The sequence below is a fragment of the Rhodococcus jostii RHA1 genome, from assembly GCF_000014565.1.
Classification (GTDB): Bacteria; Actinomycetota; Actinomycetes; order Mycobacteriales; family Mycobacteriaceae; genus Rhodococcus_F; species Rhodococcus_F jostii_A.
Map to the genome: position 1 here is coordinate 2,401,096 of NC_008268.1, position 57,671 is coordinate 2,458,766.

Annotated in this window: 54 protein-coding genes (2 of these 54 only partly in view); 24 read left to right on the plus strand and 30 right to left on the minus strand. The window is 68.5% G+C overall.

Going from position 1 to position 57,671, the window contains the following annotated elements:
- Positions 1-159, minus strand: the 5' portion of a protein-coding gene (locus RHA1_RS11090) for an amidohydrolase family protein (protein WP_009474941.1). It extends 717 nt beyond the left edge of the window; 159 of the gene's 876 nt are visible here — the first part of the coding sequence; the start codon lies at positions 157-159; its stop codon lies beyond the left edge, outside the window.
- A 61-nt stretch (positions 160-220) separates the two neighbouring features.
- Positions 221-754: a ribonuclease H family protein gene (locus tag RHA1_RS11095; protein ID WP_011595059.1), complete on the minus strand. Its 534-nt coding sequence runs from the start codon at positions 752-754 to the stop codon at positions 221-223.
- 72 nt (positions 755-826) lie between these two features.
- On the opposite strand from RHA1_RS11095, the gene RHA1_RS11100 reads away from it, so the two are divergent.
- The 8 genes from RHA1_RS11100 (at position 827) to RHA1_RS11135 (ending at position 7,021) form a co-directional block, all read left to right on the plus strand.
- A complete protein-coding gene (locus RHA1_RS11100) occupies positions 827-1,753 on the plus strand; it encodes a DNA-3-methyladenine glycosylase family protein (RefSeq protein ID WP_011595060.1) in 927 nt (308 codons plus the stop codon).
- A gap of 129 nt (positions 1,754-1,882) precedes the next feature.
- A complete protein-coding gene (locus RHA1_RS11105) occupies positions 1,883-2,578 on the plus strand; it encodes an energy-coupling factor ABC transporter permease (RefSeq protein WP_037197029.1) in 696 nt (231 codons plus the stop codon).
- Positions 2,575-2,937, plus strand: coding sequence for a PDGLE domain-containing protein (locus RHA1_RS11110; protein ID WP_009474945.1), 363 nt, complete (start codon positions 2,575-2,577; stop codon positions 2,935-2,937). Before RHA1_RS11105 ends, RHA1_RS11110 begins: the two co-directional genes overlap by 4 nt.
- A 2-nt stretch (positions 2,938-2,939) precedes the next feature.
- Positions 2,940-3,704 carry a cobalt ECF transporter T component CbiQ gene (gene cbiQ, locus RHA1_RS11115; protein WP_011595061.1) on the plus strand — a complete coding sequence of 255 codons (765 nt, stop codon included), beginning with the start codon at positions 2,940-2,942 and terminating at the stop codon, positions 3,702-3,704.
- Positions 3,701-4,495 carry an energy-coupling factor ABC transporter ATP-binding protein gene (locus RHA1_RS11120; protein ID WP_011595062.1) on the plus strand — a complete coding sequence of 265 codons (795 nt, stop codon included), beginning with the start codon at positions 3,701-3,703 and terminating at the stop codon, positions 4,493-4,495. The genes cbiQ and RHA1_RS11120 overlap by 4 nt, the downstream gene beginning before the upstream one ends.
- A gap of 50 nt (positions 4,496-4,545) precedes the next feature.
- Entirely contained in the window at positions 4,546-5,616 is a 1,071-nt protein-coding gene (locus tag RHA1_RS11125) for a methyltransferase domain-containing protein (protein WP_011595063.1), read from the plus strand.
- A 182-nt stretch (positions 5,617-5,798) separates the two neighbouring features.
- Positions 5,799-6,401: a DUF8020 domain-containing protein gene (locus tag RHA1_RS11130; protein WP_009474949.1), complete on the plus strand. Its 603-nt coding sequence runs from the start codon at positions 5,799-5,801 to the stop codon at positions 6,399-6,401.
- Positions 6,402-6,592: 191 nt separating this feature from the next.
- On the plus strand, positions 6,593-7,021 hold the full coding sequence (locus RHA1_RS11135) for a hypothetical protein (protein WP_011595064.1): 429 nt from the start codon (positions 6,593-6,595) through the stop codon (positions 7,019-7,021).
- Between the two features lie 54 nt (positions 7,022-7,075).
- Here the strand turns inward: RHA1_RS11135 and RHA1_RS11140 are convergent, their stop codons facing one another.
- Positions 7,076-8,272, minus strand: a complete 1,197-nt coding sequence (locus tag RHA1_RS11140; RefSeq protein ID WP_041812372.1) for a CaiB/BaiF CoA transferase family protein — start codon at positions 8,270-8,272, stop codon at positions 7,076-7,078.
- Between the two features lie 8 nt (positions 8,273-8,280).
- On the minus strand, positions 8,281-8,646 hold the full coding sequence (locus RHA1_RS11145; protein WP_005251569.1) for an ArsR/SmtB family transcription factor: 366 nt from the start codon (positions 8,644-8,646) through the stop codon (positions 8,281-8,283).
- Positions 8,647-8,814: 168 nt separating this feature from the next.
- Between RHA1_RS11145 and RHA1_RS11150 the strand changes: the two genes are divergently transcribed.
- The 6 genes from RHA1_RS11150 (at position 8,815) to RHA1_RS11175 (ending at position 14,983) form a co-directional block, all read left to right on the plus strand.
- Complete coding sequence (locus tag RHA1_RS11150; protein ID WP_011595066.1) at positions 8,815-10,383, plus strand: long-chain-fatty-acid--CoA ligase; 1,569 nt, start codon at positions 8,815-8,817, stop codon at positions 10,381-10,383.
- Positions 10,380-11,423: an MBL fold metallo-hydrolase gene (locus RHA1_RS11155; RefSeq protein ID WP_011595067.1), complete on the plus strand. Its 1,044-nt coding sequence runs from the start codon at positions 10,380-10,382 to the stop codon at positions 11,421-11,423. Before RHA1_RS11150 ends, RHA1_RS11155 begins: the two co-directional genes overlap by 4 nt.
- A 12-nt stretch (positions 11,424-11,435) precedes the next feature.
- On the plus strand, positions 11,436-12,197 hold the full coding sequence (locus tag RHA1_RS11160) for a crotonase/enoyl-CoA hydratase family protein (RefSeq protein WP_011595068.1): 762 nt from the start codon (positions 11,436-11,438) through the stop codon (positions 12,195-12,197).
- A 47-nt stretch (positions 12,198-12,244) separates the two neighbouring features.
- The gene (locus tag RHA1_RS11165; protein WP_009474955.1) at positions 12,245-13,123 is read left to right on the plus strand and encodes a LysR family transcriptional regulator; all 879 of its coding nucleotides are present in this window, start codon (positions 12,245-12,247) and stop codon (positions 13,121-13,123) included.
- Between the two features lie 12 nt (positions 13,124-13,135).
- Complete coding sequence (locus tag RHA1_RS11170; protein ID WP_011595069.1) at positions 13,136-14,014, plus strand: LysR family transcriptional regulator; 879 nt, start codon at positions 13,136-13,138, stop codon at positions 14,012-14,014.
- Positions 14,015-14,155: 141 nt separating this feature from the next.
- Positions 14,156-14,983 carry an enoyl-CoA hydratase/isomerase family protein gene (locus RHA1_RS11175; protein ID WP_011595070.1) on the plus strand — a complete coding sequence of 276 codons (828 nt, stop codon included), beginning with the start codon at positions 14,156-14,158 and terminating at the stop codon, positions 14,981-14,983.
- On the opposite strand, the gene RHA1_RS11180 is transcribed toward RHA1_RS11175, so the two are convergent.
- The 6 genes from RHA1_RS11180 to RHA1_RS11205 form a co-directional block, all read right to left on the minus strand.
- Positions 14,949-15,608 carry a Dabb family protein gene (locus RHA1_RS11180; protein WP_011595071.1) on the minus strand — a complete coding sequence of 220 codons (660 nt, stop codon included), beginning with the start codon at positions 15,606-15,608 and terminating at the stop codon, positions 14,949-14,951. The two genes, RHA1_RS11175 and RHA1_RS11180, sit on opposite strands and share 35 nt — an antisense overlap.
- On the minus strand, positions 15,601-15,954 hold the full coding sequence (locus RHA1_RS11185; protein ID WP_011595072.1) for a hypothetical protein: 354 nt from the start codon (positions 15,952-15,954) through the stop codon (positions 15,601-15,603). Before RHA1_RS11185 ends, RHA1_RS11180 begins: the two co-directional genes overlap by 8 nt.
- Before the next feature lie 87 nt (positions 15,955-16,041).
- A complete protein-coding gene (locus tag RHA1_RS11190; RefSeq protein WP_011595073.1) occupies positions 16,042-17,691 on the minus strand; it encodes a class I adenylate-forming enzyme family protein in 1,650 nt (549 codons plus the stop codon).
- 17 nt (positions 17,692-17,708) lie between these two features.
- On the minus strand, positions 17,709-18,473 hold the full coding sequence (locus RHA1_RS11195) for an SDR family NAD(P)-dependent oxidoreductase (protein ID WP_009474961.1): 765 nt from the start codon (positions 18,471-18,473) through the stop codon (positions 17,709-17,711).
- Between the two features lie 34 nt (positions 18,474-18,507).
- Complete coding sequence (locus RHA1_RS11200; protein ID WP_009474962.1) at positions 18,508-19,641, minus strand: thiolase family protein; 1,134 nt, start codon at positions 19,639-19,641, stop codon at positions 18,508-18,510.
- Positions 19,642-19,726: 85 nt separating this feature from the next.
- Positions 19,727-21,055 (minus strand): MFS transporter, encoded by a 1,329-nt coding sequence (locus RHA1_RS11205; protein ID WP_009474963.1) that lies wholly within the window; start codon positions 21,053-21,055, stop codon positions 19,727-19,729.
- A gap of 331 nt (positions 21,056-21,386) precedes the next feature.
- Here RHA1_RS11205 and RHA1_RS11210 point away from each other — a divergent pair, with 331 nt between their 5' ends.
- Both RHA1_RS11210 and RHA1_RS11215 read left to right on the plus strand, forming a co-directional pair.
- Positions 21,387-22,544, plus strand: a complete 1,158-nt coding sequence (locus RHA1_RS11210) for an acyl-CoA dehydrogenase family protein (protein WP_011595075.1) — start codon at positions 21,387-21,389, stop codon at positions 22,542-22,544.
- A gap of 49 nt (positions 22,545-22,593) precedes the next feature.
- Positions 22,594-23,358: a trans-aconitate 2-methyltransferase gene (locus RHA1_RS11215; protein WP_011595076.1), complete on the plus strand. Its 765-nt coding sequence runs from the start codon at positions 22,594-22,596 to the stop codon at positions 23,356-23,358.
- 26 nt (positions 23,359-23,384) lie between these two features.
- On the opposite strand, the gene RHA1_RS11220 is transcribed toward RHA1_RS11215, so the two are convergent.
- The 6 genes from RHA1_RS11220 to RHA1_RS11245 all read right to left on the minus strand — a co-directional run bounded on the left by RHA1_RS11220 (position 23,385) and on the right by RHA1_RS11245 (position 30,244).
- Positions 23,385-24,326, minus strand: coding sequence for a TAXI family TRAP transporter solute-binding subunit (locus RHA1_RS11220; protein WP_011595077.1), 942 nt, complete (start codon positions 24,324-24,326; stop codon positions 23,385-23,387).
- Positions 24,323-25,738, minus strand: a complete 1,416-nt coding sequence (locus tag RHA1_RS11225) for a sensor histidine kinase (protein WP_011595078.1) — start codon at positions 25,736-25,738, stop codon at positions 24,323-24,325. The genes RHA1_RS11220 and RHA1_RS11225 overlap by 4 nt, the downstream gene beginning before the upstream one ends.
- 1 nt (position 25,739) lies before the next feature.
- The gene (locus RHA1_RS11230) at positions 25,740-26,399 is read right to left on the minus strand and encodes a response regulator transcription factor (protein WP_009474969.1); all 660 of its coding nucleotides are present in this window, start codon (positions 26,397-26,399) and stop codon (positions 25,740-25,742) included.
- A 15-nt stretch (positions 26,400-26,414) separates the two neighbouring features.
- Positions 26,415-27,782, minus strand: a complete 1,368-nt coding sequence (locus RHA1_RS11235) for an MFS transporter (RefSeq protein ID WP_011595079.1) — start codon at positions 27,780-27,782, stop codon at positions 26,415-26,417.
- A gap of 138 nt (positions 27,783-27,920) precedes the next feature.
- On the minus strand, positions 27,921-29,075 hold the full coding sequence (locus tag RHA1_RS11240) for a CaiB/BaiF CoA transferase family protein (RefSeq protein WP_011595080.1): 1,155 nt from the start codon (positions 29,073-29,075) through the stop codon (positions 27,921-27,923).
- Positions 29,072-30,244 carry an acyl-CoA dehydrogenase family protein gene (locus RHA1_RS11245; RefSeq protein WP_011595081.1) on the minus strand — a complete coding sequence of 391 codons (1,173 nt, stop codon included), beginning with the start codon at positions 30,242-30,244 and terminating at the stop codon, positions 29,072-29,074. The genes RHA1_RS11240 and RHA1_RS11245 overlap by 4 nt, the downstream gene beginning before the upstream one ends.
- Before the next feature lie 146 nt (positions 30,245-30,390).
- Here RHA1_RS11245 and RHA1_RS11250 point away from each other — a divergent pair, with 146 nt between their 5' ends.
- Positions 30,391-31,425 carry a LacI family DNA-binding transcriptional regulator gene (locus RHA1_RS11250; RefSeq protein WP_009474973.1) on the plus strand — a complete coding sequence of 345 codons (1,035 nt, stop codon included), beginning with the start codon at positions 30,391-30,393 and terminating at the stop codon, positions 31,423-31,425.
- Here RHA1_RS11250 and RHA1_RS11255 read toward each other — a convergent pair whose 3' ends face one another.
- The 12 genes from RHA1_RS11255 to RHA1_RS11310 form a co-directional block, all read right to left on the minus strand.
- Positions 31,426-32,949, minus strand: a complete 1,524-nt coding sequence (locus tag RHA1_RS11255) for an acyl-CoA synthetase (RefSeq protein ID WP_011595082.1) — start codon at positions 32,947-32,949, stop codon at positions 31,426-31,428. It lies immediately after the preceding gene.
- Between the two features lie 46 nt (positions 32,950-32,995).
- A complete protein-coding gene (locus tag RHA1_RS11260; RefSeq protein WP_009474975.1) occupies positions 32,996-33,604 on the minus strand; it encodes a hypothetical protein in 609 nt (202 codons plus the stop codon).
- Positions 33,605-33,766: 162 nt separating this feature from the next.
- Positions 33,767-34,549 carry an enoyl-CoA hydratase gene (locus tag RHA1_RS11265; protein WP_011595083.1) on the minus strand — a complete coding sequence of 261 codons (783 nt, stop codon included), beginning with the start codon at positions 34,547-34,549 and terminating at the stop codon, positions 33,767-33,769.
- Positions 34,542-35,720: a fumarylacetoacetase gene (gene fahA / locus RHA1_RS11270; protein ID WP_011595084.1), complete on the minus strand. Its 1,179-nt coding sequence runs from the start codon at positions 35,718-35,720 to the stop codon at positions 34,542-34,544. The genes RHA1_RS11265 and fahA overlap by 8 nt, the downstream gene beginning before the upstream one ends.
- On the minus strand, positions 35,717-36,574 hold the full coding sequence (locus tag RHA1_RS11275; RefSeq protein WP_011595085.1) for a hypothetical protein: 858 nt from the start codon (positions 36,572-36,574) through the stop codon (positions 35,717-35,719). The genes fahA and RHA1_RS11275 overlap by 4 nt, the downstream gene beginning before the upstream one ends.
- Entirely contained in the window at positions 36,571-37,770 is a 1,200-nt protein-coding gene (locus tag RHA1_RS11280; RefSeq protein ID WP_009474979.1) for a homogentisate 1,2-dioxygenase, read from the minus strand. Before RHA1_RS11280 ends, RHA1_RS11275 begins: the two co-directional genes overlap by 4 nt.
- Positions 37,771-37,867: 97 nt before the next feature.
- Positions 37,868-38,422: a MarR family winged helix-turn-helix transcriptional regulator gene (locus tag RHA1_RS11285; protein ID WP_011595086.1), complete on the minus strand. Its 555-nt coding sequence runs from the start codon at positions 38,420-38,422 to the stop codon at positions 37,868-37,870.
- 133 nt (positions 38,423-38,555) lie between these two features.
- Complete coding sequence (locus tag RHA1_RS11290) at positions 38,556-40,127, minus strand: polyamine aminopropyltransferase (RefSeq protein WP_011595087.1); 1,572 nt, start codon at positions 40,125-40,127, stop codon at positions 38,556-38,558.
- Positions 40,128-40,131: 4 nt separating this feature from the next.
- Positions 40,132-40,602, minus strand: a complete 471-nt coding sequence (locus RHA1_RS11295; protein WP_011595088.1) for a DUF350 domain-containing protein — start codon at positions 40,600-40,602, stop codon at positions 40,132-40,134.
- 28 nt (positions 40,603-40,630) lie between these two features.
- Entirely contained in the window at positions 40,631-41,053 is a 423-nt protein-coding gene (locus tag RHA1_RS11300) for a DUF4247 domain-containing protein (protein ID WP_016882649.1), read from the minus strand.
- Positions 41,041-41,544: a DUF2617 family protein gene (locus RHA1_RS11305; protein WP_011595090.1), complete on the minus strand. Its 504-nt coding sequence runs from the start codon at positions 41,542-41,544 to the stop codon at positions 41,041-41,043. The genes RHA1_RS11300 and RHA1_RS11305 overlap by 13 nt, the downstream gene beginning before the upstream one ends.
- Positions 41,541-42,137, minus strand: coding sequence for a DUF4178 domain-containing protein (locus RHA1_RS11310; RefSeq protein WP_011595091.1), 597 nt, complete (start codon positions 42,135-42,137; stop codon positions 41,541-41,543). The genes RHA1_RS11305 and RHA1_RS11310 overlap by 4 nt, the downstream gene beginning before the upstream one ends.
- Positions 42,138-42,360: 223 nt before the next feature.
- On the opposite strand from RHA1_RS11310, the gene RHA1_RS11315 reads away from it, so the two are divergent.
- The 3 genes from RHA1_RS11315 to RHA1_RS11325 all read left to right on the plus strand — a co-directional run bounded on the left by RHA1_RS11315 (position 42,361) and on the right by RHA1_RS11325 (position 51,341).
- Positions 42,361-43,008 carry an isochorismatase family protein gene (locus RHA1_RS11315; protein ID WP_009474986.1) on the plus strand — a complete coding sequence of 216 codons (648 nt, stop codon included), beginning with the start codon at positions 42,361-42,363 and terminating at the stop codon, positions 43,006-43,008.
- A gap of 171 nt (positions 43,009-43,179) precedes the next feature.
- Complete coding sequence (locus tag RHA1_RS11320; RefSeq protein WP_011595092.1) at positions 43,180-50,280, plus strand: non-ribosomal peptide synthetase; 7,101 nt, start codon at positions 43,180-43,182, stop codon at positions 50,278-50,280.
- The gene (locus RHA1_RS11325) at positions 50,277-51,341 is read left to right on the plus strand and encodes an iron-siderophore ABC transporter substrate-binding protein (protein WP_011595093.1); all 1,065 of its coding nucleotides are present in this window, start codon (positions 50,277-50,279) and stop codon (positions 51,339-51,341) included. The genes RHA1_RS11320 and RHA1_RS11325 overlap by 4 nt, the downstream gene beginning before the upstream one ends.
- Positions 51,342-51,357: 16 nt before the next feature.
- Here the strand turns inward: RHA1_RS11325 and entS are convergent, their stop codons facing one another.
- Positions 51,358-52,623, minus strand: a complete 1,266-nt coding sequence (gene entS, locus RHA1_RS11330; RefSeq protein WP_050787284.1) for an enterobactin transporter EntS — start codon at positions 52,621-52,623, stop codon at positions 51,358-51,360.
- Positions 52,624-52,768: 145 nt separating this feature from the next.
- Between entS and RHA1_RS11335 the strand changes: the two genes are divergently transcribed.
- Positions 52,769-53,017 carry a phosphopantetheine-binding protein gene (locus tag RHA1_RS11335; protein WP_020476804.1) on the plus strand — a complete coding sequence of 83 codons (249 nt, stop codon included), beginning with the start codon at positions 52,769-52,771 and terminating at the stop codon, positions 53,015-53,017.
- A 75-nt stretch (positions 53,018-53,092) separates the two neighbouring features.
- Positions 53,093-54,436: a YhgE/Pip domain-containing protein gene (locus RHA1_RS11340; protein ID WP_011595095.1), complete on the plus strand. Its 1,344-nt coding sequence runs from the start codon at positions 53,093-53,095 to the stop codon at positions 54,434-54,436.
- 1 nt (position 54,437) lies between these two features.
- On the opposite strand, the gene RHA1_RS11345 is transcribed toward RHA1_RS11340, so the two are convergent.
- Positions 54,438-54,647 carry a hypothetical protein gene (locus RHA1_RS11345; protein ID WP_011595096.1) on the minus strand — a complete coding sequence of 70 codons (210 nt, stop codon included), beginning with the start codon at positions 54,645-54,647 and terminating at the stop codon, positions 54,438-54,440.
- Positions 54,648-54,769: 122 nt separating this feature from the next.
- On the opposite strand from RHA1_RS11345, the gene RHA1_RS11350 reads away from it, so the two are divergent.
- Both RHA1_RS11350 and RHA1_RS11355 read left to right on the plus strand, forming a co-directional pair.
- Positions 54,770-56,305, plus strand: coding sequence for a bifunctional 3'-5' exonuclease/DNA polymerase (locus RHA1_RS11350; protein ID WP_085990440.1), 1,536 nt, complete (start codon positions 54,770-54,772; stop codon positions 56,303-56,305).
- Positions 56,306-56,388: 83 nt separating this feature from the next.
- Positions 56,389-57,671, plus strand: partial view of an MMPL family transporter gene (locus RHA1_RS11355; RefSeq protein WP_009474994.1) — the 5' portion only. It continues 940 nt past the right edge of the window; only the first 1,283 of its 2,223 coding nucleotides appear in the window; the start codon lies at positions 56,389-56,391; the stop codon falls past the right edge of the window.

Consider the following 57,671-nt stretch of genomic DNA (forward strand, 5'->3'; position numbering starts at 1 on the left):
GTGGATGGGCCACTCACGTCCGGTGAGGGGACCGACTGCGTCGAAGTAGCTCCACACCTTCTCCATCACGTTCGCGGGCATGAAGTGGGTGTGGACGTCGATGATGCCGGGCAGCCCCAGCGCACGCCAGAACTCCTGCACCCGCAGATCCTCGGACAACAGTCTTCTCCTCGACACAGTGCCGGACGCAGAACCCCGGCAGATCAGAACAGGGTCCGCCTCAGAACAGCGTGAACGCGTCCTCGGCTTCGGGGGTGGACGGCGCGACGGCTGCCGGTGCAGGCGCGGGGGCAGGGATAGAGACCGGCGCCGGCGCGAGCGCACCGGACGCGACGGCGCGGGCCGCCTCGCCGGCGAGGACGTCGGCCATCTCGTTGTAGTGGTTGCCGACGTGCCCGCGAACCCAGCGGAAACGCACGGGCCCGGGCCGTTCGCTGATGGCCCGGTCGATGGACTGCACCAGTGTGAGGTTCTTGACGGGAGCACCACCCGCCGTCTTCCAGCCCTTGCGCTTCCAACCGGGCAGCCACTCCGACGCGCACTTGATGGCGTACTGGGAATCGGACTCGATCAGCAACGGATCTTCCCCGGGATGCGCGGTGATCGCTTCGAGCAAGGCCCGCAGCTCGGCGATCTGATTGGTCCCGGAGGGTTCGCCACCCGATTGGCTGGGACCCTCGTGATTGACCCATGCCCAGCCGATCGCCCCACCGGGGTTGCGGAGACAGGATCCGTCGGTACTCACGATGATCATGGCTGGGACTTTACGTGCGCGCTCCGACATCCGCCGGTAGCGGTCGCCTTCGGAGTGGATACGCTGCATTCGATGACGGTTTCGCTGGAGGTGGTCGAGACCACCGTGACCGCGCGACGTCCCCTGGACGTCGCCATGTCGTTGCAGCCACTGCAACGCGGCAAGGGCGACCCCTGCCACCGCCGGACGGCCGACGGCTCGATCTGGCGGACGTCGGTGCAGAAGTCGGGCCCGGTCACGTATCGCCTCACCCAGGTCGACCGCCACTCGGTGCGCTGTCAGGCGTGGGGTGCGGGCGCCCACGAGTTGTCCGCCGGACTGGGCCGCCTCGTCGGCGACCACGACGACTGCGCGGACTTCGCCCCCGACCATCCGATCCTCGTCGAGGCCCACCGCCGATTCCCGCACCTGCGCCTCGGCCGCACCGACCGGGTGATGGAGGCCCTCGTTCCCGCGATCCTCGAGCAGCGTGTGCACGGCCTCGCCGCGTTCGCGTCGTGGCGGCGGCTCGTGTGGAAGTTCGGCGAACCCGCGCCCGGTCCCGCCCCGGACGGGATGCGACTGCCCCCGACCGCGGATGTGTGGCGGCGGGTTCCGTCGTGGGAGTTCCACCGGGCCAACGTCGACCCCAACCGGTCCCGGACGATCGTCCGCTGCGCGCAGGTCGCCGACCGGCTCGAGAAGATCGTCGACCTCCCCCGCGAGGAAGCGAATCGCCGGCTGATGTCCGTCCCCGGCGTCGGGATCTGGACGGCCGCCGAGGTGTCGCAGCGTGCGCTCGGCGACCCCGACGCCCTGTCGGTCGGTGACTATCACCTCGCCGCGATGGTGGGGTGGTCGCTGCTCGGCAAGCCCCTCGACGACGCCGAGATGGTGGAGTACCTGGCTCCGCTGCAGCCGCACCGCCATCGCGCGGTACGCCTGCTGGTGGTGAGCGGACAGGCCGTCAAACCCAAGTTCGGGCCCCGCACGGCACTCGTCGACCACACCTGGCACTGACCCGGGATCCGCGGAGACCCCCGAGCGCGTCTACCGGTACCCATGAACACCTGTTCAAGTGTTCATACGAGAAACTAGACTTCGAAGGATCAGCTGCCGGCCGGAGGAGACGCCGTGGAACCCGTGGCAATGCACATGAGCGACGGCCTGATCAATGCGCCGACCTCCCTGCTGTTCGTCGTGGTGGCGGTGGCGGGACTGTCGATCGCCGCGTGGCGTGCGCGCTCGGAACTCGACGAACGCACCGCCCCGATGGCCGGTCTCGTGGCGGCCTTCATCTTCGCGGTCCAGATGGTCAACTTCCCGATCCTTCCCGGTGTGAGCGGGCACCTCCTCGGCGGCGCGCTCGCCGCCATCCTCGTCGGCCCCTACACCGGCATGCTCTGCGTCTCGATCGTGCTGATCGTGCAGGCCCTGCTGTTCGCCGACGGTGGGCTGACGGCGCTCGGAGCGAACATCACCAACATGGCGATCATCGGGGTGGTCGTCGGCTACGGCGTCGCGGTCGCCCTGCGCCCGCTCGTGATGCGACAGCAGCGACTGCACTTCCGGATCCTCGGTGGGCTCGCGTTCGCCGCGGCACTGTGCGGAACGGTGGCGGCGTCGATGGGCTTCGTCCTCGAATACGCGATCGGCGGTCATGCGACGTCCGGAGATTCGACGTCGCTGGGCGCGGTGGCGGCCTACATCCTCGGGGCGCACGTGCTGATCGGCATCGGCGAAGGCCTCATCACCGCCGTCACGGTGACGGCCGTCGCGAAGGCGCGCCCCGACCTCGTGTACCTGCTGCGGACGGCGCCCCGCCGAGTCGAGGTGCGGGCATGAGCACGTCGTCGCCGGTCTCGCTGCGCCGATTCCTCCTCGGGTTCGCGCTGGTGGCGTTGCTCGTCGCCGGCGCGGTCTCGTACCTCGCCAGCTCGAGTCCGGACGGTCTGGATGCCGCGACCACGCGCGGGTGCGAGACCGTGGAAACCGATACCGGGGAGACGCTCGTGGGTGACTGCATCGCCCAGAACGCATCCGCCCATCCGTTGTCGGACTCGCCGCTCGCCGACTACACGGTGGGCGGCCGGTCGCATCTCACCGGGGTCGCGGGCGTGATCGGCGCGACCGCCACGTTCGTCGTCGCGGGTGGCCTGTTCTGGCTGCTCGCCCGCGTGCGCCGGAACCGAACGAGCCCCTGACCGTGGGAGCCGGCCACGCCCATCCGCTCTACCTCGACGGCACGTCCCCCGTGCACCGGCTGCCGGCCGAGGTCGGGATCGTCTGCGCCGTCGTCTTCGTCTTCGCGGTGGTCGCGACACCCCGCGAGGCGTTCTGGGCGTTCGCCGGGCATCTCGCGGTCCTGATCGTGATCTGGCGGATCGCCGGCATTGCGCTCACGTGGATCGGGCCGCGGATGCTGATCGAGTTGCCGTTCGTGACGCTCGCGCTGCTCCTGCCGTTCGCCGAGGGCGGTGGGCGCGTCACCGTCCTCGGACTGTCGCTGTCGGTCGCGGGCCTCTACGCCGCCTGGGGCATTCTCGCGAAGGGCACGCTCGGCGTCCTGATCTCCCTGACACTCGCCGCGACGACGCCGGCCCGGGACCTGCCGTTGGGTCTGGCGCGGCTGCGCGTGCCCGCGATGCTCACCACGATCCTGGTGCTGATGCTGCGCTACCTCGACCTACTGACCGCCGAGGCCGAGCGGATGCGCACCGCCCGGCTCGCCCGCGGCGACGACCCCCGGACGTTCCGGCAGATCGGTGCCACCGCCCGGGGCGTCGGGGGCTTGTTCGTGCGGTCCTACGAGCGCGGCGAGCGCGTCCACCTGGCCATGCTGTCGCGGGGATTCACGGGTTCCGTTCCCACGATCGGCGCGCCCCCGGCGACCGCTGCGATGTGGCGGGCGGGGCTGGTGCCCGCCGTGTGCGCGGTGGGGATCTGTGTCACGGCGTGGGTGCTCCGATGACCGCGGCCGTGCATCTCGACGGCGTCTCGTTCGCGTACCCGGACGGCAGGGCCGCGCTGCACCGGATCGACCTCACGGTGGAGGCCGGCGAGCGGGTGGCCGTCCTCGGTCCGAACGGGGCGGGGAAGACCACACTGATGTTGCACCTCAACGGCATTCTGACGGCCACCGAGGGCAGTGTCACCGTGGGCGGGCTGGAGCTGTCGCGGGGGGCGTCCCGGAACACGGTGCGGGAGGTCCGGCGCCGCGTCGGCATCGTCTTCCAGGACCCCGACGACCAGTTGTTCATGCCGACCGTCGCGCAGGACGTCGCGTTCGGTCCGGTCAATTTCGGGGTCACCGGGACCGCGCTCGACGAGCGGGTGCACGACGCGCTGGCGGCCGTGGACATGACGGCCCATTCGGATCGCAATCCCGCGCACCTGTCGGTGGGTCAGCGTCGCCGCGTCGCGCTGGCGACGGTCCTCGCGTGCGCCCCGGACGTCCTCGTACTGGACGAGCCGTCGAGCAATCTCGACCCCGTCGCCCGACGCGAACTTGCCGACGTCCTCCTGGGTATCGACACCACGCACCTGCTCGTCACGCACGACCTGCCGTATGCCGCCCAGTTGTGCACGCGCGCGGTGATCCTCGACGAGGGACACCTGGTGGCGGACGGTCCGGTCCTGCAACTGCTGGGCGACCCCGCGCTGCTCGCCGAGCATCGTCTCGAGTTGCCCTGGGGTTTCCGGCTTCCCGCGACCGACCCTCATTCGCCCGGCGAACGATCCGTGACACCGCCGATCGGGTAGCCCACGATGGGGAGACGAAGCTTCGCCCGCACTCCCACCGGAGGTCAGCGATGTCCATACCCGAAGCCGACGCCGGGGCCGTGTCCCAGCGCATTTTCGACGCATCGCTCGGGGCGATCGACCTCCTCGCCGTCCATCTGGGCGACCGTCTCGGCTGGTACCGCAGTCTCGCGTCGGACGGTCCGGCGACCGCGGACCAACTGGCGGAACGCACCTCCACCCATCCGCGGTACGCGCGGGAATGGCTCGAACAGCAGGCCGTGTCGGGACTTCTCACCCTCGACGATTCGGAGCCACCGACGTTCACGCTTCCGGCCGGCGCCGCCGAAGTGCTCACCGACGAGCAGAGTCTCAACTATCTTGCACCGCTGGCGCGGATCTTCGTCGCCGCGACCACGCAGATGCCCGCATTGCTGGAGGCGTACCGCACGGGCGGCGGTGTGGGTTGGGCACAGTACGGCGCGGATGCCCGTGAGTCGCAAGCCGACATGAATCGGCCGTGGTACGAGCAGGTTCTTCCCGGTGCGCTGGCATCGGTTCCCGAGGTGGACGCACTGCTCCGGACGCCCGGTGCCACCATCGCCGACGTCGGATGCGGTGGCGCCTGGTCCACGATCGCACTCGCGCGTGCCTACCCGGACGCCCGGCTCCACGGCTACGACATCGACACCGCGACCGTCGAACTCGCGAGGTCCAATGTGCGCGAGCGGCCGGATGTCGCCGATCGGATCACGATCACCGAATCGGATGCGGCCGGGATCCCCGAGAGCAGCTACACCGCGGCGTTCGCGTTCGAGTGCATCCACGACATGCCCGCGCCCGTCGACGTGCTGTCCGCGGTCCGCATGGCACTGGTTCCCGGAGGCGCGATGATCGTGATGGACGAGGCGGTGGACGACGAGTTCTCCGCGCCGGGCAGCGACGTCGAGCGGCTGATGTACGGATTCAGTCTCACCGTGTGCCTTCCGGACGGCATGAACCACACACCCAGCGCGGGCACCGGAACGGTCATGCGCCCGAGCACATTGCGCGGTTACGCCGAGGCGGCCGGTTTCGGCACCATGGACGTGCTGCCGATCGAGGATTTCGCGTTCTTCCGGTTCTACCGGCTCACGGTGTAATCCCTGCACCGGCACCCCGATACGCACGTATTTTGCGGAAAGGCCGAAAACTGGGGCATCCGAAGGGGGAAGATGTCTGCAGTAGGCAGGTTACGGACGCTTTCGCCGGTCGGGGCAACTGTGAAGCGCCAGGTCGAACCAGATTTGTCGTTTGTCATCCGCTACTACGCATGGGAAACACCATGAAACTGCATAGAGTGACAGCACCGGCAGCGCTGCTGATCGCCACCCTGTGTGTCGGAATGGGTACCGCGTATGCCGCCCCCACTCCCGCCGACCAGGCCGTCATCTCGCACACCAGCCTGAGCGCCGACGGCCGATCGGTCGGCACGGCACTCGACGCCGGGCACTTCACCCTGTCGCGGACGGCCGCCGCCGTCGACATCGTCAACGATTCGGGTACCCCGGTGGGCACGATCCCCCTGCGCTATTCGATCGCCGGTGTGCAGTTCGCGATCGATCCGCTCATCACCGACGCCGGCCGGTTCCTGAACCTGACACCCACGACGACCCCTGTCGCGGGAACACTGGCCCTCACCCCGGTCGACAAGGATTCGGCGTACAACAACATGGTCGAGCAGCTGCAGATCGGCTGGGACAACGGCGGCGGGACCGCGACCGCGATCGGCGCAGGTATCGGATTCGTCGTCGGGTGCATCTTCCTCATCCTCGGCGGGTGCCTCCCCGGTGCCGCGGTGGGCGCAGCGATCGGCGCCGTCACGGGTATCAGCAACGCGAACCCCGCTGCGCCACCAGCGGTTTACGAATTCCTCGGAACCCCGTAGCGGGGCTTTCCGTCCGACTCCGAAGACGATTTCGGGAGGGCTATGGGTTAGTTCGCACACGGGGAGCATCACCGCGCACCCACATATGCATGTAGCCGTTCCGGTTTTCCAGCGAATATGGTCCACGCACAACGATGTTCGGTGCACTCAGGTGGGGGCCGTGTTCGTCCTACGACATGGTGGGAATTTCCATGAAACTCTTGAAAACTCTGGCATTGTCCATATTCGTCGTCTCCGCGATGGCCGTCGGGGCGGGCACTGCGTATGCCGATCCCGCACCTCAGGGAATCGACTGGTCGCAGCCGCTGATGACCCCGGCAGCCGACGGCAGCAGCAGCCAGGTGGCCGAACAGTTCTTCCCGGAGAACGAAGTGAAGCAGGACGCCTTCGACAAGATGACCAACGAGATCAATACCGGCTGGAACAACGCGGGCCTGCAGGGCATGGCGATCGGTTCCAACGTGGGCATGGCCATCGGGTGCGTGTCGATCTTCCCGAACTTCATTGCCGGCTGCATCGTCGGCGCAGTGGTCGGCACCATCGCCGGCGCCGTCATCGGCATCGGTGTGGGTAATCCCAACGCACAGCCGGCCGTAGAGCAGTTCTTCGCCACACCCTGAGCGAAGAGCGAGCTGCAGCCCCGGCCTCACTCGGGCCGGGGCTGCGGCGCGTCGTCAGCCGACGACGCCCTGGTCGCGCATCGTCGCGATATCTTCGGCCGACCAGCCCAGTTCACCGAGGATCCGATCGGTGTGCGCGCCGAGCGCGGGCACGTCGCCCATCCGCATCTCCACGTCGGAGAACGTCATCGGGGGCAGCATCGCCCTGATCGGCCCGCCCTCGGTGCCGATGTCACGCCAGCGGTCGCGCTGATCCAGCTGCGGATGCTCGATCAGCCCGCCCATGTCGTTGAGCTCCGCCGCCGGGATCCCGGAGTCCGCGAGCGCCTGGTCGAGAGCCGCGCTCGTGAAGCGTTGAGTCTCCTCGGCGACGAGGGCGTCCACCTCGGCGCGGTGCTGCACGCGCAGCATGTTGGTCGCGAACCGGGGATGGTCGGCGAGTTCGGGTCGTTTGAACACGTCGGTCACCAGTTGCCGCCACCCGCGGTCGTTCTGGACACCGATGAGGATCTGCCCGTCGAGGGTGGGGTACGAGTCGTACGGGACGATCGCCGCATGACCGAGCCCGACGCGCGGGATCTGCTTGTCGCCGTACATCTTCATGTACATCGGGTGGCCCAGCCACTCGGCGGTCGCGTCGAACATCGACACGTCGATCCGCGCCCCCACCCCGGTTCGTGACCGTCGGAACAGGGCTCCGAGGACTGACGTCATCGCGTACATTCCCGCCGCGATGTCGGAGACCGGAACACCCGTCTTGGTTGCGGTGTCGGGGGTGCCGGTCACCGAGATCATCCCCGTTTCGGCCTGGACCAGCATGTCGTACGCCTTGCGTTCGCGCCGCGGCCCCGCCGATCCGTAGCCCGACATGTTCACGACGATCAGTTCTTCGTGGTCGGCGCGCAACTCGTCGGCGCCGAACCCCAGACGGTCGGCGGCGTCGGGGGCGAGATTCTGGATGAAGACGTCGGCCTTCGCGATCAGCTTCGCGACGGTGTCCCGACCCACCTCGGACTTCAGGTCGACGCCGAGCGACTCCTTCGACCGGTTCAGCCACACGAAATGCGAGGCCTGCCCGAACACCGCGTCGTCGTAGTTGCGGGCGAAGTCTCCCTCTCCGACGCGCTCGATCTTGATGACCCGCGCACCCATGTCCGCGAGATGGCGGGTGGCGAGCGGAGCGGCCACGGCCTGCTCGAGTGCCACGACGGTGATGCCGTCGAGCGGCAGCAGTCCGGGGTCGTTCTCCATGTCGGGATTCACCTTTCCTCTTCGGCACCCGTGTGATTGTGATAGTGCGTGGCCCCGATCGTGTGCAGCAGTTCGTGCACGGTGTCGTCGGTGAGCCGGTACCGCATCGAGCGACCGTCCCGCGTCGCCGACACCCACCCCTGGTTGCGGAGCAGTCGCAGCGCGTGCGAGACGGCGGTGCCGGTCATGTCGAGTGCTGCCGCCAGGTCGCCGACGCAGATGTCGGGGGCGTGGTGCAGGCACAGCAGCAGTCGGAGGCGGTTGCCGTCGGACAGCAGTTCGAACCGATTGGCCCACCCGTCGATGTCGGGAGTGTGCAGTGCCGCCGCAGCACGCTGAACATCCTCGGGGTTCAGGGCGGGGGTGGCGGCCATCACGCCAGTCTACAAACGCCGAGAGGCCGCTCGGCCCGGCATCCATAGGCGATTCCTCACTGTCCGTTCGGCTCTGTGACTTTGTTTCCGGCCTCACACAGGTGGTCGACTGGCAGCACGCGTCACCCGGTTCCCCGGCGGCGTCGACGAGTCATCGAGGAGCGTGATGTGAGCGGTCTGCATCTTCCCCAGCGCGTGCGGCACCATGCCGCAGAACGGCCCGGAGCACCGGCGGTCACGTGTGGTGACACCACGGTGACGTACGCGGAGCTCGACTGGCGGACCAATCGGATCGCAACCGCGCTGGCGGCGTTGACATCCGGCGACGGCCGGGTCGGGGCACTGCTGCGGATGCGCACCGAGGGGGTCGAGACGTTCGTGGCCGCCGCCAAGTCGGGGCTGGTGTTCGTCCCGCTCAACTGGCGACTCCCGGCCACCGAGGCCGCCGCGATCGCGGTCGATGCCCAGCTCCAGGTGCTCATCGTCGAATCCGAATTCGCTGCCGCCGCGGACGCCGTTCGCGACGCGCTCCCGAGTGTGGTCGTGGTGATCGTCGACGCCGCCGACAGCGACGTTCTTCGGCCCGGCACCTGGACGTGGGACCGGCTGGTCATGTCGGGCACCGCCACCGATCCGGGTCTCGGGGACGACCCCGACGCCGAGGTGCTGCAGCTCTACACATCGGGCACGACGGGCTTCCCGAAGGGCGTGGTCGCGACGCATCGCAACCTGCACAACGAGCCGGAGGGCCTGCTGATCTATCGCTGGAAGCCCGGCTCGGTGGCACTCGACGCCATGCCTCTGTTCCACATCGCGGGTGCCGGCTGGTTGAGCACATGTTTGTCGGCCGGCGTCCACGTGGTGCTGCTCGGCGCGTTCGACGCCCGGCAGGTCGCCGCACTCGTCGAACGGCACCGGATCACCCACGCCTTCCTGGTTCCGTCGACCATTCAGATGCTCCTCGACGTGCCCGACCTCGACCGCTACGACGTGTCGAGCCTCGAACTGGTGGCCTACGGGTCGGCGCCGATCACCATCACTCTGCTCCGGCGAGCGATCGATCGCCTCGGCTGTGGATTCGTGCAGCGCTACGGAATGACGGAGACGACGGGCTCGGTCACCGCCCTCGCCGTCGAGGACCACGACCCGTCCGGGCAACGCGCGCACCTGCTGCGCTCCGCCGGCAAACCCATGCCCGGTGTGGAGATCGAGATCCGGGACGTGGTCACCGGCGCCCGGCTCCCGGTGGGCGAATCCGGGGAGATCGTGTGCCGCTCACGCAACAACGTCGCGGGCTACTGGCGGCGGCCCGACGAGACCGCGCAACTGCTCACCCACGACGGTTTCCTGCGCACCGGCGACGCCGGGCACATCGACGAGGAGGGCTACCTGTTCGTCACCGACCGGGTGAAGGACATGATCATCACGGGAGGCGAGAACGTGTACCCCATCGAAGTCGAATCGGTGCTCGCCGAGCATCCGGCGGTCGCCGAGGTGGCAGTGGTCGGCGTGCCGCACCGGACGTGGGGTGAGTCCGTGACGGCGGTCGTCCGGCCCGTCGATCCGGCGGATCCACCGGACGAGCGGGACCTGATCGCGTTCACCGCCGCCCGGCTCGCGTCGTACAAGAAGCCGCGGGAGATCGTCTACGTCGCCGAACTTCCGCGCGGAGCGAGCGGCAAGATCCTCAAACGCACCCTGCGCGAAGGACTCCGCGCCACGGAGCTGCCGTCGTGATCGTCACCGAAGACGTCGGTACCGTCCAGCGCGAGGCCTGGGCCCGCGGCGTCCTGCCACCGGTCGAACAGGTACGACCGGGATTGTGGTCGATCCCGGTTCCGATGCCGCGAAACCCGTTGCGCTACGTCCTGATCTACGCGCTCGCGCTGCCCGACGGTCTCGCCCTGATCGACGTCGGCTGGGATTCCGAGGAATCCTGGCGGGCCCTCGTCGACGGTATCGCCGAGACCGGGCACCACGTGACCGACGTCCGGTACGCCGCCGTCACCCATCTCCATCCCGACCACTTCGGTCTCGCGCCGCGGCTGCGGGAGGTCAGCGGGGCCGCGCTCGCGATGCACGGCGCGGATGCCGCACTGCTCGGCCACCATTCGCCGGAGGACGCCGCCGGCGACGAACAACTGTGGAACACCCAGCTCGCCCAACTCGGGGCCCCCACCGACATCCTCGCGGCCGCCCGCGTCGACCTCGTTCGCCTGGGAGCGGGCGAGTCCATGGACGTCGTGCTCGGTGACGGCACTCCGCTCGACCTGCCGGGCTGGGATCTGCGGGCGGTCTGGACCCCGGGGCACACTCCCGGTCATCTGACCTTCGTCGACGACACCCACGGGCTGATGTTCAGCGGCGACCACATGCTGCCCCGCATCAGTCCCAACATCTCCACGGTCCCCGGCGAACTGGAGAACCCGCTGCACCGCTACCTGCTGTCGCTGCACGCCACCACCGCCATGCCCGACGGCGAGGTGCTGCCGGCCCACGAGTACCGCTTCCGGGGCATCGCCGACCGCGCCCGGCAACTGATGGGTCATCACGAGGAACGCTTCGCCGAAATCGTCGACGCCCTGGGCGTGCACCCCGAATCGACGGCGTGGGAGATCTCGCAACACATCTCGTGGTCGCGGCCGTTCGAATCCATGTCCGACCGCCTGCTCCGCCTCGCGGTCCGCGAAACCCATGCCCACCTGCTCGTTCTGGCCGACCGCGGGAGCATCCGCTCACTCGGCGGGCACCCCGAACGCTGGACCCCGACACCGTAAGGAAGACACCCCATGAGCGTGGTTCTCACCGAGTTCTCCGACGGCGTCGCCGTCATCACCCTGAACCGGCCGGAGGCGAAGAACGCCGTCGACCTCGAGGTCGCCAAGGCACTCGCCGCCGCGATCGACGAGTTCGAGGCGCGGCCCGACCTGACGATCGCGATCCTCACCGGCGCCGGGGGAACGTTCTGTGCGGGGATGGATCTGAAGGCGTTCACCCGCGGGGAGCGGCCGTCGCTGCCCGGCCGCGGCTTCGGCGGGATCACGGAGGCCCCGCCGACGAAGCCGCTGATCGCCGCGGTCGAGGGCTGGGCCCTGGCCGGCGGCTGCGAATTGGCGCTGTCGGCCGATCTGATCGTCGCCGCCCGCGACGCCAAGTTCGGCATCCCCGAGGTCAAGCGGGGGCTCGCCGCCGCCGCAGGTGGCCTGCTGCGACTGCCGAAGGTGCTGCCGTACCCGATCGCGATGGAGATGGCGATCACCGGCGACCCCCTCACCGCCGAGGTGGCGCACGCGCACGGACTCGTCAACCGGCTCACCGAACCCGGGCAGGCCCTCGACACCGCCCGTGAACTGGCGGCACGGGTCGCCGCCAACGGTCCCCTCGCGGTGCGCGCCACCAAGCAGGTCGTCGCGATGTCCGCCAACTACACCGACCCCGACGCGTTCACCGGGCAACGCCGCTTCCTCGATCCGGTGTTCGCTTCGGAGGACGCCCAGGAGGGTGCGCGCGCCTTCGCGGAGAAGCGCCCGCCGGTATGGCGTGGCCGCTAGTCGCATGATCGGCACAGCCCGCATCACGGCTTCCGTACGATGACCGCGTGGACCTGCATCTCGTCACCTACTTCGTCGCGGTAGTCGATCACGGCGGGATCACCAGGGCCGCGCAGTCCCTCTACATCTCGCAACCGTCGCTTTCGCAGGCGATCCGCACACTCGAACGCCGCCTCGGTGTCACCCTGTTCGACCGCACCGGGCGGCGTCTCGAGCTGACCGAGGACGGCCGCACCCTCGACGTCGCCGCCCGCCGAATCCTCGCCGACGTCGAGCGGGCCAAGGCCAAGGTCGCCGCCGTGCGCGAACTCGTGTCCGGCCGTGTCGACGTCGTCACGTACGCGGCGTTCTCGATCGATCCGATCGTCGACCTGGTGCGCCGGTTCCGGGAGCAGTACCCCCGCGTGACGGTCCGCATCATCGACGCCGACGGCCCCACCGGCGTCCTCGGCGCCCTGCGCCGCGGCGAGGCCGAACTCGGGGTGATCGACCTGTCCGTCGACCACAGCGCGCTGCGCTCGGTCCCCATCGGCGACCAGGAGCTGGTACTCGCCCTGCCCGATGCACTCGCCGAGACCCTCCCCGATCCGGTGCCCCGCTCGGCCGTCCGCGACATTCCGCTCGTTCAGGATCTCGGGGACAAGAGCGACGCGGCGCTGATCACCGACCTCGTCGGCGAGCCCGCGAACGTCGTCATCGACTGCACGCACCCGGGCGCCACGTGGGAGCTGGTGATGCGCGGCGCGGGGGCCACCGTCCTCCCCCGCCTCGTCGCCGAGGAACAGTTGCGCGGGGTCTCGATCCGGTCGATGACGCCGAAGCTGACCCGCCCCGTCGGTCTCGTCCAGCGGTCCGGGCCGGGATCACCGGCGGCCTCGGCGTTCGTCGCGATCGCACAGGCCACCCGAACACCGGCACCCGAGTGAGGAACTGAGCACATGGAGTTGCGTCAGGTCGAGTACTTTCTCGCCGTCGTGGAACACGAAGGCATCAACGGGGCCGCCGCGTCGCTCGGCGTCGCACAGCCCACCATCTCGCAGGCATTGCGCGGGCTCGAGCGGGAACTGGGTGTGCAGCTGTTCCACCGCATCGGCCGGGGCATGGTGCTCAGCGCCGCAGGGCGCAGCATGGTCGGGCCGAGCAGGCAGATCCTGCGCGACGTCACCGCCGTCGAGGACCTCCTCGCGACCTCCGACGGGGCACTCGCCGGCCGACTGGACATCATGGCGTTTCCGGCGTTGGCGATCGGGCCCCTCGTCGGCCTGGTCACCGAATTCCGGCGGACCCACCCGAATGTGATGGTCCGGTTGGGTGAATTGAAAGACGAGGCGCAGGCCGGATCGCTGATAGAGGACGGCCACTGCGAATTCGTGGTGGCGCACCTGCCGCTCGACGACGCCCGCCTGGACGTCGTCGAACTCGGCGAACAGGAGTACTGGCTCGTGTACCCCCCGGGCACCGACCTGCCGGAAGGTCCCGTTCCGCTCGCCGCGCTCCCCGACATCCCGATGGTCTTCGTCCCCCGCGGCCACTCCGTCGCCAACGAGATCGAGGAATCGATCCGTCACGCCGGGGCAAGCCCCACTCTCGCGGCGCTGTCCGATCACCGCGAGGCGCGACTTCCCCTGGTACTCGCGGGAATAGGCGGAACCCTGCTGGAACGGTCGATCGCGGAGGCGGCCCAGGACCGTGCGGTGGTCCGCCGCGCGGAGCCGACGATTGCCCGCACCTTCGGGATCGCATTCGATCCGGACATGCTCTCCCCCGTCGGGCACGCGTTCGTCGAACTCGTGCAGGCGCACACCTCGCAGACCTGAACACAGCTCATAGGTTTCGCCTCATCCTGCGTGTCCCAGAACGACTTTGTGGCGGGACGTCTCCGGTGATCGACTGGCGGAGCGGCACGGCGCCGGCCACCCGGGCGCCGCCGAGAGCCGCGCCGACATCGGGAGCCGCGTATGAGCATCGAGACCGTCAACTCGACCACAGACACCGAATCCGCTGAACACGACGTTCGGATCAGCCGGGACGGCGCGGTCGCGACGATCACCCTGAACCGGCCCACGCGACGCAATGCCATGACCGTCGACTCGTGGATCGCCTTGCGCGAGGCGCTCGGCGAACTCGCCCTCGACGACGCCACCCGGGTCGTGGTTCTCACCGGAGCGGGCGACGACTTCTGTACCGGCGCTGATCTCGACAAGCGCACACCCATGCACCCGCTGAACCGCATGCGCCAGATCAACGCGACGGCGCTGGCAGTCGACGAGTTCCCCAAGCCGCTGATCGCGAAGGTTCGCGGCTACGCCGTGGGAGCCGGCTGGAACCTGGCGTTGCTGTGCGACCTGCTCATCGCCTCGCGCGACGCGCAGTTCAGTCAGATCTTCGCCAAGCGTGGCCTGTCGGTGGATTTCGGCGGCTCGTGGCTCCTGCCGCGCATGGTGGGACTGCACCGCGCGAAACGTCTGGTCATGCTCGCCGAGATGATCGACGCCGAGCAGGCGGATGCGCTGGGACTGGTCAGCGAGCTCGTCGAGCCGGACGAATTGGACGCCACGGTCGCCCGGTTCGCCACCCGTCTCGCGGCCGCGCCGACGGTGGCCGTCATGCAGTCGACGCGACTGATCGAGGACAGCACGACGTCGTCGTTGCGGGAGGCACTCGAGAACGAGGCGCGTTCGCAAGCGGTCAACTTTGCCACCGACGCTCCGGCCGCGCTCCGCGCATTCATCGAGAAGCGTCCCCCTGCGTTCAGCGGGGAGTGGCAGGTGCCGCAACCGCGATAATCGCGCCGTCGATCGCACAGAAGCTGTGGCACAGCCGAGTGACGATCCGCGGCCCGCGTTCGGGATCGAACCACCGATCTATGTGCGCCCAGTGATACGGGTGTGTCATATACGGCCCGAGCAGCCCGTCCAGGTTCGCGTACTCCTGCTCCCACACGTGGGTCCACCGCGCGGAACCGGACGATTCGCGCACCCGGCTCAGCTGTGAGGTCCCGATCGTGCGGATATGGTTCGGCATCGCCCGCGTCTCGGATTCGAAGCGCTCCACCACCGCCGGGTCGACCGAATCGTCCACGGCGACAAACAGCGTCCGGTAGACGGTCGGTTCGAAATGCCTTGGGCCGGGAGTGGGCACGCCCGCGTAGCCGACGCTGTCGATGTGCCTGATCTCGGGGATGCGTAGCTGTGCGGTGATACCTGGTTCGACAGCACGCCAGTGGGATTCGTCGTCGAAGTGAAAATGCGCGATCACGTCGCCCCCGTCGATTCCGCCGGGCAGGGTCGGAGTCACGAGAACGCGCCGGGCCGTGGGCGCAGCGACCTCGCGCAGCCTGCCGGCCAACGCCGTACCGGTGGAGGCATCCGCGTCGGGGACGAGGTGAACGAGTGCGGTCACCTTAAACATCGGTCATCGCCTCCACGTCCGCGGGCGAGCAGGAGACGGTGCGTCGCCGGGTGGTGAGAAACTCGTCGGCGTCGGCCCACCAGCGAAGCACCTCCGCATCGTGGCGTGCGAGGAGGCTTTGCTGCCACCATGCGCGAACGCCCCGCAGAGTCCAGCTGACGGTCAGGGTGTTCGACTGGTCCTCCAGCCACACCGGCGGCGAGACGAGCACGCGATCGAGCGTCAAGCCACGCGCAATCGCGCCGGGCACATAGCGCTCCAGGTAGTCGGCGAGAAACGCGCGAGCCCGCCCGGGCTCGACCACCATCTCGTCGACGATGTACACGATCGACTCGGCCGATACCATCTGCGCTCCCTTCTTCCCCCCACCAGGACGGTAGGGGGAAGAAGGGAGCGCCTCACAGAGTTGCTTCCACCCAGCGGGAGGACGATGTCAGGTCGTCGCGGCGGCGAGTTGCTCGCGCAGCTTCGTCTTGAGGATCTTCCCGGCCGCCGACGTCGGCAGCTGCTCGACCACCACGACGTCGCGTACCTTCTTGTACGGCAGCACCCGCTCGGCGACGAACGCGGACACCGCATCGGGATCGATCGTCACGTCCGGCATCGGCACCACGAACGCCACCGGTTCCTGACCGACGCTGCCGGCCTCCCTGCCGACGACGGCAGCCGAGGACACGTCCGGATGCGAGACCAGAATCTCCTCGAGCTCACGCGGATACACGTTGTAGCCCTTGTAGATCAGCATGTCCTTGGTGCGGTCGCAGATGAACAGGTACCCGTCCTCGTCCAGGTAGGCGATGTCGCCGGTGTCGAGCCAGCCGTCGACGTACTGCTGCGCCGTGATTTCCGGATGGTTCAGGTAGCCGTCCGTGACCTGCGGGCCGCGGACCCACAACTTGCCGCGGGTGCCGGCTTCCAGCACGGCGCCGGAGTCGTCCTGGGCACGGATCTGCACCTCGGTGTCGAACACCGGCAACCCCACGCTGCCGAGCTTGTACGCGACGGAGCCGGTCAACGGCGCGGAGGCGACGAGGCAGGTGCCCTCGGTCAGCCCGTACCCCTCGACCACGCTCGCCGACGGGAACGCCCGGCCCAGCGCCTCGAGCGTCACGTGATCGATCGGCGCCGCACCCGACGACACGACCCGCACCGAGTCGGTGTCTCGAACGACGGCGTCGGGGTGGGTGGCGACCGCATGCCACATCGCCGGACTGCCGGTGATGTACGTGGCGCGGTGCGTCTCGATCAACTCCAGCATGCGGCCCGGCTCGAATCGTCCGGCGAACACCTGCGTCGCCCCGGACAGAAGGAGGAACGACATGTTGATCAGCGCGTGGGCGTGGAACAGCGGCGACACGACGACGGTCGCGCCTGCGCCGGGCACCACACCGCGGTCCCCGAGACTTTCGACGGGTCGCAGTTCGATTCCGCCGTCGGCGGTGGCGCGCACCTCGTGACCCGCACGCCAGGCGATCATCTGGGTCACGTTGGCGAGGACGTTGCGGTGCAGCACCCGCACACCTTTGGACAATCCGGTGGTGCCGCCCGTGTAGGCGAGGTGGGCGACGTCGTCCCCGGACACCTTCGGGGTGAACGGTGCGGTGGCGTACCCGCGGACGAACTCCTCGAACCCGAATTGACCGCGACCTACGCCCGCGGGGAGGCCTGCCACCACGATGGTGCGGACGGTGGTGCCGCTCGCCGCCTCGGTGAGGGTGTCCAGTTGTGCGGGCTGGGTGACGGCGGCGACCGCCGCCGTGTCGACGATCTGCGAGCGCAGGCCGGGGCCGGGTTGCAGCGGGTTGACCAGGGTGACGGTCGCGCCGGCCCGCAGTGCGCCGTAGTAGGCCACGACGAATTCGATGCAGTTGCCGAGGTGCAGGAGCACCACGTCGCGTTCGGCCACCCCCGAGTCCCGCAGGGCGGCGGCGAACGCGCCCGACCGCTGGTCGAGCTCGCGGTAGGTGCACACCGTGTCGCCGTCGACCACTGCGGCCTTGTCTCCGTACAGGTCCGCCATGGCGGACGGAAACGCCGCCAACGTCAGGTCGGGGTAATGCAGTACCGGTGCAGCAGAATTCACGTTCGGTCCCTTACTCGTCAGCGAGGTGCCATGCGGATGGCACCGTCCAGGCGGATGGTCTCACCGTTGAGGTAGCCGTTCTCGAGGATCTGGCAGGCGAGCTGCCCGAACTCGCTGGGCTTGCCCAGACGCGACGGGCCCGGCACGGACTTCTCCAGCGACGCACGCACGTCGTCGCGCAGCCGGGCGAGGAGCGGGGTGTCCATGATTCCCGGGGCGATGGTGCACACCCGGATGTTGCGGCTGGCGAGGTCACGGGCCGCGGTGACCGTCATGCCCACGATGCCGGCCTTCGATGCGGTGTAGTTGATCTGCCCGATCTGACCTTCGAAGGCGGCGACGGACGCCGTCAGCACGACCGCGCCGCGCTCGCCGTCGATCTCCTCCTGCCGCGCGATCCGTTCCGCCCCGAGGCGCAGGGCGTTGAACGAGCCGACGAGGTTGAGCCGGATCACGAACTCGAAGTCCTCGACGGAGCCTGCCTTGCCGTCGGAGTCGAGGATGCGCATCCGCCGGCCGGCCCCGGCGCAGTGCACGATGCCGCGCAGGCCACCGCGGTCGTCGGCGACGTCGAGTGCGGCCGCGAACTGCTCGGAATCGGTGACGTCGGCGGGGGCGAACTGCGCTGCGCTGCCCAATTCCTTCGCTGCCGCCTCACCGTTGGAGTTCGGGAGGTCGATGAGCGTGACCTGAGCGCCTGCGTCGACGAGGCGGCGTGCCGTCGCGAGTCCGAGACCGGACGCACCGCCGGTGACCGCGGTCGAGATTCCCTCGAGTTCCATCGTGCGGGTGTTCCCTTCGAAAAGTGTTGTCGGATCAGAGAAGTTCGAGAATGGTGGCGTTGGCGAGGCCGCCCGCCTCACACATGGTCTGCAGTCCGTACCGGATGCCGTTGTCCCGCATGTGGTGGACGAGTCGGGTCATGAGGATCGCGCCGGAACCGCCGAGCGGGTGACCGACGGCGATGGCGCCGCCGAGCGGGTTCAGCCGGTCCGTTGCGGCGCCGGTCTCCGCCTGCCACGCCAGCGGGACGGGGGCGAAGGCCTCGTTCACCTCGAACGCGCCGATGTCGTCGATCTTCAGTCCGGACCGGGTCAGTGCCTTCTCCGTCGCGGCGATGGGTCCGGTCAGCATGATCACCGGGTCGTCGCCGGCGACGGCGCAGGTGTGGATGCGGGCCATCGGGGTCAGACCGAGTTGCGCGGCCTTCTCGCTCGTCGTGACGAGCAGTGCGCCGGCGCCGTCGGAGATCTGCGAGGAGTTGCCCGCGTGGATCACGCCGTCCTCCTTGAACACGGTCTTCAGCCTGCCGAGAGAGTCGAGTGTGCCGCCGCGGCGGATCCCCTCGTCCCCGGCGAGGACGTCGGAGAGCGGTGCGAGTTGCCCATCGAATGCTCCCCGGTCCGCGGCGTGCGCCGCGAGTTCGTGGGATCGCAGCGCGTACTCGTCGAGCACCTGACGGGAGAGCCCCCACTTCGCGGCCATCATCTCGGCGCCGGTGCCCTGGCTGAACCCGTCGACGCCGTACCGGTCGAGGACGGCCGCCGGGAAGTGCTCGCCATTCTTGCTGGCGCTGCCCATGGGAACCCGGCTCATGGACTCCACACCACCGGCGACGACGACGTCCTCGTGGCCGGCGATCACGGCGGCGGCGGCGAAGCTCACGGCCTGCTGGCTCGATCCGCACGCCCGGGTGAGTGTGGTGCCAGGAACCGTCTCCGGCCAGCCGGCGGCGAGGACGGCGGTGCGGGCGACGTTGCCTGCCTGCTCCCCCACCTGGCTGACGCAGCCCCACACGACGTCGCCGATCTCCTCCGGGGAGAGACTGGTACGCGCCGCGAGGGCCTCGAGGACGTGCGCCGACAGATTGGCGGGGTGGATTCCGGACAGGGAACCGCCACGCCGCCCGATGGGCGTGCGGACGGCGTCGACGATCACTGCATCGCGCATGGTGTGTTCCTTCGATCTGAGGGGGTCACTCGAATCAATCACGGGCGATGTCGTCGGCACAACGACTTTTCGGCCGAACGCAGGGTTAGTTCGTGCCTATGTCCGCAGCGTCGCCCCGGACCAGCTTCTTGTCGCGCTCGGGGTTCGCGAAGACCAGCGCGCCGACGGCGCACACGGCGGCGACGAGTCCGAGCGCCTGGAACGCGGTGGCATAGCCCGCGGCGGGCGAGGCCGCCGCGTCGACGATCAGACCTGTCGCGTAGGGGGCGACGAGGCCACCGATCGCCATGACGGCGAGAAAGACGCCCAGGGTGCCCGCGGTCTGACGGGGCGGGCAGATCTCCGAGATCGCCGCGTTGAGCAGCGGGAACACCGATGCGGCGAAGCCGTAGCCGACGGAGACGACGAGGACGGCGACGGCGGGTGCGGTGATGGACGGCAGCGCCAGCAGAATCGCGCCGCAGATCAGCACCCCGACGGCGGGGACGATGACGCGGACGACGCGGGACGTCGAGCCGCGTGCGAGCAGACGGTCGCCGATCACGGACGAGAGCAGCATCAGGATCAGCCCGGCGATGCTCGGGAACGCGAACATGGAGCCGGCCTGGAGGCGGCTGTATCCGAGGCCCACCTCGAAGTACGAGGGCAGCCACGTCAGAACCACGGCAACCAGTGCATACACGCTCATGACGAGAAACGCGCCGCTGATGAACGTCCGGGTCCGGAAGATGCGACCCCACGGCACCGCCGGTTCGCCCGCGTCACCGGGGGCCGCGGAATCGGCGCCCTTGCCGCTGCGAATGTACGGGCCCTCGCTCCAGACGGTCAGCCACACGACGCACCACAGGACGCCGATGACCGCCAGCGCGACCAGCGCGTAGCGCCATCCGAACGTGACGGTCACGAATGCGAGAGCAGGCGCGACGGCGATCTTGGCGATGGACGCGGCACCGGCGAGCAGAGCGCTCGGCAGTCCGCGCTTGGCGGGTGCGTGCCACGAGTACGCCGCCGTGTGGAGCAGCGCGGAACTCGGCCCCTCGGCGAGCCCGAGCAGCAGGCGGCTGACCAGCAACACCGCGAAAGACGCGACGACCACGAGCGGGAGTATCGCGACGGACCAGGCGATCGCGAGCAGCAGCAGCGCCCACCGCAGCGACATCCAGCGGTTCAGCGCGCCGGCGAAGAACCCGCCGACGGTGAAGGTCAGGAAGAAGAGGCTGCCCACCAGCCCGATCTGCGAGGCGCTCAGTCCCAGCTCGTGGGCGAGGGGTTGGGCGATGATGCCGAGGACGGCCTTGTCCGCGTAGTTGACGACGTAGAGCAGCACGAGGAGCCCGGTCAGGCCCCAAGCGCGGCTGCGGGACTCGGAACCGATGGCGACGGTCCGGTCGAGGATGGCAGTGGAGCGGGTCACGTGGTGATCCCTTCGGAAGCGTGGTGGCGTGGGTCACAGTGTCACGGTTCATTCAACGTACCGGGGTGCCCGCGATCAATACGCACTCGGCGAAGGCACCGGCTACGTCTGCCTATGTGTCGGCAGATTCGAGGTGTCTCGCGTGCATTGGACTGCGCTATCCGACCGATAGCCGAACGGCCCTAGCCGGGCCCCCGCGGATCGGGCATTCTCATCACATGAGCCGCCCCCGCCCGGACTCTCGATCCGACGAACACTCCGAGGTTCGGAAGATAATGATCGGCAAGGTCGTACTACGCAGTTACGCACTGTAATTCGAAGGAGAAAGCCCGTGCAGCGTACGGTGTTCAACGAAGATCACGACGCGTTCCGGAAGACGATCCGCGACTTCATCGCCAAGGAAGTCGCCCCCGTCCACCACGAGTGGGAGGGCGAAGGGCATCCCCCGCGCGACTTCTACCGTCGTCTCGGGGAGCTCGGCGTACTCGGCATCCAGGTGCCAGAGGAGTTCGGCGGCGGCGGTGAGAAGAGTTTCAAGTTCGCGGCGGTGGTCGGCGAGGAGACGGCGGCCGCCGGAGTCACGTTCGGCAGCTACTCCGTGCACACCAACCTGATCCTGCCGTACCTGCTCGAATACGCGAACGACGAGCAGAAGCAGCGGTGGCTCCCCGGATTCGCGTCGGGTGACATCATGTTCGCCATCGCGATGACCGAGCCGGGCACCGGTTCGGACCTCGCCAACATCGCGACGTCGGCCAAGCTGTCCGACGACGGGTCGCACTACGTCCTGAACGGCGCGAAGACGTTCATCACCGGGGGCGCGCTCGCCGACCGGATCCTCGTGGTGTGCCGCACCGCGCCCAGCACCCCCGAGGACCGCCGGGCCGGTCTGACCATCCTCGTCGTCGACACCACCTCCGAGGGTTTCGCGGTGGGTCGCAAGATCGAGAAGATCGGCCTGAAGGCCTCGGACACCGCCGAACTGTCCTTCACCGACGTCACGGTGCCCGTGGCGGACCGCCTCGGCGACGAAGGTGCCGGTTTCAGCTACCTCACCCACAACCTCGCCCAGGAACGCCTCTCCATCGCGCTCGGCGGGTCGGCGACCGCGGCCGCGGCGCTGCAGCACGCGATCGCATACGTCAAGGAGCGCAAGGTGTTCGGCAAACCCGTCGCGGCATTCCAGAACACCAAGTTCGTGCTCGCCGAGTGCGCCACCGAGGTCGAGGCGATCCAGCTGATGGCCGACCGCGCGCTCGAACTGCACGACGCCGGCGAACTCACGGTCCCGGATGCCGCGAAGGCGAAGTTGTTCTGCACCGAGGCCGCGGGCCGGGTCATCGACAAGTGCCTGCAATTGCACGGCGGATACGGCTACATCCTCGAGTACCCCATCGCGCGGTTGTACGCGGACACCCGTGTCTCCCGCATCTACGGCGGCACGAGCGAGGTCATGAAGACGATCATCGCGAAGGATCTCGGCCTCTGACCCCACACGCCAACAGTATGGGCGTACTGTTTCAGGCGAGGAGGACTACATGTGGGATCCGAACAAGTACCTCGCCTTCGCGGACCATCGCGGGCGCCCGTTCTACGAGTTGCTGTCGCGAGTCGACGCGCGGTCACCGCGCCGCGTCGTCGACCTCGGTTGCGGCCCGGGAAACCTGACCGTCAGCCTGGCCGAACGATGGCCGGACGCCGTCCTCGAGGCCTCCGACAGCTCACCCGAGATGGTCGAGGCCGCGCGTGAACGCGGCCTCGACGCCGGCAGGCAGGACGTGCGCGACTGGACGCCGAAGCCCGACACGGACGTCGTCGTCTCCAACGCCGCTCTGCAGTGGGTGCCCGAGCACCGGGAGTTGTTGCGTCGCTGGCCGACCCAACTGCCGTCGGGGGCGTGGATCGCGGTGCAGGTTCCCGGCAACTTCGACGCGCCGTCGCACACGATCGTCCGTGACCTCGCCTCGCGCGAACGGTGGTCGCGGTCGCTGCCGGACGTGCCGTTCCGCGCGAGCACGGTCGTCGACGATCCCGCCGACTACGCCGGGCTCCTCGCCGACGCCGGATGCGCCGTCGATGCCTGGGAGACCACGTACGTGCAGCGGCTGACCGGGGAGAACCCGGTTCTGGAGTGGATCACCGGCACCGCGCTCCGCCCGGTCAAGGACGCCCTCTCGGCGCCGGAGTGGGACCTGTTCCGCGAAGAACTCGCCCCGCTCCTCGACGAGGCGTACCCCCGGCGACCGGACGGCAGCACGTTCTTCCCGTTCCGGCGCATCTTCGTGGTCGCCCAGGTGCAGTGATCGACCGGCTGGAGTGATCGACCGGCTCAGCCGTGGTGTCTCCGGTACGCCGCGGCAGCGCCGGGATGCAGCGGCACCCCCGCGGTGACGATCAGCGACTGCCGGTCCAGGAACTGGCTGCCGGTCGCCTGATCCGGCACCAGTTCCGCCGCGTGGTCGATGAGCACCTCGACGAGGGCGCCGGCGGCGCTGTCCGAGACGGCGGGGTCGGCGAGCAGCAGGTTCGCGAGACCGATCGTCGCGACCGACGTCTGCTGTCCGTACGTGCCGGGCGGAATCAGCACCGGCTCGTAGCGGGGGCCGAACCGCTCCCGCAGCAATTCCAGTTCGGCGGACAGGTCGAGTAGACGCAGCGGGATCCCGAGATCCGCGAACGACGGGGTGGGCACTCCGCCTGCCCACAGAACCGCGTCGACGGTGCCGTCACGCAGCGCCTGCCCCGCATCGGTCATCGACAGGTGCAGACGCGTCACGGCTCCCGGACCCGCCAGACCGAGCACCTCGAGGATCCGTTCGCCCGTCAGTTCCGCACCGGAGCCTGTGGCACCCAAGCTGATTCGGGTGCCTCTCAGTTGCGAGGTGTCCGCGATCCCGGAATCGGCGCGCACCGCGAGTTGCATGTAGTTCTCGTACACCTTGCCGATGGCGGTGAACCCGGCGCCGGCCCCCAGAGCCGATACGGCGGCGTCGGCGAGACTCAGTGCCAGTTCCGCGTCTCCGGACGCCAGCGCCGCCAGATTGTCCACCGACCCCGCGGTGCGGACCGGGACGATGCTCACCGGCAGTGCGGCACGCTCCGCCGCCTGGGCCGTCAATTGGGCGAACTCCCAGAAGAATCCGCCCTCCTCACCGGCCGCGAGCCGCAGCGGATCGCGGCCGCTGTCCGAGCACGCGGCGAGCACCGAACCCGTGGCCGCGGTCGCCCCGGCGGCGACGACGCCGCGCAGAAGTGCACGTCGGGTGATCACGGCGCCACCGTCGGAAGTGTCAGCGTCACCCGCAGCCCGTGTGGCTGCTCCGCAGCGATCGTCAGCGCCCCACCGCCGCCCTCGACGAGCGCGGTCGCGATGGACAACCCGAGCCCGGTGCCCTGCTGCGCCGCCCCGGACCCGCGGAAGAAACGCGACGACAGTTTGCCGATCTCGTCCTCACCCACCCCGGCCCCGTCGTCGCTCACCCGGATCTCGATTCCCGCGGCCGACCGTCCCGAGTCGATCCGGACCGTCGAACCTCGACCGGCGTACGCGTGCGCGTTGCTGAGCAGGACGTCCAGGACCTGCGCCAGGTGACTGGACCGGAAGTCGGCGACCAGCGGTTCGGCCGGTTCCCGGAGCACGAGGTCCATCCCCGATTCCGCGAGAGCCTCCGTCCAGGCGTCGGCACGGTCCGCGAGTACGGCACCGACGTCACATCCGCCGTGCGCGGTCTCGTCGTCGGCGGAGTCCGCGGGCGATTCGGCGACGGCCAGCGCCAGCAGTCCGTCGAGGATCCCGCCGAGCCGATCGACCTCCATCCCCGTGCGGCGGTAGGTTTCGGCCCCGGTTTCGGAGACGTGTGGGCCGAGGGAGTCCAACCGGATGTGCAGGGCCGCGAGAGGGTTTCGGAGCTGATGGGCAGTGTCGGCGATCAGCTGCCGCTGCGCCTGACCGGACGCCTGGACTGCGCCCGACATGGTGTCGAACGCCTTCGCGAGTTCCTGGACCTCCGGTGGCCCGCTGTAGCTGTCGGACGGCCGCCCGGTGCTGCGACGCACCCGCGGACGCGGCGACGGGACGGCGTCGGTGAGGGCGCCGACCCTGGCGGTGAGCGCCCCGAGCGGACGAACGGTCCACCGGGACAGCGCGATCGCGACCGCGGTGACCGCCGCCAGCGCGACGAGCGCCCCCGCGACGATCACCAGCCACGACGTCCGGATGGATTCCCGTGCGGCGCGGGTGGACACGTCCAGGACCACGGCACCGTCCACCTGCGCTCCGGTGCCGACGGGTACGGCCGACAGGACACGGTCCGCCGACCACGGTGTGAGCGAACCGCTGATCCCCTGCTTCTGGTTGCGCAGTCCCGCCGTGATCGCCGCGGCCACGTCGGCGTCGTCCGGCGACAGTCCGGCGCCCGCGCGGAGGTTGCCTCGTGCGTCGACGATGAGGACGCCCTCGCCGTACAACTCGTGGTAGCGGGCCACCTCCTCCCGCAGCAGCGTGGTACTTCCCGGGGCCTGGGTCTGTCCGGCGAGGCTGGCGAAATGCGTCGCATCCGCCTCCCGGCTCAGCCGCAGAGCCTGGGTTCTCCCGGCGCTGGTGGCCAGCGCCAGCGGGACGGCGAAGGCCACCACCGCGACGGCCGCGAACACCAGCAGAACGGCGAGCACACGGCGGCGCACGTCAAGTGCCCCAGCGGTAGCCGTACCCGCGGATGGTCGAGATGAGCCCCGGCCGGCCCAGTTTCGCGCGCAACCCGGTCATGTGCACGTCGAGGGTGCGTGAGATCGCCACGTACGCGTCGCCCCACACCGCATCCATCAGTTGCTGGCGACTCACGGCGGCGCCGGGACGGGTGACGAGCACCTCGAGAAGCTCGAACTCCTTGGCTGTCAACGCCACCGGAGCTCCGCCGACCTCCACTTCGCGTGCCGCCAGATCGACCACCACATCACCTTCGGTGACCGTCTGCGCGGCCGAGGCCGCGGTCGCGCGGCGACGCTGGGTCACGACGTCGAGCCGCGCCAGCAATTCCGCGAGCCGCGCCGGCTTGACGAGGTAGTCGTCCGCCCCGCCCCGCAGTCCCCGCACCACCGACCGTTCGTCGTCGCGGGCGGTGAGGATCACCACCGGAACGTCGCTGACGGCCCGCAGCTGCCGGAGCACCTGCAGGCCGTCCGCGTCGGGGAGACCGAGGTCGAGGATCACCGCGTCCATACCGCGATGGCCGAGAAGGAGATCGGAACCGCGCCGCATGCGCACCGCCTCGTGGCCGTGGGTGGCCAGTGCTTCCACGAGTGCGTCGCCGACTCCGTCGTCGTCCTCGACCACCGCGATCTGCACTTCTCTTCCCTTCGATCAGCTCCGTGAGTCGACCAGTTCGACGTCGTCGTCCGGGGTGTCCTCCCGGCTGGTCGTCCGGTCGAGCGGCGAACCGTCCGACGTCTCACGCATGAAGAAGTAGACGACGAGCGAGATGGCGATACACCCGGTCACGTAGTAGAAGAATAGCGATTCGTGGCCGGCCCGCTTCAGGGCGAGGGCGACGGTCTCGACCGTTCCGCCGAAGATCGCCAGCGTGAGGGCGTACGGCAGCCCGACGCCGAGTGCGCGAACCTTCGTCGGGAACAGCTCGGTCTTCACGATCGCGTTCACCGACGTGTACCCGGTGACGACGATCAGTCCCAGCATCATCAGCGCGAAGGCCACCAGGGGGTTCGTCGTGGTCCCGAGCACCGTCATCAGGGGCACGGTGAGGACGGTTCCGCCGATCCCGAAGAAGATGAGCAGCTTCCGGCGACCGATGCGGTCGGACAGTGCGCCGCCGATCGGCTGCAACACGATGAACACCAGCAGGGCCGCGAAGTTGATCCACGCCACCGTGTCCTTGGAGATGCCGGACGTATTGATCATGTACTTCTGCATGTACGTGGTGTACGTGTAGAACGCCACGCAACCACCGAGCGTCAGGGCGCACACCAGCAGGCACTCGCGGGGGTACTGCAGCAGCATCCGGAGCGAACCTTCCTTCGGCCCACCGTCCGAAGTGTCTGCGTCACGCTTCGCCTCCACCTCGTCGGTGAACGCCTCCGACTCGTCCATCGTGCGACGGAGCCACATCACCGCGACGGCACCGGCCGCGCCGATCAGGAACGGAATCCGCCAGCCCCACGCCTGCATGGCCTCCGCAGGCAGCGTCAGCTGCAGGATGATCTGCACACCCAGTGCAATCAGCTGTCCGGCGACGAGCGTGACGTACTGGAAGCTCGAGTAGAACCCGCGCCTGCCCGGCGACGCGACCTCGGCCAGGTACGTGGCGCTGGTGGCGTACTCGCCGCCGACCGACAGTCCCTGCAGCATCCGGGCGATCACCAGCAGGACCGGTGCCACTAGCCCGATGCTCGCGTAGGACGGCGTGACCGCGATGACGAGCGAACCCGCCGCCATCACGGTCACCGACAGGGTGAGCGCCGATCGGCGACCGCGGCGGTCGGCGTACCGTCCCATGATCCAGCCGCCGATCGGCCGCATGAGGAATCCGACCGCGAAAACGGCTGCCGTGGAAAGCAGCTGGGCGGTGGTGTCGCCTTCCGGGAAGAACTCCTTCGCGAAGTACACACTGAACGCCGCGTAGACGTACCAGTCGTACCATTCGATCAGGTTGCCGACCGAACCTTTCAAAACATTGCCGATGACTCGGCGCTCACCCGTCGATGTCGTGCTCACGCGGGACTCCTCTCGATGCCCTGGATCTCTGCGTTCACACCACAGTGGGTCACGTCACATCGATACGGAAGGGCCGCGGAGCCTTCCTAACACTCCCTTAGGGAAGAGCCCCCGTGAGTACTTGTCAACCTCGGGCGGTTAACAAGTACTCACGGCTGGGGTGTCCTCGCCGAGCCGCGGCGGCGCGCTGCGGTAGCTCGCCGGGGTGGCGCTGAGCCGGATCGGATTCGCCACCTGACGCACGGGCCGGTCCCTGCGGGGATCGTCGATCTCGACCACCGGATTCAGCCCGAGGCGCTCGGCGAGCGCCACCGCGTCGGCGATGTCGTTGAGCGGACCGCACGGGACACCCTGTGCGGTCAGCTTCTCGAACCACTCGTCCGCCGAGCCCGCGGACAGCGCCGCGGTGATGTCCCGGACCAGTTGCTCGGGGTGCGCCACCCGTTGCGTGTTGGTCGCGTACCGCTCGTCGTCGGCGAGTTCGGGCACACCGAGAACCTCGACGAGAGAGGCGAACTGACGGTTGTTGCCCACCGCCAGCACCAGCGGCCGGTCGCCGGTCCGGAAGACCTCGTACGGCGCGATGCTGGGGTGCCGGTTGCCCATCGCCTGCGGGACGACACCGGCGCCCACGTACCCCGACGTCTGGTTCGCGAGGGCGGACAGCAGCGACGACAGCAGGTTCACCTCGACCCGCTGCCCCTCCCCGGTGCGATCGCGGTGGCGCAGCGCCGCCAGGATCCCGACCGCGGCGTGCAGTCCGGTGATGATGTCGACGACGGCCACCCCGACCTTCGTCGGAACGCCGGGTTCGGGACCGGTGATGCTCATCAACCCGCCGACGGCCTGGATGAGCAGGTCGTACCCGGGCAGGTTGTTCTCGCCGCCGAACCCGGTCACGGAGCAGTAGACGACGTCGGGATTGATCTCCCGCACGGCGTCGTAGCCGAGCCCGAGCCGGTCCATCGTGCCGGGAAGGAAGTTCTCCACCACCACGTCCGCCCGGGCGGCCAGTTCCCGCGCCTGCTGCAGGTCGGCGGGGTCGCGCAGATCCCAGGCGAAGGACCGCTTGTTGCGGTTGACGGACTGGAAGTAGGTGGATTCGTCGCCCACCCACGGCGGCCCCCACTGCCGGGTGTCGTCGCCGACGCCGGCGCGCTCGATCTTGACGACGTCGGCACCGAGGTCGGCAAGCAGCATCGTGGCGTACGGCCCGGCGAGCACCCGTCCGAAGTCGGCGATCAGCAGGCCGTCCAGGGATGCACTCCCGGCCGACTCGAGTGACCTGCTCACCGGAATGCTGCCTCGCCCGTCAGCGCCTTGCCGATCACGAGCTGGTGGACCTCGGACGTTCCCTCGTAGGTGAGCACGGACTCGAGGTTGTTGGCGTGGCGGATCACGGGGTATTCCAGCGTGATTCCGTTGGCACCGAGGATGGTGCGGCACTCGCGGGCGATGGCGATGGCCTCGCGGACGTTGTTCAGCTTGCCCGTGCTGACCTGCTCGGGACGTGCCACGCCGCGATCCTTGAGACGTCCGAGGTGGTACGCCAGCAGGTGGCCCTTGCCGACCTCGAGGGCCATGTCGGCGATCTTGACCTGCGTGATCTGGTAGGCGGCGAGCGACTTGTCGAAGACCTGACGGTCCTGCGCGTAGGAGATTGCGGATTCCAGGCAGTCGCGGGCGGCGCCCATCGCACCGAAGATGATGCCGAACCGGGCCTCGTTGAGGCAGCCGAGCGGACCGGACAGTCCCTTGGCCTCCGGCAGCATCGCGGATTCGGGCAGCCTCACGTCCTCGAGCACGAGCTCCGAGGTGACGGACGCCCGCAGCGACATCTTGTGCTTGATCTCGGGCGCCGAGAAGCCGGGGGTGTCGGTGGGCACGACGAATCCGCGGATGCCGTCGTCGGTGCGGGCCCACACGACCGCGACGTCGGCGACGGATCCGTTGGTGATCCACATCTTGGTGCCGTTGAGGATCCAGTCGTCACCGTCCCGCTTGGCGCCCGTGCGCATGCCTGCGGGGTTGGAGCCGAAGTCGGGCTCGGTCAGTCCGAAGCAGCCGATCGCCTTGCCGGCGGCCATGCGGGGCAGCCATTCCTGCTTCTGGTCTTCGCTGCCGTAGTGGTGGATCGCGTACATGGCCAGCGAACCCTGGACGGACACGAGGCTGCGGATTCCGGAGTCGACGGCCTCGAGCTCGAGGCAGGCCAGGCCGTAGGCGGTGGCGCTCATGCCGGCGCAGCCGTATCCCTCGAGGTGCATGCCGAGCACGCCGAGTTCGCCCAGTCCTTCCGCCAGCTCACGCACCGGCAGTGCCGCTGCTTCGAACCATTCGCCGATGTGGGGCCGGATCTTCTCGTCCGAGAATCGGCGCACGGTGTCGCGGATCGCGATCTCCTCGGTGTCGAGCAGCGAGTCGAGGGCGAACAGCTGGGTCAGGGACTGCGGGTCGGACATTGTTCCTCCACGAGGCCGGTGGGGCTGGTGTGCAAACGTTCGCGAGAACGATTGCACGAACGATTTCGTCACGTAGACTAAGGCGCATTCCGGCGGCCGTCAACCACGACACCACCGGCCCCCGTCCCCGAGCGCGAGGATTGCCCGTGAACCAGCCGGACCGCCCGACACGCACCTCCGGGCGTCCGCCTACCCTCCGCGAGATCGCCGAACGCGCCGGCGTCCACGTGTCGACGGCATCCCGGGTGCTCCGCCAGCCCGAACCCGCCGACGGCTGGTCCGAGGCCGCGCTGCGGGTGCGCGAGGTGGCGGTGGAACTCGGCTACCAGCCCAACCTGTGGGCCGCGAGCCTGCGGACACGCAAGACCACCACCCTCGGCGTGGTAATGCCGCGACTCACCGACGGCGTGGTCGCGACGATGTTCCAGGGCATCGAGGAGACGGCCACGCAGGCCGGCTACTCGGTGCTGCTGTCGAGCCCACCCGACGACCTCGACGCCCAGCGCCGCGCCATCGAGTTCCTCGTCAGCAGGCAGGTGGACGGCCTGCTGCTCAGCAGCCTGCACAGTCCCGGCCGCGAATTCGTCGACTCACTGTCGGTGGGGGCTTTGCCGATGCTGCAGCTCAACCGGCACGCCGACGTCGGTCTGCCGTTCGTGTCGGGCGACGACCACCGGGGCGGCTACCTCGCCGGACGCCATCTCCTCGACCGCGGGTTCACCGAGCTCGCCGTCATCACAGGGCCCGACCATGCGAGCACCTCCCGCGACCGCCTCGCCGGATTCCGCGCCGCACTGGCCGAGAACGGCATCGAACTCCGCCCGGATCGCGTCGTCCGCTCCGACTTCGACGTGTCCGGCGGTGTCGCCGCGGCAACCGTTCTCCTCGAGTCGGATTCGCCTCCCGAGGCGATCTTCACCGTCAGCGACACCATCGCGATCGGCGTCCTCGGCGTCGCCCGGGACCTCGGACTGCGGATCCCCGACGACCTCGCACTCGTCGGATACAACGACATTCCGGTGGTCGCCCAACTTCCGGTGCCGCTGACGACCGTCCGGTCACCCGCGCGCCTGATCGGCGCGACGGGTGTGCGTCATCTCCTGTCGATCATCGCGGGCAACGACGTGGAATCGGTGAAGCTCCCGGTCGAGCTGATCGAGCGGGCATCGACCGGAAAGTAATCAGAGCGTTGCCCGCAGTTCCCGTTTGAGCAGTTTCCCGCTCTGGTTGCGGGGCAGTTCGTCCACGAACACCACCTGCTTGGGCACCTTGAACGGCGCGATGCGCTCCTTGACGTGGGCGATCAACCCGTCCGGTGTCACGCCGGCCGCGTCCTCCCGCAGCACCACCACGGCGGTGATCGCCTCGATCCACTTGTCGTCCGGCGTCCCGATGACCGCGACCTCGGCCACGTCCGGATGCGTGTAGACCGCGTCCTCGACCTCGCGCGACGCCACCAGGATGCCGCCGGTGTTGATGACGTCCTTGATGCGGTCGACGACGGTGATGTACCCCTCCGGGTCCCGCGTCACCAGATCACCCGAGTGGAACCACCCGTCGCGGAACGCCTCCGCGGTGGCGTCGGGATTGTCCCAGTACCCCAGGCACAGCTGGGGTGAACGGTAGAGCACCTCACCGGGCGTGCCGTCCGGAACGTCGTTGCCGTCCGGGTCCACGACCCGCGTCTCGACGAAGAACACGGCCTTGCCACACGACGACGGCCGGTCCTCGTGTTCCTCGGGCTGCAGCACCGTCGCGAGCGGACCGATCTCGGACTGTCCGAAGCAGTTGTAGAAGCCGAGGTCGGGGTAGCGTTCGCGCAACCTGTTCAGCACCGTCACCGGCATGATCGACGCGCCGTACTGCGCCTTCTTCAGCGACGACAGGTCGCGGGTCTCGAGATCCGGATGTCCGGCGAGCGGCACCCACACCGTCGGCGCCAGGAACAGCGAGCCGATGCGATCCGCCTCGATGCGGCGCAGAATCTCCGGAATGTCCGGGGTCTGCATCAGATTCACCGAGGCGCCCACCGACAGGTACGGCATCATGAAGACGTGCATGCCCGCCGAGTGGTACAGGGGCATGCAGATCAGCGGATTGTCGCCGTCGCTCAGTGCGAGGGCGATCACGGAAGACACGTACTCGTGCACGAGCCCGCCGTGAGTCATCATGGCGCCCTTCGGCTTCGACGTCGTCCCGGACGTGTACAGCAACTGTGCCAGGTCGGTGGCCGCGACCGGCTCCGCGAGCACGGGGACGTCGCCGGAGCCGCTGTGGGCGAGCAGCGAATCCTCGGCGTCGCGAAGGGGAACCACGTGGCGCAGATCGAGGGCGCCGCGGACCGAGTCGAGCGTGCCCGTCAGCGCCGGATCGACCAGCACGGCGGCGCTCCCGGACTGCGACACCAGATAGGTCAGCTCGTCGCCCTCGAGCGCATAGTTGACGGGCACGTGCACGAGACCCGCACGCGCGCAGGCCAGGAACCCGATCGTGTACGCGTCCGAGTTGGTGCCGTACGCGGCGACGCGCTCACCGGCCGACAGTCCGAGCGACCGCAGGTAGGCGGCCGCCCGGCTCACCGCGTCGTCGAGTTCACGGTACGTCCACGCGCGGTCCTCGAAGGTCAGCGCCCTGCGGTCGGGGAACTTGGCGGCCGAGCGCCGCAGCACTCCGTCGACGGTGTCGGTACGCGCATCCAGACTCATGCACGAAGGTTATAGGACGTCCAAGTACCTTGCCAGAGGTTTCGTGCTACCGCCCTGCAGGCACCAGCATCGGCGAATGCAAGTCGTAGTACGCCACGTCCCCCATCAACCGCCCCTCTTCCTCGAACAACGACCTCAGGTCGTCCGGGATCTCGACCTTCTCGTGCTCGCGGGCCTCCGATTCCGAGGTGAAGTACACCGCCTCGACATACCCGCCGTCGCCGTACGTGCACAACGTTCCACCGAGGATCTCCGGGCGCAGCTGATGAACCTGGGGTTCGGCCTGTTCCAGCAGCTCCCGCATTCGACTCGCGTCGGCGGTGTGCCCCTCCATGACCTGAACGAATGTCGCGTCGTCCGAGCCGCCACCCATCCACTCCATCACGTCCGGGCAGTCCATGAACGACACGGCTCCCTCGAAGCACCTCTCGGTTTCCGCCCACCACGCGCCCTGCTCCGGACGCTCGCTGTTACGCCGGGCGGCTTCGGCCGATTCGAACCGCGCGAGTGCGATGAACGTTCCGTCGTCGCACAATCCCTGGGTGCAGCCCAGGAAGCCGGTCGCTCCCGGGCGCACGTCCTCCGTCCAGCGGTCCATGCACCGGCGTAGGCCGGCCTCGTCGGACACCTTTCCTTGAATAACCTGGATGAACATCGATAGTCACCTCCCGCGGGACGGTCGCCCCGCAGTGAGAACGATCTCGGTGACCGACCCGTCGCGGTCCACCGTCAGCGGGCACCGACGGCCCGCGGCCGCAGCCACTGCACACTTGATCCTTCGCCGGTTCGCTGGACCGCGCAATGCAGACAGCGTGCGCTATTTTCCCTGCCATTGCGGAGTGCGCTTCTCGACGAACGCCTGCATGCCCTCCTGGGCGTCGCACGTGATCGCGTTGGTGGCCATCGTCTCCGCCATCGCCGCGTAGGCCTCGTCCTGAGGGAGCTCGATCTGCCGGTAGAACGCCTGCTTGCCGATCTTCACCGTGAGCGGGCTGGCCTTCGTGATCTTCGCGGCGAGAGCCCGGGTCTGCGCATCGAGCTCCTCGGGTGCGACGACCAGGTTCACCAGCCCCCAGTCCGCGGCCGTCTCCGCCCCGATCGTCTCCCCGGTGAGCAGCATCTGCAGGGCGCGCTTACGCCCGATCGCGCGGCTGAGGGCCACCATCGGGGTGGAGCAGAACAGTCCGATCTTCACCCCCGGCGTCCCGAACACGGCGTTCGACGACGCGACGACGAGGTCGCAGGACGCCGCGAGCTGACAGCCCGCCGCGACGGCCGCACCCTGGACGGACGCGATGACCGGTTGGGGAATGTCCTGCACGGTCTGCATCATCTCCACACAGGTGTCGAAGATGGCCTGCTCGTCCTCGAGTGTGCGGCCGATCATCTCCTTCAGGTCGTGGCCCGCGGAGAACACCGGTCCTGCAGCCCTGATGACGACGACGCGGGTGGTGTCGTCGTCGCCCAGCTTCCGCAGCGCCGCGGTGACGTCCCGCATGGCCTCGGACGACAGCGGATTGCGCTGCTCGGGGCGGTTCAGGGTGAGGAACGCGACGCCGGTGTCCGGCTCGGCAGTGGTCTCGACGAAGTTCTCAGTCATGACTACTGCCTACCACCCGGGCCCGCACCTCACCGAAGCCGATGCGGATGCCGTTCGGGCCCGGTGCGGTGGCGGAGATGGCGATCTCGTCGCCGTCCTCGAGGAACGTGCGCTTCTCGTCCCCCACGACAACGGGTTCCTGTCCACCCCAGGTCAACTCGATGAACGCACCGCGCTGATCCTTCTCCGGTCCGGAAATGGTGCCCGACGCGAACAGGTCGCCCGTGCTGGCGGCGGCGCCGTTGACCGTGGTGTGCGCGAGCATCTGCGCCGGCGACCAGTACATCTGCGCGTACGGCGGACGCGACACGACGTGTCCGTTCCACTCGACGGCCAGGTCGATGTCGAGGCCCCACTTCTCCTCGCCGCGCAGGTACGGCAACGGCTGCGGATCCTGCGCCGGGGTGTCGATGCGGGCCGCCTCGAGCGCGTCGAGGGGAACCACCCACGGCGAGATGGACGTCGCGAAGCTCTTCCCGAGGAACGGACCGAGCGGCACGTACTCCCAGGCCTGGATGTCGCGGGCGGACCAGTCGTTCACGACGACCGCACCGAACACGTGCTCCGCGAACTGATCCGGGGTGATGGTCTCCCCCAGCTTCGTCGGGACGCCGACGAGGAAGCCCATCTCGGCCTCGATGTCGAGGCGGCGGGACGGCCCGAAGTCGGGGGCGTCCTGGTCCGGGGTCTTGCGCTGCCCGCAGGGCCGGATCACGTCGGTGCCCGACACGATGACGGTGCTCGACCGACCGTGGTATCCGACCGGCAGGTGCTTCCAGTTGGGCATCAGCGGCTCGGAGTCGGGGCGGAACAGTCGTCCGAGGTTGGTGGCGTGATTCTCGGAGGCGTAGAAGTCGACGTAGTCGGCGACGGCCACCGGCAAATGCATCGTGACGTCGTCGACCGCGAACACCGCGGTGTCGGCGACATCGCCCTGCACGAGTTCGGTGATCTGCCTGCGGACCTCGGTCCAGCGGGCCCGGCCCTGCGCCATGAAGGCGTTGAGGGTGGGCTGCGCGAAAACGTCGTCACCCAGTGCGGCGGCGAGATCCACGACGGAATCTCCCACCCGCACTCCGACCCGTGGGGCCGAGTCGGCCGTCGAGAACACGCCGTACGGCAGGTTCTCGATTCCGAAGAGGGAATCTGCGGGGATGTCGAGGACGGTCATGTGTGGGCTCCTTGATCTGCGGAGGCGAGGGCGGAAGACGGCACGAGGTGCAGTGCGACGAGATCTTCCAGGGGTTCGAGGATGCTGCACGTGCCGAAGGATCGGAAGGCGGTGCGAACGCCGTCGACGACGTCGACCGGGAGGTCGCGCAGTTCGCCGGCGAGCAGTGCGCCGTCACGTTCGGCGAGGGTGGCGGCGACCTGGTCGACGTCGGCGCCGCCGAGTGCGTGACGGGTAGCGAGCAGCACGTTGAGGAATCCGTGCTGTTCGAATCCCGTGTGCGGATCGGTGTTGCGGACGGCGTGGTGCAGCCCGGCCGTGGCCTTGAACGGGACTCCCGACGCGATGACGGCGTGCAGCGCAGCGGCGAGTTCGTCCTCGTCCGGGTAGGCCTCGGCGACAACGCCACCCGTGCGGAACTTCGCCGCGAACGGGCCACCGGTCAGTGCAGCGAGGAAGTCGGGTCGGCGCTCGCCGCGCGGAATCTCCACGAACACGTCCAGGCCGGCGGTCAGCGCCTCGACGGCGTCCATCGCGGCGAAGAACTCCGCGGCCGTCTGGTCTGCGGGCACCGCGATCTCGAGTGCCACCGCGGTGGCACCGTCGATCTGCGCGAGGCGGTCGAGTGCGGGTTCGAGCGTGGCCGGGCCGCCGGGCAGCGTCAGGCTCAATTCGAGCGCACCGGGAGTCAATTCGCCCAGTCGGGCGACCGGAAAGACGAAGGGACCGACCAGATCCGCGTACGGCGCCGACCGGTGTCTGGCGTGCGCGGGCAGGGCGTCGGGCAGGGGCGCGTTTCCGGGTGGGAAGAGGGCGGCGTCGTCGCAGAGGCCGGCGAAGAGAGCGGAGATCACTGCGTCGGCCCCCGCCCTGCCCACGTCCACGCGTAGCCCGAGTCCTCGCACGCCACGGCGCCCTCGCCGAGTTCGAGCGGGCGGAACGTGTCGACCATGACGGCGAGCTCGTCGAAGAACTCCGCCCCGATGCTGCGTTCGTACGCACCCGGCTGCGGACCGTGCGCATGGCCGCCGGGGTGAATCGAGATCGAACCCTGGCCGATGCCGGACCCCTTGCGCGCCTCGTAGTCTCCGCCGACGTAGAACATGATCTCGTCGGAGTCGACGTTCGAGTGGTAGTACGGCACCGGAATCGACAGCGGGTGGTAGTCGACCTTGCGGGGCACGAAGTTGCAGATGACGAAGTTGTTGCCCTCGAACGCTTGATGGGCCGGCGGCGGCTGGTGCACTCGCCCGGTGATGGGTTCGTAGTCGGAGATGTTGAACGTGTAGGGGTAGAGGCACCCGTCCCAACCCACGACGTCGAAGGGGTGGTGCGGGTACACCATTCGCGTGCCGACGATTCCGTGCGACGTCCGGTGCTTGACGAGCACCTCCACGTCGGTGCCCTCGACCTGCAGCGTGTCGGACGGCCCGTGCAGGTCGCGCTCGCAGTAGGGTGCGTTCTCGAGCAGCTGACCGAACCGGGACAGATAGCGCTTCGGCGGGACGATGTGACTGTTGGCCTCCATCGCATAGGCGCGCAACGGTTCCGGTCCCTGCGGGATCCAACGGTGGGTGGTCGACATCGGAATGAGGACGTAGTCGCCCTGTTTCGCCTCGAGCGCGCCGAACACGGTTTCGACGGTGGCGGCACCGGATTCGACGTAGACCATCTCGTCGCCGATCGCGTTGCGGTACAGCGGCGACTCCTTGGCGGCGACCACGTAGGAGATGCGGACGTCCGCGTTGCCGAGAATCAGCCGGCGTCCGGTGACCACGTCGGTGTCGGCCCAGACCGTGTCCGGGAACAGGTCGTGCAACTTCAGGTGGCGCGGCTTGAGCGGATGATTGGGAGTCGTGCTCTGGTCGGGCAGCTCCCACACGGTGGCATCGACGATCGCCGACGGGATGTGGCGGTGGTAGAGCAGTGAGGAGTCGGAGGAGAAGCCCTCTTCTCCCATCAATTCCTCGAAGTAGAGCTGACCGTTGTCGTCACGGTGCTGGGTGTGCCGCTTGGGCGGGATGTTGCCCACGTGCCGATAGAACGCCATGACCGGCCTCCCTAGAAGTGCGTGTCTTAGTAGTAAACACATTAACTAAATTACGGGCGTGATGGCAAGCACAGATTTCGAGGGAGGCACAGCAGGGTCAGTTTCGCCCGCGGACGTCGAACTGGCTGCGGTTGGTGATCAGCTTGTCCAGCAGCATGACGAGAATGCGCTGCTCCGGCTCGGTGAGAACACTCGCCCAGGCATGTTCCCGCTCGTTCTGCTCACGGTAGATCTCACCGATCTCGCTCCGGCCCTTCTCGGTGAGCGACAACTGGACGGACCGGCCGTCCCGCTCGTCCGGGGTCCGCTCCATCAGACCACCACTGACCAGCGTCTTCGTCAGATTCGAGACGGCCGCCCTGCTCATGCCGGTGAGCTTGGCCGCCGTCTTCGACTCGACGGGTCCGGCCAGCCACGTCACGAACATCAGCCGGAACGCCGACCACGACAGGCCGCGCGGGCGGTGGATCGACGACTCCAGGTCGTACGTCACCACGTTCGACGCGCGGTTCAACGTCAGGAGGACTTGGGTGGCGAGTTCGTGCGTCGAGCCGTATTCCGTGCTCAGGCGCCGGTTCGCCAGTTCGATGAACGACCAGAAGTCGAGGCTGTCCGGTACCTCGACGGGCACCGGCGCTGCGTCATCGGTCATGGGGGAACCCTATCGCGAGCCGGTGGCGGGCCCAGCGCCCACCACTTCCGCTTTTAGTATATCTGTGAACTATATGCCTTCGGCCCGTGAGTACTTGTTAACGCCCGGCGGTTAATAAGTACTCACGGGCGCGTCAGCGCTCGTAGCCCTTCCGCATGTCGTCGACGATACGCGGGCGGTCGAGGGTGGAGGGCTCGAGTTCGCGGCGGGGACGGTCGCGCGGGAAGATCGCGGACGCGGCGAGGGTCGGCTCGTCGAGGAAGCGCAATTCGGGGACGTCGCGGGGCAGGCGCAGGGCCGGCGGTTCGGGTCCGCGCCGGGCGAGGACGTATCCCCAATCCCCGAAGCTCGGCACCAGCACGTGGTACGGCGTGACGGCCAGACCCGCGGACGCGACCGTCGACGTGGTGCGCCAGTACGCGTCTGGCGTCGAATAGGGGCTTCCCGACTGCACCACCATCAGTCCACCAGGGTTCAGGGCGGCGGCAGCGAGACCGTAGAACTCGGTGGAGTACAGGCGCCCGAGCGCCGGGGTGTCGGGGTCGGGGAGGTCCACGATGACAGCGTCGAAACCCGAATCGGGTGCATCGCGTAGCCACCTGAATGCGTCGTCGAGGACGACGTGCACGCGCGGGTCCTGCAACGCCCCCTGATTCAGCCCGGACAGCCGGGTGTTCGCGAGTTCGATGACCGCCGGATCGAGTTCCACCTGCACGATCTCCTCGACCCCGGGCAGTCGCAGGACCTCTCGGGCGGCGAGGCCGTCGCCCCCGCCGAGGATCAGCACCCGTTTCGGGTCGTCCGCCATCGCGGGGTACACCAGCGATTCGGTGTACCGATGTTCGTCGATGCTGGAGAACTGGAGGTCGCCGTCGAGGAAGAGCCGCACGTCTCCCCCGCGCTCGGTGACGACGATCTCCTGGTATTGCGACCTTTCCGCGGCGACCACCGGATCGGTGTAGAGACGTTGCCGCGACGTGGTCTCGATGCCGTCGGCGCGCACCAGCAGCACCGCGATGCACGCGGCGGCGACCAGCAGCGCCACGACGGCGAACAGGCGGGTGCGCAGACTCAGCTGCCACCGCAGCAGGATCAGCGCCACCACCGCGGCGGCAACGAGATTGATGATGCCGGTGATGGCGGCGCCGCGGATCATTCCGGCGATCGGCAACAGGACGAACGGCCAGAGCAGGCCACCGACCAGGGCGCCTGCGTAGTCGGCTGCGTTGAGGTTTGCCAGCACCTTTCCGGTGCTCTCGGCGTCGGTGTCGTTGCGGCCCGACTGCAGCAGCGTCATCAGCAGGGGCACCTCGGCGCCCACCAGCACACCGATCAGTGCGGTGGCGAGCACCAGAACGATTGCGCTGGAACCGAAGAACGTGAACGTCACGTACAGCGTCACCGCGCTGAACCCGCCGACGAGTCCGAGGACGATCTCGACGACCACGAACGACGCGGCCGCGGTGGAGAGCAGCGGCTTGGCGGCGAGGGCACCCACTCCGAGTGCGGCCACGAAACCCGCGACGATCAGCGACGTCTGGGTGATCCCGCCGCCGGTCAGACTGACCGACAGTGTCAGCAGGGCCAGTTCGTAGATCAGCCCGCACGCCGCACAGGCGGCCACCGCGGCGAGCAGGAACGCCCTGGCCCGCCCGCCGAGCGCGCGGGTGGTGGAGGTATTCGGCTCTGCCGCGGTGGTCGTCATGGGATCAGGTGAGTGCGGCGGCGTTCACGAGGCCGATGGCGAAGAGGCTCGCACCGACCGCCCATGCGGCACCGCACATCTGCGGGTTCCCGACCAGGCCGACGAGTTGCCCCGGCAGCAGCAGGTTCATCAGGCGCAGCGCGATGACCTGCAGCAGCACACCGAAGAGGCCGTAGACTGCGGAGTCGGCGAGTCCCTGCGCGAATCCGTCGGAGCTGGTGAGGATCGCTGTGACCACGACGACGGCGAGGGCGAGATGGTTCGACGCCAGGAGGATTGCCGCGTTGGGGTTCTTGTCGATGTACACCTGGTGCCGGAGATTGCCGGGGGTGGCGAGGTCGAGTACCGCGAAGCCGACTCCGAGGACGGCGATGCCGATGACGAAGTACGCCAGGGTGCCGAGCATGCCGACGGCGAGCAGTCCGACGTCGACGCTGCCGATTTCCGTTGCTGCCGCCGTGTAGGTGGTATTCACGCGCTTCTCCCCAGTCGAGTGTTATCTGTCATTTCGCGCTCCCGGATCCGCCGCTGCCGCTGGCGCCGCCTGCCGGCGAGCCGGGGTTGAAACCGGGCCCCAGATAGGCGAATCCACCGCTTCGGTAGCGTCCGTCGATGTCTTCGACGCGGACGAGGCTGCCGCCCCCCGGCCCGGCGCTGACCGTCACGATGTCGTCGTCGTAGCGCAGGTATTCGCTGCCGCCGTCGGCCTTCCGCGCCGCCGGTTCTTCTTCGGCGACGATGTTCGAGACGGTCGTCCCCACGGGGTCGTTCGACGTGTACGTCTTCGCGTCGCCTGCGGTGTTCTGCAGGGCGTAGGTGTCGGCGATGTAGTCGCGGACGCCGCCGCCGCACGCGGTCGCGGCCAACACCAGGAGCAGTATCGGGGCGAGCCGCACGCGCGCACTGAACCGGCTCACGGCTGCCACCTGCTTCGAGTCTTCACGATCACCCCGCCCTTGTCTCCTGGGTACAGATGCCAGGTCTGCCAGACCCATCCGCCCGAATCTTTCGCCGCCGTGAGCGCGGTCAGCGCGGTGTGGTCGCCGGGGAACGCCCCGCAGATCCACCCGTCCACCTCGGTGGCCTGGCGCCGCAGCCAGTCCGCGGTCTGCTCGAGGTGGGTGCGGTCGACGGTGTCGGTGGTCGAGTGGAACCGGTACCCGCTCGCGCTGTCGGACACCGGCAGCGGCCTGCCGCCTGCCCGGACCGCGTCGCACGACACCTGTTCGGTGATCCGGCTGCCCGCCGCGGACGCCGTCACCGCGTGCGACGCCCCGAGAACCGCGAGTGTCACTCGGTCGTCACCGTGGGTGATGGTGAGTTCGGCGAGCGGGCACGGTGTTTCGGCGTTGACGACGAGACCGAGCGCCTCGGCCGTCACATCGCGCGACTCGATGTCGAGGACGTGCAGTGTCACTGCGGCGGACCGGAATGGATCACGGTGAGTTCACCGCGCGTGACGGCGCGGCCCGTGGAAACCTCCCACGACTGCGTCCGCGCCCAGCGCTCGAACGACAGCAGGCCGGTCTTGTCTGCCGTCGCATAGTCGGCGTAGTCGACGATGCCCTGGGGCGCCGTCCCGGTGGTGCCTTCCGCGGTGAACGACGCGGTGCCGCGCTCGATCTGCCGGTGCACCCTGTCGTCGAGGATCACGTCACCACCCGGTTCGAGGCCCGTGCCCTCGCGGCGCATCCACAGCGTCATGTCGAGGTTTCCCTCGTCGTTCTCGACGGTCAGCCATCGCTGACCGGTAGACCCGTCGAGGAGGTGTTCGTGCCAGATGTATCCCTCTTCGTCGAGGGTGATGGTGCCGCGCACGACGTGATCGATTCCGGCGTACGTGATGATGTCGCCGACTCCGATCTTGTACGGGTCGTAGACCTCCGGGTAGTCGGCGAGTGGATCGACCCGGGCAGCAGGAGTGGACTTCTTCCCGGCCCGATTCCGCAGGATCAGCACGATGCCCACGATCACGACGACGATCAGCAGCAGTAACAGCAGCGTGGTCAACAGTCTCTCCTGGTCAGCGGCTCCGGCACGGGAGACCGGCGCCCGGCCCCCACCGCTCAGTCACCTTACTGTGCGCCGCGCACCCACACACCTAGCGATTGCAGAGCCTGGTAGCAAAGGCTAGCCTAACCGAACGCGCGAGCGGTGGAGCGGAGCGCTGTCGTTCACCGAGATTCGCGCGGCATTCGCCCAGACGTCGACAAGACCGACAGTGAGGAACCATATGGCCATCCCGCCCATTTCGACCTACACGATCCCGGAGATCCACGAGGTCCCCGAATCGAAGGTGTCCTGGCGCCTCGACCCCCGGCGTTCCGCACTGCTGGTCCACGACATGCAGAACTACTTCATCGACGCGTACGACGTGCGTGCGGAGCCGATGTCGACTGCGATGGCGAACATGGTCCGGATCCGCGAACTGTGCTCGGAAGCAGGAATTCCCGTGATCTACACGATGCAGCCGGGCGACCAGCACCCGTCGCGTCGCGGCATCCTCGCCGACTTCTGGGGCCCTGGACTGACGTCGGGTCGCGACACCGAGGTGGTCGAGCCGCTCGCTCCCCGCGAGGGCGACATCCAGGTGACCAAATGGCGGTATTCGGCGTTCCAGCGCACCGACCTCCGGCAGTTGCTCGGCCACCACGGCCGCGACCAGCTGATCGTCACGGGCGTCTACGCGCACATGGGCTGCATGCTGAGTGCCGCCGAGGCGTTCATGTCGGATGTGCAGCCGTTCCTGGTCTCCGACGCGACTGCGGATTTCAGCCGTGACGAACACCTCATGGCCCTCACCTACGCGGCGAAGCGCTGCGGTTCGGTGACCACCACGGACGCGCTGGTCTCGGCGCTGTCTCCACTCGAAGTCGGTTGAATCGACCCGAAGACCCCACTCCGGCGCAGCGCTTCGTCCCGAGGCGTGCGTCGGTGTGCGTCGGCAGTCGGATCCCCACAGCTCATGTGGTTAGGCTAACCTGACACGCTGAGTAGCTGAAAGCCCGAAAGCCCGAGCCCGAAAGCCGAAAGCATCAGGAGTGCCTGTTAGATGTCCCTTTCGATTTCGTTGCCGTCCACCCTGCAGACCGGGGAGGACACGGCCGATGTCTGTTTGACCGCCGCCCAGCGCGAGCTGTGGTCCGGGCACCAGCTCGACCCGACCCGGTCGGCCTTCACCACAGCCGAATACGTGGAGGTCGCCGCCCCCGTCGACATCGACGCTCTCGCGGCGGCGGTACGCACGGTGATCGAGGAGGCCGAGATTCTCTCGGTCCGCTTCGAGGCCGAACCCGGTGCCGATTCGGCCGACGTCGTCCAGGTGCACGATCGTCGCCACGCCCCCGAACTCGAACGTCTCCAACTCGACCGGGCCGCCGCCCTGGAGTGGATGCGTGAGGACGTGCGCCGACCGCTCGACTTCGACTCCGCTCCCCTCGTCCGCACGGCACTGATCACGACCGAATCCGGTGTGCTCTGGTACCTCCGCGCCCCGCACGCGTTGCTCGACGCCTACGGGTATTCGCTGCTCACCCGCCGCGTCGCGGCGCTGTACGCGGCCCGGCTCGCGGGCACCGAACCCCGGCCGGCCAAGTTCCCGCCGTTGCGGACGCACGTCCAGGCCGCACGGGAATTCGATGCCGCGGCCCCGGACAGCGCGCCGCAGTCGGCTTCGCATCCGGTCGGATTCAGCGACACGGTGCGCCGGCCCGTCCCCGACCCCCGTCGGTACACGATCCCGATCGACCCCGACGTCGCGAGGAGCCTGCGCGAGGCGGCCACCGCGCAGGCGACCACGTGGGCGGAAGCGGTGTACGCGGCCGCTGCCACATACCTGGGCGCCCACACGGGAGCCGAGGAGGTGACGCTCCGGGTTCCGGTGCTCGCCCGCAACGGGATCGAGCTGGCGTCGCCCGTGACGGCCACGAACATTGTGCCGCTCCGCATTCCGCTCGACGCACGGTCGACGTTCGCCGACGTGATCGGCAGGGTGGCCGCCGCATGGTCCGAGACACGTCCGTTCCAGCGCGTCCGGGAGGCAGGCAGACGCGCCACCGGCGGAGCGGTGGTGAACGTCAAACCGTTCGCCGGCAGAATCGCTTTCGGTCCCACCTTCGGCGCGGTGCATCAACTCGCGACCGGTCCGGTGGAGGACGTGGTCATCTCCGTCTCGGGCGCCGGCGACGAGCTCACGCTCGAATGGGCCGGAAATCCCGACGTCTACACGGACGACGAGATCCGGCACCACGCACACCGATTCGCGCACTACCTCCGAACCATCTCCGTGGCAGCAGAACCCGTCTCCGTGGTCGACGTCTGCGCTCCGGACGAACTGCACCTGTGGCGGTCCGCGGCCGGCCTCGACCGGACCACCGGCACGGCAGCGACCCTTCCGGACAACATCGTCTCCGCCTTCCTCGCCCAGGCGCGCACCCACCCGGACCGCGTCGCCGTGAACGATCTGTCCTACCGTGAACTCTCGACTCGCAGCGCCGCCCTGGCCCGGCAGCTGAGGTCGGCCGGCGCCGGCCGCGGCACGGTCGTGGCCGTCAGCCTCCCCCGCGGCACCGACCTGATCGTCGCCGTCCTCGCGATTCTCCGCAGCGGCGCCACGTACCTGCCGATCGATCCGTCGTCCCCGGCCGAACGCGCGCGGTTCATCCTGCGGGATGCGCAGCCGTCGCTGGGAATCGGATCCGCCGACCTGCTCGGCGACCTCCCGCGAGTCGAGGAGGACTCGGCACAGTCCGCGTCCGGCGAACTCGACAACGCCGTGCAGGCGGACGACATCGCGTACGTCATCTACACGTCCGGATCCACCGGTGTCCCCAAGGGCGTTCCGATTCCGCACCGTAACGTGATGCGGTTGTTCGACGTGTCCCGCGAATGGTTCACGTTCACCGAGGACGACTGCTGGCCCCTGCTGCACTCGTACGCGTTCGACTTCTCCGTCTGGGAGATCTGGGGTGCGCTGCTGCACGGCGGCCGCCTCGTCACGGTCGACGAGGCCACCCTGACGTCACCGGCCGACCTCGCCGGGCTCCTCGTCGACGAGGGTGTCACGGTGCTGAACCAGACGCCTTCCGCGTTCGGGCATCTCGTCGACGCTCTCGTCCGCGCGGACTCGTTCGACCGGCTGCGACTGCGGTACGTCGTGTTCGGCGGTGAGGCTCTCGATCCCGCCGTCCTGCGCGCCTGGTTCGCCGCGACCGGTCCGGATGAGGGGGCCGAACTGGTCAACATGTACGGGATCACCGAGACCACCGTGCACGTCACCGCCACGAAAGTCACCGCAGCCGACGTGGTGGACATCGGGGTTCCGCTCGGCGACCTCCGCACGTACGTCCTCGGGCCGGGGCTGCGTCCGGTGCCGCCCGGCGTGACCGGCGAGATCTACGTGTCCGGCCCCGGACTGTCCCCGGGCTACCTCGGGCGTCCCGACCTGACGTCGGGACGGTTCGTCGCCGACCCGTTCGCCCCCGGCGGCACGCGCATGTACCGCACCGGCGACCTCGCACGGTACGACGCGACCGGCACGCTCCACTACCACGGCCGGATCGACGACCAGATCCAATTGCGCGGTTACCGTGTCGAACTCGGCGAGATCGGTGCCGCGATGACCGCGGTGCCCGACGTGCAGGCGGCGGTGGCCACGGCGCACGAGCAGGCCGGCGGCGACCAGCGGATCGTCGGATACGTCGTTCCCCGTCCGGGCGGCGAGCACGACGCCGTCGAGGAGCAGGTGCGGGCGCACCTGGTCCGCTCCCTTCCCGGGTACATGACGCCGTCCGCACTGGTGATGCTCGACCGATTGCCGTTGACCCACAACGGCAAGGTCGACAAGGACGCGCTGCCCGCCCCCCGTTGGCTCGGACAGGCCGGCGACACACCGCGGACCGACACCGAAGCCCGGATCCTCCCGCTGTTCACCTCGGTGCTCGGCGCCGAGCAGGTCGGTGTCCACGACGACTTCTTCGCACTCGGCGGGAACTCCCTCCTCGCCGCCGCTCTCGTGTCCGCGATCACCGCGGAACTGGCCGTGCCACTGCGGGTTGCCACGGTCTTCGAGAATCCCACCGTGGCCGCCGTGGCCGCGCAACTGGAGGACGCCGGCGAGCGGGTATCGGCGAGCAGGCCGTCCCCGCGGGACCTCCCTGAGGGCACGCCGGTGCCGCTGTCACCCGCGCAGGAACGTCTGTGGTTCCTCGACAGCGCCGCCGGCGGCGGAACGTACCTGCTGGCACTTGCCGTCGACTTCGGGGAAGGCCTCGAACCCGACGCCCTGTCCGCGGCGCTCGGGGACGTCGTGACCCGGCATCAGTCGTTGCGGACGGTGTTCCCCCTCGTCGACTCGGTACCCCACCAGGTCGTGCTTCCCGCCGGAGATGCGAAGGTTCGGCTCGAACGTGTCGACAACGTCGGCAACATCGAGGGGCACATCGCGGCGATGACGACGGTGGGTCTCGGGCTCACCGACCAGCCGCCGCTGCGCGCGGTGCTGTACGAACCGCAGCACACGCTGGTCCTGTTGCTGCACCACATCATCGGCGACGAGTGGTCGCAGTCGAGACTGCTGGACGACCTCGCCTTCGCGTACAACGCCCGCCGCGCCGGACGGGCACCGGAGTTCACGCCGCTGCCGTTGCAGTACCCGGACGTCGCCGTGTGGCAACGCGAACGCATCGGCGCCGGCGACGACGCGACCCCGTTGCTGACCGGCCAACTCGACTACTGGCGTGAGCAACTCGCCGGTCTGCCGCTCGAACTGGGCTGGCGCACCGACCGACCCCGACCGGCCCTGCCCACCAACCGTGGCGCAAGCGTTCACCGCACGCTGTCGCCGTCGCTGCACGCGGCCGTCGAGTCGCTCGCCGCCGAGCGCCGCGCGAGCTTCTTCATGATCGTCCACGCCGCCGTGGCCGTGCTGCTCGAAAGGCTGGGCGCCGGCGAGGACATCGCCCTCGGCGTGCCCGTCGCCGGTCGCAGTCACCCCGACCTCGACGCCATGGTGGGCTGCTTCATCAACACGGTGGTCCTGCGGACCGACGTCTCGGGCGACCCGACGTTCGACGACCTGCTGGATCGGGTCAGGGCCGTCGACCTCGACGCCGTCGACTACGCCGACGTGCCCTTCAACCGTATCGTCGAACTCGTCAATCCCCCACGGTCGTCGGCCCGCCACCCGCTGTTCCAGGTGATGTTGTCGCACTGGAAGCAGGACGGCGCGGCGGCGCGATTCGACGGGACGACCGCCGCGGTGCGGATGCTCGACGCGACGTCCGCGAAATTCGATCTGGCGCTGCGCTTCCAGGAACGCCCGGACAGCGGCGGGGTCGACGTGACGTTCGAGTACTCCACCGAACTCTTCGATGCCGCGACCGTCGAATCCTTCGCGGACCGCCTCGCCGTGGTGATCGAGCGGCTCGTCGCGAACCACGAGCAGCGGATCGCCCGGGTCGACATCCTGACCCCGCAGGAGCGGGGCCGAGTGCTCGGCGAATGGTCCCATGCGGAGCACTCCGTTCCGGCCCGCACCTTCGACGAGTACTTCTCGGCGCAGGTGGCGGAGACACCCGACGCCGAGGCTCTCGCCGTCGGCGCGAGCGTGCGGCCCGCGGTCTCCCTCACGTACCGGCAGCTCGACGAGCGGGCGAACCGGATTGCCCACCTGCTGATCTCGCGTGGCGCGGGCCCCGGTGACGTGGTCGCGCTCGCACTCGACCGGTCCGCCGAGCTGATCATCAGCGTTCTCGCCGTGTTGAAAAGCGGTGCCGCGTACCTTCCCGTCGATCCCACGTACCCGGCCGACCGGATCGCGCACATGCTCGCCGACGGCGCACCGGTCGCGATCCTCACGTCTTCCGTCGGTGTGCCCGACCGCACCCCGCTGGGCACCGACGTGCCCATTCTCGACCTGGACGATCCGGGCCTGCAGTCCCTGCTCGACACCCAGCCGGTCACGGCCCCCACCGACGCGGACCGGAGCAGGCCGCTGAAACTCGACGACGCCGCGTATCTCATCTACACGTCCGGATCGACGGGGGTGCCGAAGGGGGTCGTCGTCCCCCACCGGGGCATCGCGGACCTGCTGTCGCTGCAGTCGGACGTGATCGGCATGGACCACACCACTCGGGCGCTCCACTTCTCGTCCATCAGCTTCGACCTCGCGTTCTGGCAGATCATGTGGGGTGTGCTCTCGGGCGGAACACTGGTGGTCGCGACGGACGCCGACCGCATCCCGGGTGAGCCGCTCGCCCGGGTCATCAACGAACACGACGTGAACTTCGTCGGCGTGCCACCGTCTTTCGCCGCCGCCTTCCCGCCGGAGCATCCCATTCCGGACGGCGTCGACCTGATGCTCGGCGCCGAGAAGCTCACACCCCAGCTGATCGAGCGGTACGCCCCCGGCCGCCGGCTGTTCAACGCGTACGGTCCCACCGAGTGCACGGTCAACGCCACGCTTGCCCTCGTGGAACCGGGGCACGAAGGTCCGGTCCCCATCGGCGTCGTCGATCCGGGCAAGCACGCCTACGTCCTGGACCACGCGCTGCGGCCGGTGCCTCCGGGTGTGTCCGGCGAGCTGTATCTCGCGGGCGACAGCGTCACCCGGGGATACCGCAACCAGAGTCCCAAGACGGCGGAACGTTTCATCGCCGACCCTTTCGCGGTGCCGGGCAGTCGCATGTACCGGACGTCGGATGTGGTGTGGTGGGGCCGGGACGGTCAGATCTATTTCACCGGCCGCGCCGACTCGCAGGTCAAGGTGCGCGGATTCCGCATCGAACTCAACGAGATCGAGGCGGTGCTGTCCGGTGACCCGGACGTCGAGCACATCGTCGTCGTGGTCCGTGAGGACCGCCCGGGCGATCAGCGACTGGTCGCGTACGCGACGTCGGTGCCGGGCGGCCGGATCGACCCCGACCAGTTGCACCGTCGTGCCGCCAGCAGGCTGCCGGACTACATGATTCCGGCCGCGTTCATCGCCGTCGACGAGTTCCCCACCCTCCCCAACGGCAAGCTCGACCAGACGTCGCTTCCCGTTCCGCACCTGTCACTGCAGGTGTCCGAGCGGGGGCCGCGCACCGCGCGCGAAGAGGTGCTGTGCCAGTTGTTCGCCGAGGCTCTCGGTATCGAGCGGGTCGGCATCGACGACAGCTTCTTCGACCTCGGTGGCCACTCGCTGATGGCGGCCGGATTGATGAGCGCGATCTCGAAGCGGCTGTCCGTGACCGCGACCGTGGCCTCGCTCTTCGCGGCGCCGACCGTGGCCCAGCTGGCAGGCCGTCTCGACGACGATCACGACGCCGACGCGCTGGCCGTCCTGCTGCCGTTCCGCACCGAGGGGTCCAAGCCACCGGTGTTCTGCTTCCACCCCGCAGGCGGAATCAGCTGGGGCTACTCGGGGTTGCTGCGGCACATCGACGACGACTACCCGCTGTACGGCGTGCAGGCCTCCAACCTGTCGACGTCCGAGCGGCCGCCGGAAACGCTCGAGGACATGGCGGCCGAGTACATCGAGCACATGCGGACCGTGCAGCCCGAGGGCCCCTACCACCTCCTCGGATGGTCGCTGGGCGGCGTCGTCGCGCACGCCATCGCCGGTGCGCTGCAGAACCAGGGTGAGGAACTCGGCATGCTCGTCATGCTCGACTCCTTCCCGTCGGACGCGTGGGCCTCGATGCCGACGGAACAGGACGCGCTCGCCGCGCTGCTCTACATGGTCGGCTACGACCCCGAGCCGCTGCTCGCCTCCGACACCGAGCCGCACCGCGGCGGCGGCCTGGACCGGCAGCAGGTGATCGACATCCTGCGCGGCGAAGGCAGTGCGCTCGCCGGGATCAACGAGCACACCCCGGCAGCGATGATCGACAACTTCGCGAACGCCGTGCGCCTCGAATCCGAACCCTCACAGATCGTCGTGGACTCCGACATGCTCTTCTTCACTGCGGCTAGGAATCCCGCGACCGCGGCGACGTACGACCTGTGGCGGCCCTACCTGACCGGCACCATCGTCAACCACGACCTCGACTGCGAGCACAAGGACATGACCCAGCCCCGTTGGATCGGCGAAGTCGGCTCCGTCGTGAACGAGGCCCTCGCCTCGTTCGGCTCGCGCATGAACCCCATCAACACAGAACAGGGAGATCGATGAAAACGTCCGGAAGATACTGGCGTAGAGCCGGAATCGTGATGATTGCGGCAACCGCGCTGTTCGCGGGTGCCTGCAGCGAGTCGAATTCCGACTCGACCGACGCGGCGGGATCCGTCACCGGACAGGCCGACGCGTCGGCCTTCCCCGTGTCGATTCCGTCGGCGCTCGGTACCGCCGAGATCACGGAGGCACCGGAACGCGTCGTCACGATCGGCTGGGGCAGCGAGGACGCGGCACTGTCGCTCGGCGTCGTGCCCGTCGCCGTGCAGAACATGAAGTCGGACACGGGAACCGACGACGGCCTGCTGCCGTGGTCGCGGGCGAAGCTCGAAGAGCTCGACCCGAACGCGGAACCCACGTTGCTGACGGCGTCGAGCAAGGAGATGCCGTACGAGCAGATCGCGGCACTCGACCCCGACGTCATCCTGGCTGTCCACTCGGGCGTGAACCAGGAGCAGTACGACAAGCTCTCGGCCATCGCCCCCACCGTGGCGTACCCGGAGCGTCGCTGGGCCACCAGCTGGGAAGACCAGATCACCACCGTCGGCAAGGCCCTCGGCCGGTCCGCACAGGCCGAGACACTGGTGACCCAGACGCAGGACACCCTCGCGCAGGCGAAGTCGCAGCACCCCGAGTTCGCCGGGAAGACGGTGGCATTCGGTAGCGGCACCGAGCCGGGATCGTACAACTTCTACTTCGACACCGATCCTCGCCTGAAGATGCTGGCCAGCCTCGGTTTCACGGTCGACCCGCTCGCCCAGCAGTTGCGCGAGAGCAGTGACCAGACCAAGTTCGCGGCTCCCGTCAGCCTGGAACTGCTGCCGACGTACAACCCGGACGTGCTGCTCGCGTGGTACCTGTCGCCCGAGCTGCAGAACGAGGTCCAGTCGAACCCGCTGTTCGCCGGGATGAAGGCCGTGCGTGACAACGCCTACGTGGGTCTGACCGATCCGCCGCTGGTGTTCGCGTCGAGCTCGCCGAACGTGCTCAGCGTGCCGTGGCTGCTGGACAAGCTGCTCCCGCAGCTGTCGCAGGCCGCGAACAACGCTCAGGCCAGCTAGTTCCCACCTGAGCGCGTCACTGTGCCGCTGCCGAGAGGTCGTCCTCCTCGGCAGCGGCACTGCTGTAGGTGCGCAACCCCTTCAAGGTCAGCGCGAGAACCGCAAGCACCACGATGCCGCCCGCCCCGTAGAGGAGGAACGCCTCACGCGGACCCACCGCGGCTCCGACGGCGCCGGCGACGAGCGCTCCGGCAGCCGAGCCCGTGGAGATCTGGGCGCCCCACACACCGGCGACGCGTCCGCGGCATTCCTCGGGCGTCTCGGTCTGGATGACGGCGTACCGGAGGATGTCACCGAGGACGCGGCCGAATCCGTGTGCGGCGAGCCCGAGGAACGTGACCGCGATCATCGGGACGGCGCCGACGCCGATCAGCCCGGCCGACGCGATCATGGCCGCGAGGAACACGATCAGGCCACCGCGACGAGCAGTTCCCGTCCAGCCGCTCGTGAGTGATCCGGTGAGGGCGCCGACGGCGGGGGCGCTGTAGAGCAGTCCGGTCGCCGCCGGTCCGGCATGGAGGACCTGGCTCGCGTAGGCGGGCAGCAGCACGTTCCAGCCGGTCAGCATCATGGCGCAGAACCCGACCAGCAGCGTCCCGCCGACGACGGAGTCCTTGGCGGCATAGGTGAAGCCGCTGGCGATCGACCGCAGCGGACTCTCGGTGTTCTTGACCGGCGGCGGCAGCGAGGGCAGCCGGGCGATGCAGTACGCGGTGATTCCCGAGGACACCGCGGCCAGAACGTAGTTGGTGCCCACGGATGTCGCCGCGATGATCACACCGCCGATGGCAGGCGACGCGACCGTGCCGAGGTCGGCCATCACGGTCATCAGGGCACCGGCGGCGGCCATCTTGTCCTTGGGGAGCAGCGACGGGATCACCGCCATCAGCGCGGTCGCGGAGATGCCGCCGGCGAGGCCCTCGATCACGCCACAGAGGTAGATGATCCACAACTGGGGTGTGGGCAGGAACGCGTTGACCGCGAGGATAGCGAAGGCCAGACCCGCTGCGGCACGGGCGAGGGAGATGACCGGCCTGCGGTCGTACCGGTCGGCGATCACGCCGCCGAACAGGGTGCCGATGAACACCGAGGAGCCCACGACGATGCTCGCCGCGCCCACTGCCAGTGTGGAATTCGTCATGTCGTACACCTGCAGCGGCACTGCCACCAGCAGCAGACCCAGACCGAAGATGGAGATCGTGCGGGCAATGAAGATGTATCGGAACTCGCGACTCGTCCGTAGAGGCGTCAAGTCGATTGCGTATCGCGATAATCCGGCCATTGTCATCCATTCACATTCGGTTGCAACAGCTCTCCGTTTCGCCGTTCGCGTGGAGAGCAACTATGCTTAGGCTTCACTAACCCAGCAACCTACCCCATGTCGTCGAATCGGCTCAACGGGCCGTGGTTCGACGCCGCACCGGAGGATGACAGTGAGTTCCGCTTCCAGCACAGTTCCGACCCGCGACCGAATCCGCGCCGACGTAGCCGACGTGCTCGACGTCCCGGTCGCCGAGATCGACGATTCCGCGAACCTGCTCGACGAGGGAATGGACTCCGTGCGCGTGATGGCGCTGGTCGAACGATGGCGGGCGGACGGTGTGCAGGTGGATCTCGTGGACCTCGTCGGCGAGCCGACACTCGACGCCTGGTTCGAGGTGACGGCAGCACGCTGAGCGGTCCCACCGCCTACTCTTGATCCCGCTGGTCGATCCCAGGGTCGGCCCGGACACGGGAGGATGCGAGGGGACATGGCTCACGAAACCAGCGGTACAGGCAGGATGAGCGTGCTCCGGACACCCCGGTTCTGGATCGCTCCCCTGCTCCTCGTCTCCGTCGTCATGTCCCTGCTGGCCGCGCTGTACATGGGTGGAATGCTCAACCCCACCAAGCACCTCAACCACTTCCCCATCGCGCTCGTCAATCAGGACGAGGGCGACACCACACCCAATTCCAACCCGCCGCAGCAGCAGAATTTCGGCGACCAGATCGCCGCCGGGCTCGTCGAGGGTGTCGATCCGGACAAGGTCGAACTTCGGCAGATCGGGATCGCGCAGGCCCAGTCCGCGCTGGACAACGGGGAAATCTACGGCGCGATCGTCATACCGAGCGACTTCACGAAGCGCACGTTCATCCTCGCCCAGGCCGGCGTGATTCCCGGAGACGTCGAGCGTCCGGTGATCACGATCTACACGAACCCCCGCGCAGGCACGATCAGTGCGAACCTCGTCCAGAACATCGGTGAGATGGCGTTGGACAAGGCCAATCAGACGATGGGCCAGCAGCTCACCACCCAGGTGACGCAGCAACTCCAGGCGACAGCCCCCGACCTCCAGCTGTCGGGGGCCAGCCGGCTCGTGCTCGACGACCCCATCGACGTGCGGGTCGTGGCCCACAACCCGCTGCCCGACGGCACCGGTTTCGGCTTGGCGGCGTTCTACTACGCGCTCCTGATCGTCCTGGCCGGTTTCACCGGTGCGACCATCGCGAGCACCCTCATCGACGGCATGCTCGGATTCACTCCGACCGAGGTCGGGCCGCTGTACCTCCACAACGAGGCGGTCCCGATCTCACGGTTCAACACCCTGCTGATCAAGTGGGCGGTGATGGTTGTGCTGGCGATGATCGTGTCAGGTCTGTACCTCTGGATCAGCTCCGCCCTCGGCCTGCCGATCACCGACCCGCTCGCCCTGTGGGAGTACGGCGCCTTCGCGATCGCCGCGGTCGGGATCACGGCGATGTCCGTGATGGCCGCGTTCGGCAACCTGGGCCTGCTCATCAACCTGCTGGTGTTCGTCGTCCTGGCGCTGCCCTCGTCGGGCGGCACGATCCCGCTCGAGGCGGCGCCGCGCCTGTACACCTGGCTCGGTGAGTTCGAACCGATGCACCAGATCTACATCGGGGTGCGCGCGATCATGTTCTTCGGCGCAGCGGGCGACGCAGGGCTCATCCACGCGGTGTGGATGACCCTCGCCGGCCTTCTCATCGGCCTCGTCTTCGGCGCCGTCATCACCCGGTTCTACGACCGCAAGGGTTTGCATCGCCGCCACAAGGCGCAGACCGAACCCGAACCGGTGGACGCGGCCGGGGCGTGAGTCACGCGGGCGTCGACGACCAGGCCGTGCCGAACTGTTCGTACCAGGGATGCGGGGCGGGCACCGCCGCCAGGATCCGTTCGACGAACCGATCGGGGTCGCCGAGTTCCGCGAGTCCGACTCCGCGGCGCTCGTAGTCGGCGAACTTGTCGTGCAGTCCGGCGATCACCTTGTCGGTCACCGTCTGCTCGAACTCTTCGATGGTTGCCATCGGATGCCCCTCCTTCCGGCGAGAAGCGTCTGCGTTCAGTGTAGTGCCGACCTGCGGGTTCACCCCCACCCGACGGCGGATTAACAGCTGTCGGTGACGCGGAGCAGACTGGGCACGTGAGAATGGTCCTGGTTCCCGACGCCGACGGTGGCGCGATGACCGTTCGCACCGATCCCGCGGGCGTTCCGGTCGAGTCGCCACGTCGTCACTCCGACGTCGTGGCCGCGGTCCGTGACATCGAGGCCACCGAGCACCCCCGCTGGGTCTGGACGAGTACCGCGGCCGTCTATCCGGCGCTGCTGCGAACCGGGGTGCGCGTGCGGCGCTGCCAGGACCTCGCGCTCACCCACGCCATCCTCAGCATGCGCGACGGTGTTCCCGCGCCGCCGCCGGACGAACCCGTCGACGAACGCCCCGGACTGTTCGAGACCGCACCCACCACGGATCCGGCGCAGGTGGTGGCGGACTTCGCGGAACAGCGGAAGACGATCGGTGACGATGCACGGCTCGACCTGCTGGTGGCAGCCGAGTCCGCGGGTGCGCTGGCCGCGGCGGAGATGAGCGTCGACGGCCTGCCGTTCTCCACCCGTACCCATCGCGCCTTCCTCGAGGCGGCGCTCGGGCCGCGGCCGGCCGGGTACGACCTGCCGCAGCGCATCCAGGACGTGACCGTGGAGATCGGGTCGGCGTTCGGCCGTCGCATCAACCCGGCGTCCCACGTCGAGGTCGTCGACGCATTTCGCCGTGAGGGCATCGAACTCGCGTCGACCCGCAAACACCTGCTGCGCGAGGTCGATCATCCCGCCGTGCCGCTGCTGCTGCGCCACCGCGATCTGTCCAAGCTGTTCAGCACGAACGGCTGGCAGTGGCTGGACAGTTGGGTCCGCGACGACCGGTTCCGGCCCGTCTACGTCCCCGGCGGCGTGGTGTCCGGCCGCTGGGCGAGCCGCGGCGGCGGCGCACTGCAGATTCCGAAACCGCTGCGGTCGAGCGTGATCGCTGACCCGGGTCACACGTTCGTCATCGCCGACGCCGGCCAACTCGAACCCCGCATCCTGGCCGCCATGTCGGGTGACGCCCGCATGGTCGCCGCGGCGGGCGCCGACGACCTGTATGCACCGGTGGCGGCGGAGACGTTCGACGGCGATCGTGGCAAGGCCAAGGTCGCGATCCTCGGTGTTCTGTACGGCGCCACCGCGGGCGAGGCCCGTTCGCTGCTCACCCTGCTGCGCACCCGCTTTCCTGTCGCCGTCGAATATGTGGAAAGGGCGGCCCGTGCCGGTGAACGTGGCGAGGTCGTGCACTCGTGGCTCGGCCGGGCGTGCCCACCGCCGTCACCCGATTTCTGGTCGCACGGCGACGCCCGGTCGCGCGGCCGGTTCACCCGAAACTTCGTGGTACAGGCCACGGCAGCCGAGTGGGCACTGTGCGTGCTCGCGGACCTGCGGCGCCGGCTGGCCGACGACCCGGACAGTGAACTCGTCTTCTTCCAGCACGACGAGGTGATGGTGCATACCCGGGACCCCGACTCGGCGACGCGGCACGTTCTGGGCGCGGTCGAGGTAGCCACCCGGTTGCTGTTCGGCGAGACGCGGGTGCGGTTCCCGATGGATGTGGCGGTGCGGGACTGCTACGCCGAAACCTCCGACGAGGCCTGACGCGCGCGGATTTCCGGTGTCGCGGGTGCGCTCGACATGGTGTACTGGGACGCACTGCTGGCGGGGGCGGCGAAGGAGAACCCATGACGAAGTTGGATTCGACGGACTCGAGCACCAGCGGCGAGACGCCGCGCAGATTCCGCTGGCCTGCGTTCACCATCGTGGCCATCGCGATCATCGCGTTCTTCGCGGGCGGATTCGGGGGGTCCTTCCAGGGAAAGCTCACCGAGGTCCAGAAGAACGACAACGCCGCCTACCTGTCGAGTTCCGCCGAATCGACGATCGTCACCAACGAATCGTCCAAGTTCCTCACCGTCGAAACCATCCCCGGTTTCGTGCTGTTCCACAGCGACTCCCCGCTCACCGAGCAGGACAAGGCCGCCATCGCCCAGGCGCGTGACGCCATCGCGGCAGTCGACGGGGTCGACGCCGAAGGCATGGCCCAGACACAGTTCTCCCAGGACGGCACCACGGCATCGATCTTCGTTCCCCTCGTCGCGAAGGAGGACGGCACGGCGGTCGCCGGCGATGTGCTCGCCGCCACCGAGGAGAACGTCCTCACCGCCGCGAAGAACGCGGCCGCCGGGCTCGAGGTGCTTCCTGCCGGTCCCGGTGGCCTCCTGGTGGCGTTCATCGACGCGTTCGCCGGACTCGACGGTGCACTGCTGGGCGCCGCGCTGCTCGTGGTCGTCCTGATCCTGCTGGTGGTCTACCGCTCCCCGGTGCTGTGGTTCTTCCCGCTCTTCTCGGCGCTACTCGCGCTCGGCCTGGCGTCGATGGTCATCTACTTCCTCGCCAAGGCGGAGGTGCTCACACTCACCGGACAGAGCCAGGGCATCCTGTTCGTCCTCGTGATCGGTGCGGGCACCGACTATGCGCTCCTCCTGATCTCCCGATATCGGGAAGAACTGCACTTCTATCCAAGCCGGTTCGACGCCATGATCAAGGCGTGGAAGGAATCCGCCCCCGCCATCACGGCGTCGGCGGTCACCGTCATCCTCGGTCTGCTGTGCCTGACGTTCTCCGAACTGAACTCCAACAAGAGTCTCGGGCCGGTCGCCGCGATCGGCATCGCGTGCACGTACCTCGTGATGATGACGTTCCTGCCCGTGGCGCTGTCCGCGGCGGGGCGGTGGGTGTTCTGGCCGCGGAAACCGAAGGTGGACGAGGCCGCAGACCTCACCACGCACGGTCTGTGGGGCAGGATCGCCGCCCAGGTCGGGAGCAAGGACCGCCCCCTCTGGATCGGTACGACGGTGCTGCTGGCCGTGCTGTTCCTGGTCGGCATCGGCAGTCTGAAGACGGACGGGTTGTCGTCGTCGGAGAACTTCACCAACCGGCCCGACGCCGTCGTCGGTCAGGAGTT

Coding starts and splice junctions, on each gene's coding strand:
- RHA1_RS11095 (WP_011595059.1), bottom strand. CDS start 754: ATGATCATCGTGAGTACCGACGGATCCTGTCTCCGCAACCCCGGTGGG.
- RHA1_RS11100 (WP_011595060.1), top strand. CDS start 827: ATGACGGTTTCGCTGGAGGTGGTCGAGACCACCGTGACCGCGCGACGT.
- RHA1_RS11105 (WP_037197029.1), top strand. CDS start 1,883: ATGCACATGAGCGACGGCCTGATCAATGCGCCGACCTCCCTGCTGTTC.
- RHA1_RS11110 (WP_009474945.1), top strand. CDS start 2,575: ATGAGCACGTCGTCGCCGGTCTCGCTGCGCCGATTCCTCCTCGGGTTC.
- RHA1_RS11120 (WP_011595062.1), top strand. CDS start 3,701: ATGACCGCGGCCGTGCATCTCGACGGCGTCTCGTTCGCGTACCCGGAC.
- RHA1_RS11125 (WP_011595063.1), top strand. CDS start 4,546: ATGTCCATACCCGAAGCCGACGCCGGGGCCGTGTCCCAGCGCATTTTC.
- RHA1_RS11130 (WP_009474949.1), top strand. CDS start 5,799: ATGAAACTGCATAGAGTGACAGCACCGGCAGCGCTGCTGATCGCCACC.
- RHA1_RS11135 (WP_011595064.1), top strand. CDS start 6,593: ATGAAACTCTTGAAAACTCTGGCATTGTCCATATTCGTCGTCTCCGCG.
- RHA1_RS11140 (WP_041812372.1), bottom strand. CDS start 8,272: ATGGAGAACGACCCCGGACTGCTGCCGCTCGACGGCATCACCGTCGTG.
- RHA1_RS11145 (WP_005251569.1), bottom strand. CDS start 8,646: ATGGCCGCCACCCCCGCCCTGAACCCCGAGGATGTTCAGCGTGCTGCG.
- RHA1_RS11160 (WP_011595068.1), top strand. CDS start 11,436: ATGAGCGTGGTTCTCACCGAGTTCTCCGACGGCGTCGCCGTCATCACC.
- RHA1_RS11170 (WP_011595069.1), top strand. CDS start 13,136: ATGGAGTTGCGTCAGGTCGAGTACTTTCTCGCCGTCGTGGAACACGAA.
- RHA1_RS11175 (WP_011595070.1), top strand. CDS start 14,156: ATGAGCATCGAGACCGTCAACTCGACCACAGACACCGAATCCGCTGAA.
- RHA1_RS11180 (WP_011595071.1), bottom strand. CDS start 15,608: ATGTTTAAGGTGACCGCACTCGTTCACCTCGTCCCCGACGCGGATGCC.
- RHA1_RS11185 (WP_011595072.1), bottom strand. CDS start 15,954: ATGGTATCGGCCGAGTCGATCGTGTACATCGTCGACGAGATGGTGGTC.
- RHA1_RS11195 (WP_009474961.1), bottom strand. CDS start 18,473: ATGGAACTCGAGGGAATCTCGACCGCGGTCACCGGCGGTGCGTCCGGT.
- RHA1_RS11200 (WP_009474962.1), bottom strand. CDS start 19,641: ATGCGCGATGCAGTGATCGTCGACGCCGTCCGCACGCCCATCGGGCGG.
- RHA1_RS11215 (WP_011595076.1), top strand. CDS start 22,594: ATGTGGGATCCGAACAAGTACCTCGCCTTCGCGGACCATCGCGGGCGC.
- RHA1_RS11245 (WP_011595081.1), bottom strand. CDS start 30,244: ATGTCCGACCCGCAGTCCCTGACCCAGCTGTTCGCCCTCGACTCGCTG.
- RHA1_RS11255 (WP_011595082.1), bottom strand. CDS start 32,949: ATGAGTCTGGATGCGCGTACCGACACCGTCGACGGAGTGCTGCGGCGC.
- RHA1_RS11260 (WP_009474975.1), bottom strand. CDS start 33,604: ATGTTCATCCAGGTTATTCAAGGAAAGGTGTCCGACGAGGCCGGCCTA.
- RHA1_RS11265 (WP_011595083.1), bottom strand. CDS start 34,549: ATGACTGAGAACTTCGTCGAGACCACTGCCGAGCCGGACACCGGCGTC.
- fahA (WP_011595084.1), bottom strand. CDS start 35,720: ATGACCGTCCTCGACATCCCCGCAGATTCCCTCTTCGGAATCGAGAAC.
- RHA1_RS11280 (WP_009474979.1), bottom strand. CDS start 37,770: ATGGCGTTCTATCGGCACGTGGGCAACATCCCGCCCAAGCGGCACACC.
- RHA1_RS11285 (WP_011595086.1), bottom strand. CDS start 38,422: ATGACCGATGACGCAGCGCCGGTGCCCGTCGAGGTACCGGACAGCCTC.
- RHA1_RS11290 (WP_011595087.1), bottom strand. CDS start 40,127: ATGACGACCACCGCGGCAGAGCCGAATACCTCCACCACCCGCGCGCTC.
- RHA1_RS11315 (WP_009474986.1), top strand. CDS start 42,361: ATGGCCATCCCGCCCATTTCGACCTACACGATCCCGGAGATCCACGAG.
- RHA1_RS11320 (WP_011595092.1), top strand. CDS start 43,180: ATGTCCCTTTCGATTTCGTTGCCGTCCACCCTGCAGACCGGGGAGGAC.
- RHA1_RS11325 (WP_011595093.1), top strand. CDS start 50,277: ATGAAAACGTCCGGAAGATACTGGCGTAGAGCCGGAATCGTGATGATT.
- entS (WP_050787284.1), bottom strand. CDS start 52,623: ATGGCCGGATTATCGCGATACGCAATCGACTTGACGCCTCTACGGACG.
- RHA1_RS11335 (WP_020476804.1), top strand. CDS start 52,769: ATGACAGTGAGTTCCGCTTCCAGCACAGTTCCGACCCGCGACCGAATC.
- RHA1_RS11340 (WP_011595095.1), top strand. CDS start 53,093: ATGGCTCACGAAACCAGCGGTACAGGCAGGATGAGCGTGCTCCGGACA.
- RHA1_RS11345 (WP_011595096.1), bottom strand. CDS start 54,647: ATGGCAACCATCGAAGAGTTCGAGCAGACGGTGACCGACAAGGTGATC.
- RHA1_RS11350 (WP_085990440.1), top strand. CDS start 54,770: ATGGTCCTGGTTCCCGACGCCGACGGTGGCGCGATGACCGTTCGCACC.